Below are 54,273 nucleotides of genomic sequence, written 5' to 3' on the forward strand. Positions count from 1 at the left end.
GGAACTCGATATGGCCGCATGACCCAAACCTAAATGCCTCCAGGAAACCCGGGACGCTTCAGTCTTGCCGGCGGCGGCGGCCTTGAGCTCGGCGGCGACGCGCGGGGCGGCATAGCCCTTACCGGCGATGAGCGCGGCGCGATCGACGAGCCGGGCGCGGGTGTCCGGATCCTCGACCAAAGGTGCCAGGTCGATCCACTGGCTGAGGCTGATCTGGCGACGATCAGCGAACGCGTCCAAGATGGCGTCGGGTGCCTTGCGGAACGCGAGCCCACGGCTGAGCGTCCCCTTGTCGATACCGACCGACTGGGCAAGATCGGTGTCGGTCTTGAACGTGCGCTGGTCGGTCAGCGCGGCCCAGCCACCGGCGAGGTCCCAGAAGCAGGGCGTCACTGCCTCGCGGTCGTCGCGATAGGCGATGGCAATCGCCTCGGCGCGCGACAGCTCGGCATGCACGCGGATGCGGATCGGCAGACCGGCAACCACGCAGGCGGCGCAGCGGCGCGAGCCGGCGAGCAGTTCGATGATACCGTCCTGCGCGGCTTCGCCGTGGCCGTCGTTGATCTGACCGACCGCCTTGATCTCGGCGGCGAGGCGCGCGATCCCGTCGGCGTCGTGCGGGGTGTGGACGCGGGGGTTGAGCGGCGAGATGCGCACCGAGGTCGGGTCGACCTGGATCACGCGGGTGGTGCCCTTGCGGGGCTGGAGCGGCAATTGTTCGGTCATGCCGATGTTTCCTTTCGTTCGACACGACCTTCATGCTCGGTCCAAATGCGCGTCAGCCATGTCGGTCGTTCGCATCAGCGGACATGCGCGTGATCCGAGGTGACGGTGGCGAGGCCCGTCCAGAGCGGCACCAGGATGCGCCGGCGCAGTGCAGGCGCAACCGGCATCCCGAACAGCAGCGGCATCGCCTTCGCTACCGCCTGCACTTCGCGCGCGACGAGTCCGCCATGGACGACGTTGCCGAGCGCCAGCGGCTGCCACATCGGGGCAGTATCAGCGATCCAGTCGTGGATCGGCGTGTCGATGCCGGGGAAGAACCACAGCGCAGGGACGCTCGTTTGCGCAACCGGCGTCAGAACGCCCAGACGGCTTCGCCCCGATAACACCGCGACGAGTGGCCGGTCGTCGCTATAGCCGCCGGCAATCCAGCTGCGTGCGCGAGCGACCAGGTTCCGCAATGATTTGCCGGGGTCGCCGTGCGATTTGCGCATCTCCGAAGCGCGGCGACGAACGGCACTGCCGTTGCTGATCCTGTGACCGTTGTGTGCTTCATGACGATCGTCGAAACGGCGGAGTTCAAGGTCGTTGGGATAACGGTTCACTGTCGCGCCAGATCGCCAGTCGTCATCGATGCCGTCGGTCGGGGTGTCGAGCGACTTGAGCATGGAGCGCAGCAGCTCGCGACTGGCAGCGCTGAAATTCTCGCCCGAGAAAGGGTTGGTCTGAACATCGACAGCCTCGCGCCGATCGTCCGCGCGCCTGGTAAAGGCGTTGCATCCGGGACCGCGGAGCTCGCCGGGAAAGGCGTCGATCAGGAGGGCGGCCAGCAGATCAGCCGTTCCCAACCCCATGTAGACAGCGAGATCGCGGCGATAGCCGCTCGAAGCGTAGATCGGCTTGGCCAATTCGGTACGGGTGACATCGGCCATCGTCGCCGGATCGTGCATCGCTCGCTCGAACGACCAGTCGAGGCGACCCGCTTGCAGCGTTGGCAGCGGGTGGGCGGGATCGAACCTTTTACCGGCGAGAAATGCCTGTACCATGTGATGCGACAACGCGCTGGTCGCGAGCCAGAACCCGGCGCGGGTGCCAAGGCGCAGCGCGCGACGGACCTTGGCCGGGTCACGATATTCGCGCTTGCCGCGGTGGGTATCGAGCCGCGGGCCAGAAGCGCTGTCGAAGGTACGGTTGGTCAGCTCGAGCGCGACTTCTTTATGCCGGGCGATCTCGAACAGGCTGCCGACCGCACCCAGCGGACCGCCATAGGTCTGCCGGAATGCGCCGGACGGTGCCGCCATCCACGGCAGCGCCTCGAAGAGGCGGTCGAGCCGACGGGTGACGACGAGCTTGTAGACCAGATCGGTCCGCACCGGTGCCAGCACCGCGTGGCGTGCCTGCGGATCGGCATCGCACAACCGGCTGAGATCGCCGGTGGCCTCCTCGCACCAGCTTGCCGGGGTGACCGGCACATGCCCGGCGGCGATCACTGCTTCGAGTTGCGTGGCGGCGTCGTTCAGGGCGGCAGCGAACGGGCTGCCGAGCGGTGGGGGCATGCGACCCTTGGTCGGTAGCGCCTCGGTGATGCGGACGACACGCTCCCCGATCGGATCGCTGACCGCGGTGAACAGCCCGATGCTGTCGACGATATCGCGGGCATGATCGAGTGCCCGTCCGGCCTTGCGGTGGCGGTCGCAGGCCAGTGTCGGTCCGGTTGCGGCCTGTTCGATCGCTTTGACGCATGCGCGTAGCCGCTGCAGGATGGCGGCATGCGCCTCGTCGATCGCGTGCCGCTTTGCGCGAACCGCACGATCGCACAGCGCCTCGTCGATCGCGCGTTGAAAAGCGGCGAGCATGTCGACCACCGCGCGTGCGGCGAGCAGGATGCCGGTATCGACGAGCGGTGCGTCGAGCGTACGACGATCCTGATGGGCAATCCACGCGGCGCGCACCGCCGCCGCCGCCTGGCGCTCGGCAACGATCAGTTCGCCCATCGTGCCACCGGTGAACAGGCGGTCGAGCCAGTTTGCGACCCAACCGATCTCCCAGCCAGCGACCCGCCAGAAGGCGGCCGGCGCATAGCGAACGCCGGTGATGTCGTAGAGCCAGGCGAGGATGGCGTCACGGCTCTGGGGGCGAGTGATGTGGCGATGACGAGCGTCGTCGGACACGACGGTTCCAGACCCTGGGAGATAGGGCGTGATCTCAGGCTGGCGCGTGCCAACGATCGCTGCACCCGGCCCGGTTGTCGGGGGGCCTGCCAACTCGCGATGCGGCAGGAACGCCCTGGCGAGGTCGACCCCCGGCGGCACGATCGCCACCTGGTCGGGCGAGGCGGTGCCGTCGGGCAGGATAACGGCGGGCAGGATGATCCGGCCGCGATGCGCCAACGCCTCGATGTCCTCGCGGTGGTCGCGGTGGAGCGCACGATCGGGGGTCATGCGTCGTCCCCCTTGAACGCCTTGACCAGTTCCCACACGGCGAGGACGTTGTTGCGCCTGGTCTCGGCCTCGTCCCAGCGTTCGACGATCTCGCGAAGCCGCTCGGCGTTGTTGGCGAGTTCGACGATCTCGGCTTCGCGCGCGAGCAGCAGTTCGGGCCGCGCCGGGTTGAACGCCGCGTAGATGGTGGCGAGCCGCGCCCGCGTCGCGGTCAGCTGCGCACGGTAGGGCGTGACGTCGGTAACCGTGACGCCGGCGACGGTGATGGTGGTGCCGGCCATGGTCACGACTCCTCCTTCGCGAAGCGCAAATTGGCGTCGTGGTCGCCGAGCCAGGCGGCGGCGTGGCCGCGCGTGCGCGCTTCGGGCAGGTCGACCGCCTTTGCCTGCGCGGTGGTGACGGCGAGATGGCCCTGGCGCGACAGCGGCGGTTTCCAGCGCCAGCGTCGATCACAGTGGCGGCGCTGATGCGCATCGAAGCGCGCGCAATCGGCAAGGTAGCGCGCCTCCGCATCGCGGTGGAACGCCGCCTGGCCGATACGCGCGAGCCGTTCGCCACCTGCCTCGATGACCGGCACCAGCATGGCGCCGAACTGCTGGTCACGCTGGTTGACGGCAACGTCCTCGAGCCCGCGGCGCAGGACGGCGAGCGGCAGGGCATACAGTCCGCGATATCCATCGGCGTGGCGCGGCTCGAGACCGAACACCATCGCCGCCTGACCAAGTCCGAATTTCGGGCGCTTCAGCCAGAATGGATCGATGCGGCCGTGCTTGAGCAGATCGCGTTCGTCCGCGAGGCGTTCGCCGATGACTTCCAGCATCGGGTCCGTCTCGCAGACGACGCGTAGCGGCAGCATCAGGTCGGCGGCGTCGTCATCGACCGAAGCGTCGGCAAGCCGGGCGAGCATATCGCGCCAGTCGAGTGCGTGTACGCCGAGGACCGCGAGGAGATGGCCGGCGTTGAACCCGCGCTCATGGAGCATGCCCCCGACGATGTAGCCGGGGTAGTGGGGGTGATGTTCGAGTGCGGCCTGCCTGGCGTTGAGTGTCGTGATCTGATCTGCCGCGCGCTGGCGTGCGGTGTCGGCTTCGGCGAGCAGGTTGTCGATCGATGCGACGAGTGCTGCGTCGTCGACAGGCGGGTGGGGGTCGAACATCATGGCGTCTCCTTCGAGACAGCCTGACCACCATTGCATGCGCGTCAGCCATGTCGGTCGCGGCCGCAAACTGACGCGGACCGGCGCGTGTCGGGACTGCGGCGAAGGGGTGGTCGGGGCAGGGGGCATCGGCGGACTCCGGCAATCTGCCGGGCGGGTGCTCAGCCCCGAGCTTATGTGTTGGACATCGGCGCAAGCATAGGCGTTTTTCCACCGGGCCAATTTCCTGGCGACAGATGCGCCGGCAACGCCTGGATCCCGCCGGACCGCCATGGCTGGCACGCATCATGATCGGCGATGCTTCGATCCATGGTCCTGTCCCGCATCCGCCAATCCGATTGCCCGATCCGGACGAAGTATATTGGTGTGTCAGGTCATCAACACAGCTCAATCAGGTTTGGAGGTAGCAGGACGACGACAAACGGGAGGCATTTTGGTTTGGAAGGTGGGGGGCGCATTAAATGAATTGTCCTTCGGCCAATTCGGGCGGCTCCGCCGGCCCTGTCTCCCCCCCACCCCCCCTCGAGTTCTTTCTCGTCCTGCCCGATGGCAGTTGTATCCCTTCAACGCCCGGGAACTGCCGGATCGTCATGCGCCAGGCGCGTTCCGAAGCGCGCAAGCAGGCGAAGATCAAGCGTCAAGAGAAGGCGGTCGAGCTGCAGATGGCACTCGAGGATCGCGCCGCAGCACGCTCCGTGCAGCAGGAGCTGGCCGAGCTTCATCGCGGCTCGATCCGCTGGGCGGCGCGGTTCAAGGTGCAGGTCGAGCCGGACAGGCCGCAAACCCGCACATCGCCGGTTACAAAGCGCGTGATCAGCAGGTCGATCAGGGCTGTACCCCGGGGCATCGACACCGCCCTGCCGGCGTCGTCGTGGGTGACCGATGCAATGGGCATGAAGGGGGTCATCTGGCAGCAGAGCTATGTTGGTCGCAAGTCGCCGCGGTTCTACCGCGGTGTTGCCCGCGACAACTGGCAATATGACGTACGCGACGAAGCGGTCCTGCTAGGTGCAGACGGCGAACCGGTCATCATCAGCAACATGGGCGACGACTGGGTCGAGATCGGTGCTGCATGGCAGGCGGTCGAGGACGCAAGCACCCGCGCCAATGCCAAGATCCAAATCCGCTGCATTGCGCCCTTCGACAGCGACATGAGCGAGGCGGAGATGATCGCTGCGCTGACGCACTTCTGCACGACCGTGCTGGGTCCGCTCGACCTGCCCTATTCGGCTGTGATCCATAGGCCGCCAGCGCATGGCGACGCGCGCAACTTCCATCCGCATCTCGCCTTTTCGCTGCGGCCGACGCGCCGGGTCGAGCCCTATTGCTGGGACATCGCCGATGAGGTCTGCGGCGAGTTGGACGGTCGCGATGGCGTCCAGATGCTTCGGCATATGTGGGCACATTCGATGTCGACTGCGGCCGAGCAGGCCGGCAGCAACCGGCGCTATACCGGGCTTGGCTACGGCGCCCGCCGTCTCGATCTCGAAGCGGGCGAACATTTGGGGGAGGGGCGCTCGGCGATCGTGGCGCGCGGCGGGGATGTCCGGGCCGAGCGACGCAACCAGATCAAGAACGCCCGTAACGCCGCACGCCGGGCGATCCGCGATGCGGACCAGAAGATTGCGGCGCTCACCGCGGTGCGTGATGCGGCGTTGAAGCGGCTCGAGCCGGACGTTGAGCGTACGGTCCCGGAACGCGTGGTCCGTGCCGCCTTGCCGGTCGAGCCCGCCGCTGTTCGGTCAAGCGCCGGTTCCCGGCTTCCAACCGTTGCATTGACGGCGACGAAGCCGCACGCGCCGGCAGTCATCGTTGAGTCCATCCAGACCGACGTCACTACCCGGCAATCCGAGATGGTGCCGGCTGCGGCGGCCCATGCTGCCACAACGCTGACGTCATCCGAGGCGAACAGCGCTACGGCTTCGGTATCCACTCCGGCCAATTCGGTGTCCCCGGCATCGTGGAGCCACTCCGGGCGGAAGATCGTGCAGGCCTCGTTCTTGCGCGCGGGCAAACCGTCGGTATCGGCAGAAGTTCTCGAAACCGCCCATCGTCCTCGCGTTGCTGGTCCGCCCGCTGCGCTGGTCACACCGGTCGTTTCGGCGCAATTGCGTGCAGGCAGCCGCCGACCGCGTCCGTCCGTCGAGATCGTGCCCGCAAAGCGTACACCCGCGCCGCCGGGCGCGGACCAGACGGTTCGGCTGTTGGACACGCTCGCCGCGGTTCGGCGAGCGCGATTGCGGCGGCGCAGGCGTGACACGACCACCGCAGGTCGGGGCCTCGACACGATGCCCACGCTGGATACCATCCCCTTGCTCGTGGCCGTGCCTGCGCTTGCTCAGCTTGCTGCTGACGCGGGATCTCGCCCGCCGGCGGATGCCGCCGTGCTTGACGCCGAAGATCGCGCCCGCATCGCCCGGCTTGCAACCATCGACGCGTATGTTGCCGACTATCGCGGTCCGGAACGACAGGTCGAGATCGACTATCCGGCGCTGAAGGCAATCGGGGTCGGATGGGACTGGTTGAACGCGGCGGGAGTACAGCAGGCGCTGCGAGCCTTGCGTGCGGATCAGCAGCAGGTCGTCGCCGAGCTGGCGCGCGAGGCGGCGGCGCGGCCGCTCGCGTTCGCGAAACATGGCACCCGGTTCTGGCCGCGTGATCTGTCTGCCGACCTTGTCCGTCGGCTCGACCGCTGGGCCACCGATCCCGGGTTCCAGCGCGACGTGTTCGAGATGGGGCAGGCAATCGCCAAAGCGCATGACGCCGACGATGCAAGCCGTCGCGAGGCGCGTGTCACCCACCGTACCGTCGGGGCGAACCTCGCGGCTCCAGTCCCGGACGGTTTCGGTGGCTGGCGGCAGGAGTCCGCCCCGGTGTTCCGCGACGAGAGCGTCTATGCCCATGTCGCCGCATTCGATCCGGTCGGCGGCCAACCGTCCGATCCGCTGCTGCTGCTGTTGCTGCTCGCTGGCCGACATCCCCGCCAGATCGTGTTCGCCGACGATGGCCGGCTGATGGCATTGCCCGGTCCACCGGCGCTGCTCGCGCCGCTGCTGCACCCCTGGCGTCAGGACGAGCGCGTCGCCGCGCTGGTGGCCGAGACGGTGCGCGCAAGCCGCGAGGCCGGGGCACCGACATGGCCCCGGCCTGTCGCTAACGCCGTCCAGGCGTTTGCCGCCCGCACCGGCGACCCATCGGCGGCGAATGTCCGCCCACCCCCGGACCTGGCACGCGGTCCGACGAGGTGACCGGATCCGCGCGGAACTTGCGGCACCCCACGGACCGACCCGTCTGGGAGCGGGTCCGGAAAAGCCGCCGTGGGCGGCCAAGCGGCGCCGGCAGCGCCGGAACCTGCGTGGACGCGAATGAAAGTGATCGGGAAGGGAAGAGGGAAAAAAAAGCTGAAGTTCAGCTCGTCCTCGAACCTTCTCGGTCGCAACCCACGTGAAAGGTCAATCATGCGACACGAACCCATCCGCCGCCCCAGCGACGATCATGCCACCGAGAATGTGGTCGTTTTCGACATCGAAACCGTCGTCGATACCGAAATGGAAGACGGCAGCTTCCCGCCCTGGCCGCGCCACAAGCCGGTAGCCGCCGCGTTCCTGCGCGCCGACTGGAGCACGACCGGCTATCGTTTCGACTTCCAGACGCTGATCTGCCTGCCCGGCGAGGAAGCGAAGTTCTATGCCGAGGTCGACCGCCTGCTTTCCAAGGGGGTGACCAGCGTCTCGTACAATGGTCGCGGGTTCGATCTGCCGGTCCTCCAGATCCAGGCGATGGCCACGCAGCAATTCGAACTTCAGGGACTTGGCCACCACGCCCGTGCCCATCGCTACGGCGCGGACCATTGCGATCTGGCGGATCAGTTCAGCGGCTATGGCGGCACCCGCAAGGTCCCGCTCATCGAACTGTGCAACGCGCTCGCCATCCCGGTCAAAACCAGCGTTCATGGGTCCGACGTCGGCACACTGTGGCACGAAGGCGATATCGCATCGATCGCGGATTACGTGCGTGAGGATGTAGTCGCGACTTACATCCTGTGGCTCCACTGGTGTGCGGCGCGTACGAACGATGAACGCAAGATCGCCGAGCCGCTCGCCGACCTCGCCGGCTATCTCGAAACCACGTCCGAGCTGGCGCACCTCGCCACGTTTGCGACCTGTCCGCCCGCGTTGTGGGCGCGGCCGCGCGCGCTGGCTCACCGGGTTGAGGCAGCCCTCCGCGATGCCGAGCGGCGCGTGATCCAGCACGCCGACGAACGCGCCTTCGCCAGCGGTCGCATCGTCAACTGACCAAGGCGACCACGCCCGCCGGCTGACCGCCGGCACTTCCCCAGACAACTTCCCGTGCCTCGTCGCGCTGCCGGTCCACCGGCGGTGCGACGAGGCGCGTCCATGAAAGTCACGACCATGACCATCGTTTCCCGTTTCGTGTCGCTCGCCATTGCCGCCGTCGAAGTGCCAGTGTCGCGCACGCCGCCGCCGCTCACGTCGCATCTGGCGGCGATCGGCATGCTCATCGCCCAGCGCAATGCCAGTGGCGACTGGCGCTTCTCGCTGCGCTCGCACGCCATTGGCGCAGGTGAGAGCGAAGATGTCCTCATCGCCTGGGCAAGCGAAGCGATGCCGCCGGTCGGCATCGTGATCGGGTGGCAACTCGCCCAGCGGATCGTGCCGCCGTTGCTGGACGCAGGTGCCAGCGGCGATCCCGAGATCTGCCGCGCATTCCTCAACCGGTTGTCGCGACTGGTGACGATGCCGAGCGTCGACCTCGCCGTGCATCACGGCGGTGCCGGAGCAGGCCCGCTGATCGCCGTTGCCGAACGGCACGGCATCGCGGTTCCGGAACTCACCGTGCTCGACATCGAAAGCGCCTGGGCGTTCGGCAACCGGTCGCTGCTGACGTCGCATGTCGATGGGCTGGCGATCGCAAGCTGGCGGCTTTGGCTGGCCGAAGCCAACGGTGCCGCCGGTGCTGTCACCGCAGCGTTCGAGCAATGGATGAGCCGTTCGCAGGACGGGCAGGCGGATCGGTGATCGCCGGCTTGCTCCAGCACCGTCCCCGCGGCCCGCCCGTGTCTCCGACCAATCAGCAAAACTTCTGAACCTGCCGCACCATGCCGCCGGAACCACGGCCGCGGCCACATCAATGAAGGAACCAGCTATGACCAGCCTCTACACCGACCGTCCGTTCCACACCCGCTATGCCGTCCAGCAGCACGGTGCCCGCTACACGCCCGAACTGCTGCGGACCCACCGTACGGCCAAGGCGAGCTGGCTCTATATCCACCGCCAGCACGGGATCGATGATTTCGGCCCGACGCCCGACTGGTCGCGGCGCACCGATCTCGTCGCCACCGGACGCTGCGCGCCGCGCCGCGCCGATGATCCGTCGCTGGACGGGATCAAGCTGTGGATCGAGGCGGATCGCCATGCTGCGCGCTACCGGCCCGACGAGCCGGTGTGCGCGCACAGCGTTGCCTCGCTGCCGCTTCACGAAGGTGTCACAGGCTGGCGCAACCTGATCGAAGGATTCTGCGAAGATCACCTGACCGTCCAGGGAATGGTCGTCGACTGGTCGATCCACCATCAGCCGGACGGTACCGGGGATCGCGAGATTCTGCCGCATGTTCACATGCTCATTACGATGCGCGTGTTCGATGCCGCTCATGTCGATGTCGGCCGCATCCGCCAAACCTGGATTCGCACCGAGCGTGCCCGCAAGGCGCTCGCGGAGAAATGGTGGGCGCATAGCGGATTGTTTCCGCCAAGCTACGCGCTTGCGGCTTAAAAGGCGGATTGTCCGGGGCGTGCTCATGAGCACGCCCCGGACAAATGCAGCCGAGGAGACGATGGTCCGCGCCGGACATGGAGTTCACGTGGACGTGGTCGCGCTTGAGGGTATTCTTGGTTGGTCCGGGTTACGCGCTGGCCGCGGCGGGGGAGCAGAGCGTGTCGCACAAGTTGCAGCTCGTCGAAGCCGAGGTGCGGGTCGCGATGGCTCTAACCTCGTGTCGTTCCGTTCGAGATCGGGAGAAACACCTTGGCAGACTTCGATCGATAATGTCGTCGGGGTGGCGAACAAACAGGGTATACCCACGTTAAATCCTAGGCCGGATCGACATTCATCGTAGCCAGATCATAGCGGCGGCGAGATGGACGAAGCCGGTGAAGTGGACGACACGGCGGTCGTAGCGAGTGGCGAAACGGCGGAAATGCTTGAGGCGACTGAAGCACCGTTCGATCTGGTTGCGATGTTTGTAGATGCCGGCATCGTGCGGGATGGCGATCTTGCGGTTGCGCTTGGACGGGATCACCGCCTCGGCGTGCATCGCTGCGATCTGGCTGCGCAAGTCGTTGCCATCATACGCCTTGTCGGCGAGTACCGCTTTGCCACGCTGTCCTTCGAGCAGGCCGGGCGCCGAGGCGATGTCGCTGGCTTGTCCAGGCGTGATGCGGAACCGCAAGGGTCGGCCAAACGTGTCGGCGAGCATGTGAACCTTGGTCGTCAGTCCACCTCGGGAACGCCCCGGCGCCTGATCCTTGGCCCCCCTTTTCCGCTCGCCGACTGCTGGTGGGCGCGAACGATCGTGCTGTCGATCATCAGATACTGATTATCCCGGTCGGTCGTCAGTGCTTCGAACACCCGTTCCCAGACGCCGGCATGGCACCAACGGCTGAAACGCCGGTGCACCGTCTTCCACTTGCCGTAGCGTTCCGGCAGGTCACACCAGTGCGCGCCAGAGCGCAATACCCACAAACATCCGTTTACGAACAGGCGGTTATCCGTACCCGTTCGGCCAGGATCAGCCGCCTTGCCTGGAACCAACAACGCAATCCGCGACCACTGCGCCTCATTCAACTCGTACCGCTTGATCCCCATCACTCGCTCCGCGCCTCGACACGGATGCCTATCAATCAGCCTTCAACTCCTTTGGGAATCCTGAATGTCGATCCGGCCTAGCAGGTGCACAGATTGTGTGGGTTGAGATGCGATGTCCAGCCAACAGGCGCTCACAGGGGTTATCCGCGTGAAAGCACGAGGATTGCCAAGGCATTCCATCACGCCCCCTGATTTCCAGGGTGCTGATCTAACCGTGCAGCGTAATCGCGCCTGCATCAAGCTAGCTGGCGATAAGAGCTGCGCGTCAGCGGCGCGCGCCGGCTTTGGGCAAAGCAAAGGCGATTATTAGGTCACCTCGATCGGGAGATTGGCGTGCTCCCCCTGCCGTGACCACGACATACTGGCGCTTCGTGCGTGGCGAGACGAAGGTCATCGGCGTCGCCTGGCCACCGACCGGCATACGCTTCGCCAGCAGCTCCTTGCCTGTCCGCACATCCATGGCGCGCAGGTAGTAATCGGTCGTGCCCGTGTAGAATATGAGCCCCGATCTCGTCGTAAGCGCCCCGGAAAGCGTCGGCGTGCCGATCGGTACGCGCAAATGTGTCTTGAAGCCGAGCGGCCCGGTATCCTGCGTGGTGCCAAGCGGGCGCTGCCATACGATCTGACGGGTCTTGAGATCGATGGCGGTCATCGTCCCGAACGGAGGATTCTGGCAAGGCACCCCAAGCGGGGACATGAAGCCCGATAGAAGCGCGCCGTAGGGCGTGCCCCCCTGCGGGTTGATGCCATCATGTCCGGCGCCGCCGCTGCCTTTTGCGGAGGCGATGATGCGATCGGTCTCGCCGCGAGGCACCAATCGCAGGACCTGCGCCAACCGGATGTCGTTGACGATCAGATAGTCGTTGGTGCGGTTGACGCTGGCGGACCCCCAGTTCATTCCGCCGTAGAAGCCCGGCCATTCGAGCGTTCCCTGAATGGAGGGCGGCGTCATGTCCCCGTCGTAGCGCAGCTTCCTGAACGCCACGCGGCACCAGAGCTGATCGAACATGCTCATGCCCCACATCCGCCGTTCGGAGAGCGGATCGGCGCCTATTGCAGGCATGCCGACGGAAAAAGGCTGAGTGGCCGAATAGCGCTCGCCCGGAACGTCTCCCTTGGGCACTTTGCGCTCTTCGACACGAGCGATCGGTTTGCCGCTGCGCCGGTCGAGCATGAAGATCTGGCCGCGTTTCGTGACCTGTATCAGCGCGGGCAGTGTACCGCCCTTGCCGTCAGGAACGTCGTAGAGCGTAGGCTGGGCCGGCACGTCGTAATCCCACAGGTCATGATGGGTCGTCTGGAAAACCCAGCGTTCGCGCCCGGTCCGGTAGTCCAGGGCGACGACGGACGAGGAATGGCTGTCCTCTGCCGGCGTGCGCTCGGCTCCCCAGAAATCCGGGGTGCTGTTACCGGTCGGAAGGTAGATCAGACCGAGTTTCTCATCGACGGCCGGCGCTGCCCAGACGTTCGGCGTACCGCGCGTATAGGTCTGGCCTTCGGCTGGCTCGCCCGTCAGACTCGAGTTTCCGATGTCATAGGCCCAGGCCAGCTTGCCGGTGCGTGCGTCGAATGCGCGCACGACGCCCGATGGCTCACCGACGGAAATATTGTCGTACACGCGCCCGCCGACGACAATCAGGTCTCCGGCGATCGTCGGCGCGGACGTCTGGGAGTAGACACCGGGCTCGGCCGTCCCCATTCCGCGCTTCAGATCGACGGTGCCGCTCGCGCCGAAGTCGTTGCAGAGCTTGCCGGTCTCCGCGTCGATCGCGAAGAGACGCGCGTCGTTCGTCGCCATGTAGATCCGTTTGCTGCACATCTGGCCGCTGCTCACGCTCGCCGCGTGGTAAGCCAGCCCGCGGCATCGCTGCCAGACCGGAGATTCCGAGTGCGGGTTGAAGCGCCACGTCTCGGTTCCCTGGTCGGCGTCAAGGGCGATGACCTGGTTCCGGGGCGTGCAGACATAGAGTTTGTCGCCGATCTGCAGCGGCGTGTTCTGGTCTTCGGCGCCATCCTTGGCGACTTCGCCGGTGTGGAATGTCCATGCGACCTGCAGCTTGCCGACATTCGCAGGCGTGATCTGGTTTGCCGGAGCATATCGCGTGCCGTCCGGCGTGCGGCCGTAGGCGGCCCAGTCCTTGTCGTCCTGCTGCGCGGAGCGCAGCGGCGATCCGGACGTGCTTGGCGCCACCAGCGGCAACGGTACGAAGGCCAGGCAGATGCCTCCCACGAGACCCACCGCCAGCAACCCTGCCACCCAGCGCGCGGGCACCTTGGCCGGTGCGTTGGAAGGCCGGATGCGAGGTGTGACGAGCGCCAATCCGATCGCAAGCACCAATGGGATGCCGATGCGCGGAACCCACTGCCAGAAGTCGAAACCGGCTTCGACAAAGCTCCATGCGACCGCAAGCACGAACGCGACGGCGCCGATAATGACACCGTAATTGTGGCGGCGGAAAAGGAAGCTGGCGGACAACACGAGCAGCAGACCGTAAGCGGCATAGAACATCGACCCGCCGAGAGTAATTAGCCGCCCTCCGCCAACGAGCAGCGCGATGCCGATCAGCCCTTCGATCATGGCATATGCCATCACTACGGCCGGTGCTCGGCCGATGTCTTTTTCTGTCTTCATCGCGTTGAACCTGGTTGGAGGAAGGGTGCCGGCCGCTCGTCGGTGGGCAGTGTGCTTTTCATGGTCGCCACCAGCACGAGGCCCAGGATGGCGAGAACCGATATGATGCTGGTCATCGCAAGCACGCCGAAGTGCGGGAACAGGAGGGACACGAGCGAGCTTGCCAGCGCCCCCGACAGCATCTGCAGCGAGGTGAGGACGCCGCCGGCGACGCCAGCCTGGTCGGGCACCGGTTCCAAGGCTCCATGCGCCGCACTGGGCGCGACCATCCCGAAGGCACCGGTCACGATCACAAGCAGAGGTAGCACGCCGAGCACGCTGATCCGGTCGGTGACGGCCAGGACGGTGAGCGCAAGGCCTGCCAGCGTCGCGGCGATCACGCCTGCTTCAAGAAGGGCCTGCGACCTGACGCCGATAGTAGCGAGCCGTCCATTCAGGATCGCCCCGATGACGATGCCCGCGCCCGTGCACGCAAACGCACCCGCATAATAGCCGCCGCTCAGCCCCAGGACGTCCATGAACAGGAGCGACGAGCCGGAAACGTAGGCGAACATCCATCCGAAGCCCAAAGCATTCAGGACGATGTGGGAGACCACGCCGCGATGGGACAAGACGGTCCTGTAGTCCGCCATGAGTTTGCGGACGAGCGGGGGAAGCTTGCCTGTGGTGGGGCGCAGCGTCTCGGCCAGGCTCAGGGAGACCACCAGCAAAAGCAGGAGGCCGCAAAGCGCCGTCACGCCGTAGATCCCGCGCCATCCTATCGGTATCATGAGACCAGCGCCGATCGCCGGCGCCAGGATCGGTGCGACATTGGCAACGATGGTGATGACCGCAAGCCGGGTTTGCGCCGCGCGACCTTTGAAGAGATCGCGGACGATAGCCATGGCGATCGTCATGCCGGCCCCGGCTCCGGCGCCCTGGACAAGGCGTGCGGCCAGCAGCAATGGCATGGACGACGCGATGGTCGCGGCAAAACCGCCAATGACGAACAACACGAGCCCGACCATGAGCATGGGTCGCCGCCCCTTGCGGTCGGCCAGCGGTCCATAAACGATGGGGCTGAAGGCGAACCCCGCCATGAAGACGCTGAGCGTTAGGCCCGCACGCCCCTGAGCGGCGCCGAGATCACGCTCCATGGTGCCAAGCGCGGGAAGCACCATGTCGATCGCGATCGGAGGCAGTGCGGCCAGGGCGCCAAGAAAGATCGCGAACGACGCCCCTTGTGTCCTCATCGTCACCGGATCACTCCTGCAGTCTCCGTGCAAGCGCCGCCAGCGCCTCGATCTGTCCGGAGATGAATGCGCGGGTGCCATCATCCGTGAGCCTGGCGACTTCGATCTTCGACGCCGCCTGGCCGACCATGACCTCAGGCTTGTTGAGAACATAGGCATCGAGGAAAACGAGGACCTGGCGCAGATGATATTGCATGCGCGCACCGCCCAGAGCACCCGGCGACGCCGACTGGATTGCCACCGGCTTGCCGGCGAACGGCTGCGGCGACACGCGCGAAAGCCAGTCCAGTGCGTTCTTGAGCGCGCCGGGCACCGAGTAGTTGTATTCGGGGCTGACGATCACGACGCCGTCGGCCGCGGCGATCTGCTCCGCCATCGCCAGGACGGCGGGGGGAAAGCCTTCGGCCTGGAGATCGGCGTCGTAGTGCGGCAGGTCGCGGACCGATCCGAGCAGGGATATCGTGACGCCGTCCGGCGCAAGTTCGCCGAGACTGTTGGCGATCGCCGCGTTCAAGGAGCCCTGGCGGAGGCTGCCCAGCAGGCACACGAAGTGGAGTGGTTTCGTACCGGTCATGATGATCTCCGAATTTGCGGGAGCCAGGAGCGTCGGGTGCTCGTCCGGGGAAGCATCCCCTCGAGCACGCCGTCCTTGTCGGCGAAGTAATGTTTGAGGGCGATCAGGATATGGCCCCCAACCATGGCACCCATGCTCCATGCGAGCGTCACATGGACCAGCTTCGCCGTGCCATAGGACCCAAGGCTAGGCGTCGTCAGCGGCGGAAGATGCAGCAGCCAGAGGGTCATGACGGGTTTATCGGCGACAGAGCTCCAGACCCAGCCTGAAACAGGCAAGGCGATCAACGCGAGCGCGTAGAGCGCGATGTGGCCCGCATGTGCCGCAAGTCTCATCCTCCTGCTCATGGACGACGGGAGTTCGGGCGGGCGGTGCGTCAGGCGCCAGGCCACGCGAAGCACGACGAGGAAGAGGATCGTGCTGGCGATCGCCTTGTGCGCGATCGTGACGGCGTGATGAGGATTGAGTTCGTCGCGGCAGTAGACTGCTGTGATCCCGAGAACCCAGGCCGTGATCCAGATCGCCGCCATGAGCCAATGCAGCGACTTGGCAACGCCCGTATAGTGCCCCGCTTGGACGGGCAGGCCTGGATCAGTGTCATTGCGCATGGTAGCCACACGGTTGAGCTTGCGATCACGCATCCGCGTTGCCCCGCACGGAAGGGAAATGCGGCAGGACGAATTCGGCGAGTTCGTCGAGCACTTCGCTGGAGGGACGGCGCGAGGGGCGCAAATTGATGGCCAGGTGACACACGCCTTCGCGTTGCTGGCGGTGTAGCAGTTCGACAAAGGCATGGCGGCCGATGCGGATGCCGTGCGCATATTGCAGCGGCGTATCGGGATCTTCGGCCAGCTCGAAGAACGTGCTGTAGCCGTAAGGCTTGTAGGCAAGACCCTGCGCTTCGCCAACGGCATGCCATTGCCCGATGACGTCGGGCAGCTTGGCGAAATCGCTCAGGTGCCAGATCCAGGCGTCCATGTTCGCATAGAGCCATGCGAAATCCTGACCGCCGCGCCCGATCGCCACCGTGGGCAGGCGTGGCCCTACCGGCTTGGGAACAAGGTCGAGGCCCCCATCGAAGGTTCCATAATGGCGCGTGGTGAAGCTCGGGAAGCTGGTGGTCGTCAACCTGTCGATGATCTGGCGTGCCTCGCGGAAGCGATCGGCCCGGTCATCGAATTCCCGGCCCATGGCGGGGTATTCCGTCGGACGATCGCCGGAGGACAGCCCAAGGATGAAGCGGCCGCCCAGAAGCTGATCGACGCTGGCGGCCTGTTTGGCGACCAGCACGGGGTCGCGCAGCGGCAGGACGATCCCTGCGGTACCAATGGCGATCTCTCGCGTATGAGCCGCCAGCCAGCCCAGGTAGATCATCGGATCGAGGATCTGTCCCACGTCGCCGAACCGTGGATCGTAGAAGGGGACATCCCGCGCCCAGATCGCGGCGAACCCAAGTCGATCGGCCTGCCGGACAAGCGCGGCATGATCGTGAAGCGTCGGCCCCGGACGGCCCGGATAGCCTTCGATCGGCGCCATCAGGCCAAGCGTGAGCCGCCCGCGTTCGAACACGCGGGCGTAACCAGGCAGGCTGGCGATATCGGCAGGGAGCTCACGTGTCATAGAAACTCTCGACAGGCTCCGGCCCGCGCGAAGCGAGCCGGAAGCGTGATCAGTCCTTGAATTGCGCGGCCGTGGCGTCGAACGCCTTCTGAGCCATCACATCGAGGGGAAGCTTGCGGAACGTGTCCGACAGGATTTCCACACCCCAGGCCTTGTCGAAGCCGGTCGACCGGACCGCGGCGATGAACGACTTCATGTCCAGCTCGCCTTCGCCGGGGAGGCGGCGCTTGTAGATGGTATCGTCCCAGAGGGTTTCGGACTCCATCACCAGCGGCGCATCGTCGAGTTCGATCGAGCCGATAAACTCGCCTGGGATGTCGCGAATGAGATCGAAGTCCTGGTTGCCACGAGCGAGGTGCCAGATATCGAGAAGAATGCCACCGTTAGGCTGATTGGCGCCTTCGACGATCTTGCGGGCATTCGCGATCGTGTTGACGTTGCCGAACGGCATGATTTCCATGACGATCCCGGTCCCATGCTCGGCCGCGTCCTTGCAGACCTGAGCGAAGGCTTCGGTCATCTGATCGATCGGTGGGGTCAGCTCATCAGCGCTCGGATGGCCGATATCGCGGCCCAGACCCGGCGCGATCTTGACGTCACGGGCGCCGAGCGCCTCGGCCATCGCAAGGATTTCCCGGCGGAACTTGTCGGACGCTTCGCGGCGGTCATCCGTGCGGAACCAGTCCGGCAGGAACTCGAGTTCGACATGTTTCATGTCGTTCTGCTCGAGGATATTGCGCATCTCCTTCATGCCGATCTTGGCATCGGTAACCTGGATGTCTTCGTGGATCAGACCGAGACCCTTCCAACCCGCCCGCGCCGCCGCTTCGACGCGATCCTTGAAGGAGAACGGGCTCACTTCGGTCGGACCGAATGGATAAACGTCGCCAGCCAGCGTGAAGTAGGCTGCGTAAAGGTCAGGAATATTGGCCACGGGCTTCGTCCTTTTCGATCGTGCTGGACCAAATATATAGTAGCAAGGAGCTACGATTAGCCGGGGCAATGTCGCTTCTGCGTAGCCATAAGGTTTACAATGACGGGTTTGGAATCACTGAGCGGCGTCGTCGCGTTTGTGGAGGCGGCCCGGGCAGGCAGTTTCACGGCCGCCGGCAAGCGACTGGGGATCAGCAAATCCGCCGTGGGGAAGAGCGTGTCCCGGCTCGAGGAACGCCTCGGCACCAAGCTGTTCCATCGCAGCACCCGGAAGCTGACGCTGACATCCGATGGCCAGGCCTATCTCGCCAGCTGTGGCGCGGCGCTGGACGGCATCGCGGAGGCCGAGGCCGTGATCGGCGGGACGAGTGGAGGACCCAGCGGTCGCTTGCACATCGATCTTGCCGCTGCCTTTGGACGGCATAAGCTAGTCCCCCTGCTCACTCGTATCGTCAGGGAGCATATTGCCCTGCACCTGACGCTCAGCTTCAACGATCGGGTCATCGATCCCACGGAAGAGGGCGTCGATCTGGTCATCAGGTTTGGAGAAAGCCCGGATAGCTCGGGCCTGATCGCAAGGAAGCTGACCGAGCAGCGCCGGATGATCTGTGCTGCCCCCAGCTATATCGCCGAGCGCGGGGTTCCTGCGGACCCAGACGCTCTTGCCGATCATGCGTGTATCGTGGGCTACCGGCTTGGCTCCCCCCTTCAGTGGGTCGTCACTCGCAATGGCAAGGCGGTGCGCTTTGCGCCGCCAGCGAGCCACCAGATCGGCGACGGAGACGCCATCGTGTCCATGACGTTGGGAGGAGCCGGAATTTCGGAGATGCCGGAGTCACTGGTCCGCCATCATATCGAGACCGGGAATCTGGTGCGCGTCCTCGACGATTTCGAAGGGCCGCCGATACCGGTATACGCCGTCTGGCCGGGCAATCGTCATCTCAGCCCGAAGCTGCGGTTCATCGTCGATGTCCTGAAGGCCGAGGCGCAAGCCGGTACGTTCGACTGACAGGCTCGTCCTCCAACGAAGAGCCGCTCCGCCATCCACAGGGCGCCCATTGGAGGCTCGCATCGAGATCAGGTTTCGGAGGCGAGCGCCATCGCCGACATCCGACCTTTCACCTTCGGCGGCAGGGGCTTGGAGTATTTCCAGCCGTACAGTGCCACCATCGCGTAGCACAGCGTGACGAGCAGGTAGGAGGGCGCCACGCCCCAGCGCTCCGCGGTCATGCCCATGATGGGCGGCAGGATCGCGCCGCCCGAGACGGCCGCGACCATCGCGGCGCCTGCGCGCTTCGTCTGCGCGCCCAGCCCCTTCACGCCCAACGAGAAGATGGTCGGGAAGGTGGCGGAGGCGAAGAAGAACGTCGCGGTGAGCGCTACCGATGAGACCTTGGGGATGTCGGCTGTGACGATCAGCGTCAGGACGACGTTGGCGCAACCATAGAAAGTTAGGATCGAGCGCGGCGAGAACCTGCCCATCAGGCTGGTCGCGACGATCCGGCCGAGCAGGAACAACGCCATGCCGACGGAGAGCAGATAGGCCGCGTCGGCCGACGTGAACCCCTGCCAGTTCTCGACCACGAGGTTGATGAAGAACGCACCGATCGCGACCTGGCCCGCGATGTTCACCCACTGGGTGAAGACCCCGATGGTGAAATGGCGCTGGTGGAGCAGCGACGTCGCAGGCTCGTCGTCATGGACCAGCGTATCGGCCTCGTGGATCTCAGGAAGCCACATGCGGCTGACGATCACCGCGATCACGAGCACCAGGATGCCGATGCCGGCATAGACGATCTGGACGCCGCCCAGACCCGCTTGCGGACCTTCGGCGATGTTGAAGAACAGCATGGCGCCCAGCAGCGGCGCGATGAAGCTGCCGACGCCGTTGAACGTCTGGGCGAGGTTGAGGCGACGCTCCGACGTCTCGGGCGGCCCCAGTACCGTGACGTACGGATTTGCCGCCGTCTCGATGCAGGTCAGGCCGCTCGCCAGCACGAAAAGGCTGCCGACGAAGAACGGGAAGCTGCGCATCCAGGCGGCCGGGATGAACAGGAACGCGCCCAGTGCATACAGGCCCAGTCCGATGAGGATGCCGCGCTTGTAGCCAAGCTTCGTCATGATCTGGCCGGCCGGCCAGGATACGACGAAGTAGGCCCCGAAATAGGCGACCTGAAGCCACGCACTCTCCGCCTTGCCGACGTGCAGCGCCTCCTGGAAATGCTTGTTGAGCACATCGAGGAGGCCATAGGCGAGCCCCCACAGGAGAAAGAGGCTGGTGACGATGACGAACGGCATCCGCAGGCTCCGTCCTCCCGTGTCGATGTGGCTGAACTGCGGACTGCCGGACGCGAGCGCCATTCGTATATCCTCTCTCAGATGCGCCGCGATCGCGGGCGTGGGGTGCGGGGTGAACCCGTCGGTTTTCTTGGCCTGTTCGGCGTGCGCTCATGCGCTCAGCCGATCGTCAGTCGACCCCGACGAGGATCTTCATACTGGCACCTTCGGGATCGGTGAGCCGGTTGAAGCCACCTTCGACGATGTCCTTCATCGGGATGATGTCATCCATCAGCTTCTCGGCCGGGAGCAGACCGCTGCGCATCATCTCGAAGATGCGCGGCCACATGCTGAGTTCGTAGTTGAGCGACCCGCGCAGCGTGATGTCGCGCATCGTCAGGTCGAACGTGTTGATCGTGAACGGCTCGCCGGACAGGCCGACCTGCACCATGATGCCCTGGGGGCGGAGCTGGTCGAGGCAGTTCTGGAACGCGGCGCGGTTGCCCGAACATTCGATGGCGGCGTCGACCCCGACGCCTTCCTGCGTGAACGACCGTACGGTTTCGCCAAAATCGGGCGAGCGCGGATCGAGGACCGCCGTGGCGATGGCGAGCTGCTCGATGCGCCGACGCCGGTTCGGGTTGACTTCGCTGACGATGATCCGGGTCGCACCCGCCGCCTTCGCCGCCATCGTGGCGAGCGCACCGATCGAACCGGCCCCGGTAATGAGGACGCTGCTTCCCGGACGGACGCTGGCACGATCGATCGCGTGGACCGCGCACGCCGTCGGCTCGACCATCGCACCCTGCACGTCGGTCACGTCGTCCGGCATCGGGATGCAGCAATAATCCGGCACGATGGCGCGTTCGGCCATGCCGCCCCATTTCCACGTCAGGCCGACGACGGCGGATTGCTTGCCGAGGAAACAGAGGTCGCGCGAGCCGAAATAGTCGTTTTTCGCACCGAGCTGCGGCTGGATGGAAACCCGCTGGCCTTCCCTAAGTCCGACAACGCCCGGCCCGCACCGCACCACCTTGGCACTGAATTCGTGACCGATGATCTGCGGAAGTTGGGCACCGCCATAGGGATGGGGCGTGCGCGGAATGAAGATGGGGCCGGACTCGAACTCGTGGAGATCGGTCCCGCATATGCCGATGAGGGTAGGGGCAATCAGCACTTCGCCAGAACCCGGGTCAAGATCGCCATCGATCTCGTCCAACCGTACATCGTGCTGCCCGTAAAAGCGGATGGCCTTCACAATCACTCTCCTAAAACGCCGGTTGGATCCGGTTTGATCGTTTGGATGGCTCCGGTCGTACCAAGCGACCGTCACTACCTATCGACATGCAGGCTAGATTGAACGAGTGTGCGGGAAAAGCCGGGCTAGCGGGAAACACTGTCCCGCCGCGCGGCATGATCATGGTGCGCCGCAGCAATTTCGGTGAGTTTGGACAGGAGGACTCTTGGATCGTTGGGCTGAACTGCAATTGTTCGTGCATGCGGCCGACCTTAAAAGTCTGACCCAGGCGGCTGAGCGGATGGGCATGTCGACGTCTGCGGCGAGCCGTCATCTTGCGTCGCTGGAAGATCGACTGGATGCGCGACTGATCAACCGGACGACCCGCCGCTTGGCTTTGACCGAGGCGGGGCAACGCTTTCACGCCCGTGCACAGGAACTGCTCGCGGGCCTGTCGGAGGCCGAGGCCTCGATCCGCGAGATTGTGCTCAAGCCGACCGGCAACCTCAGGATCAGCGCATCTCTTTCATTCTGTCTGGAACATCTCGAGCCGATCTTGCCGAGGTTCACCGCGATGTACCCGGAACTGACCGTCGAGTTGGTGGCGTCGAACCGATACTACGACATCATCGAAAACGACGTCGACATCGCGATACGGACGCGTCGCGTCGAAGCGGATTCATCGGTTACCATTCGCCGACTTGCGGAGACGCGCCGCCTGCTGGCGGCGTCCCCGGCCTATCTCGAGAAACATGGCACACCGAGGGAGCCGCTCGATCTCCGAAACCACAAGATGCTGATCTACAATCTTGCCGACCGGCCCAACGAATTTCGGCTGCGGCGAAACGGGGAAGCGAGCACCGTCACGGTGAACGCTTTCCTGACGTCGAATGATGGTCAGATTATCAAGCGTGCCGCACTCCACGACATGGGGATATTGGCGCAGCCAACCTACATCATCGAGACTGAACTCGCCGAGGGGCGTCTCGTCCGGGTGCTCGACGATTGGGATCTTCCCAGATTGACGGTGAATATCGCCTATCCGGCACGTGCCCACCTTCCTGCGAAGGTACGACTTTTCATCGACTATCTCGCGGCGGATTTCCAGGATCGGAATTACGAAGCGCGCTGGACGCGCTGAGCCCGATCGCGGGAATTGATCGAACCTGAAAGATCCAATGCTGCGATTGCGTAACTCCTGTGCAGATGCAGCAAAATGGCGTGTCGCATGGCAATGCGGGAAAGTGTTTCCCGCTCAAGTGGCTTAATCCGTTCCGGACGACCGCTACGCTTCTGGCCAGAACCACGAGCAACAGGCGGATTCGGGAATGAGCGCTTTCGAGCATGACGGCGAAGAGTCCACGCTGGTGCAGCCAGCAGGGATGTCGGCGATCCGATCCAGGGAATCCGCGACGATCACGTCGCTTCGCGTCAAGCATATCGTCATGTGGAACGTGCGTTCGGACACGCCCGACGAGCGACGCCGGTCGATCGCCTTGGTCAAGAATGGCTTCGAGTCGCTGCAGGGGCGGATCCCCGGCCTGATCGTGGTCGAGGTCGGCGTGGACCACAGCCGGATCGACTATGCCTGCGACGTCGTGCTCTATACCGAGTTCGAGGATCAGGCATCGCTCGACGCCTATACGGTGCACCCCGCGCATCTGTCGCTGCGGGACCAGTTGGCCGGCGTTCGCACGGCGCGTCATCAAGTCGACTACCACCATAGTTGAATAAAGCGACCCGCGATCTCGATGCGCAATAGTGTCTCGCGCAGTATATCCGTCGCGAAACGACGGTTGATCATGCTGCACTGAGCGTCCTGCACGCCGCGAAATATTGAAGACACCCATTGGGAACGCCCGATAGAGGCGGAATCTGGAGAGAGACATGAGAAAGACCGTGTTGTGGTCGCTGCCGGCAATCGTCCTGATACAGGTTGCGTCCGCCTCCGCGCAGACGAACGCGCCGCAGGCATCGACGCCCGATCCCGCACCCTCGCAATCCAATCCCGTTCCCGCCTCTGTGGAGCCGGGGATGACGCAAGGGGTTCTGGGCGACTGGGGCGGTGTACGGCTCGATCTCTACCGGCAGGGCATCGATCTCCAAATCGGCTATGGCAACCAGACGGCAACCAACCTGGCAGGGGGAACGGGCCATAGCCTGACCACCATCGGCCAAGCCTATTTCGGCGCCGGTCTTGACCTCTATCGGCTGGCGGGGCTCTCCGGTGGCAAGTTCCAGCTGACGATCACCAAGCGGCACGGCGTCAATCTGACCGCGAAGGAGAACCTCGGTCTGTATCAGCAGGTCCAGGAAGCCACCGGTCGCGGCAATGTCTTTCGACTGACACAGGCATCGTACGAACAGACGCTCCTGAACGGAGCCTTGACCATGAAGGCCGGGCGATTGCCTGTCGGGAATGACTTCGGCGCGTTCGGCTGCGACTTCATGAACCTGAGCTTCTGCAACGCGCCGCAAGGCACGCTGCCCTATGGCTATACCTATTTCTACGATGGACCGGTGAGTACCTGGGCGGGGCTTGGCCGGGTGAACCTCAATGGCAAATCGTTGCGTGGCTACATCCAGGCGGGTGTCTATCAGACCAACCCGCGTACGACCGATCCCACGAACGGCTTCCGGCTCGGGTTCGCCGGCGGGACCGGCGTGCTCCTTCCCGTCGAAGCCGCGATCTTCCCCGATCTGGGCGGAGACCGCCCCGGCTCGTACAAGATCGGGGCATGGTACGAGACGTCGAGGACGACGGACGTCGCCTACGACGGCGAAGGTCAACCAATCCTCGCGACCGGGCAGGCCGGCCGTGCGGTTCGGGGCCGATATGGCTTTCATGTCCAGATCGAGCAACAGATCACGCCGTCGCCCGAAGGCCTCGGCCGGAATGGGCTTTCGGTGTTCTTCAATATCGTGCAGTTCGATCGTCGGACCAGCCTCGTCGACAGTCAGATCGCGACCGGCGCAACCTGGACAGGCCCGTTCGCGTCGAGGCCCAACGATCAGTTCGCGGTCGCCGTTGCGAGAACCCAGACCAATCCCAGGTACAGTGCCGTGGAACGTCGGGTCGCTGGCCCGGCGACCCTCGGGCTCGGCTCTGAGTACGTGATCGAACTCGACTACCGGATTGTGCCGGCTCCTGGTCTCAAATTCTCGCCGAACGTGCAGTGGGGTATTTCCCCAGGCGGCAGATCGGACCGCCACAACGTCGTGGCGATCGGAATGAAGACGTCCCTGTCGCTTTGAGCAGGGGCTGGTCCGGTCGATCACGAAGCCTTCGAGTCCGCGGTATATTGTCCCGATCAATCAAATGCGCTTTCCCGCCCATCGGGACAATACATCGCAATTGCCCTGTTGACCCTATGAAGCTGCAATGGTCAGATGCTTCGAAACAATGCCGCGCCCGACGCGGTGATGTGCGCCTGGATGCGTGCGGATGGAGCAGGACGATGCCGGCAATCACGAGCTTTACCTACACCGCAAACCCGAGCCGGGTAGTGTTCGGGTCGGGTACGCTCCGACAGGTGGCGTCGGAGGCGGAGCGCCTGTCGCTGAGCAGGCTCCTCGTTCTGTCCACTGCCCCGCAGAAAGATTCGGCGGAGAGAGTCGCGCAATTGCTCGCGGGGCGAACCGCCGGGATCTTCAGCGGCGCGGTCATGCACACGCCGGTCGACATCACCCAACAGGCGCTCGAGATCATGTCCACGAGCGGGGCGGACGGTATCGTAGCGATCGGCGGAGGGTCCACGATCGGACTGAGCAAGGCCATCGCGCTGCGCACCGATCTTCCGCAAATCGTGATCCCGACGACCTATGCCGGGTCGGAGATGACGCCGATCCTGGGGGAAACGAAGGATGGCGGCAAGGTCACGCAGTCCAGCCCGCGGATCCTGCCCGAGGTCGTGATCTACGACGTCGACCTGACCATGACCCTGCCACCGGCTCTGTCGGGGACGAGCGGCATCAACGCGATCGCGCACGCCGTCGAGGCGCTCTATGCCGAGGATCGCAATCCCATCGTCACGATGATGGCGCTCGAGGCGATCCGTGCGCTCTACGAAGCGCTGCCCGCCATCACGATCGACCCGTCGGATCGCGCGGCTCGGTCGGCCGCGCTGTATGGGGCATGGTTGTGCGGCACCTGTCTTGGCTCGGTGGGCATGTCGATCCATCACAAGCTGTGTCATACGCTGGGAGGGACGTTCGACCTGCCGCATGCCGAGACGCACACCGTAGTCCTGCCCCATGCGCTGGCGTACAACGCCTCGGTGGTGCCGGACGTCATCGCGCAGTTGCGATCGACGCTCCAGACCGAAGACCCCGCCGCCGCGCTCTACGACCTTGCTGGCAAGGTGGGGGCCAAGCGCTCGCTGTCAGACCTCGGTATGGCCGAAAGCGCCATCGACGAGGCGACGACCCGCGCTCTGGCCAACCCCTACTGGAATCCCCGTCCGCTCGAGCAGGCTGCAATCCGAGACCTGATCGCGCGTGCCTGGCGGGGCGATCGCCCGTCCGCAGACGACAACGGCGGTCGGTCGAACATCAAGGATGCATGAGATGACCGTGGAGCCCGCAACGCAGGACAAAGCGTCGACTTATTTCGAGGAGGCGCGATCCGCCGAGGTCGTCAACGCCCGCATGGGCGCCGATGTCGATCCGCGCATTAAGACGGTGATGGCATCGCTCGTCACGCATCTTCACGATTTCGTGAAGGACGTGTCGCTGACCTCCGAAGAGTGGTTCGAAGGGATCAGGTTCCTGACCGCCGTTGGGCATACCTGCACGGATTGGCGGCAGGAGTTCATCCTGCTGTCCGATACCCTGGGCGTCTCCATGCTGGTCGACGCGATCAATCATCATCGCCCGGAAGGGTCGACAGAGAATACGGTTCTTGGCCCTTTCCACGTCGCGGGTGCGCCGCGCTATATGAACGGTGCGAACATCTGTCTCGACGGCAAAGGTGAACCGCTCGTCGTCCGCGGCAAGGTCGTCGATCACCGCGGGAATCCGGTCGCGGGCGTGACACTCGACACATGGCAGGCGAACGATGAAGGTTTCTACGACGTCCAGCAGCGGGACAAGCAGCCGGCGTTCAATCTGCGTGGCGTCTTCGAAAGCGACGAAGACGGACGCTATTGGTTCCGGTCGATCAAGCCGCGCTACTATCCGATCCCGTATGACGGTCCCGTAGGCGAGATGCTGAAAACGCTGGGACGGCATCCCAACCGGGCGGCGCATTTGCACTTTATCGTGATGAAACCGGGCTACGACACCGTAGTCACGCACATCTTCACACCCGACTGCACCTATCTGCCCGACGATGCCGTCTTCGGCGTCAAGGACTCGCTGATCGCCGATTTTCGGCATGTCGACGATGCCGCGCAAGCGGAGCGCTTCGGTGTCGCCAATCCGTTCTGGCTAGTGGAATGGGACTTCGTTCTGGCTCCGAAAGCGGCTGGGAGCGACGCAGACTGGTCGATCGAGACAGCCGAGGAGGATCGGACATGAACACGGGACTGGCTGGAAAGATCGCGTTTGTCACTGGTGCGGCCAACGGGATTGGCCGGGCGACGGCAGTAGCGTTTGCGAAGGAGGGCGTGGCACTCGCGCTGCTCGATATCGACGAGGCCGGGCTTCGTGGACTGGCGGGCGAGCTTGGGGACGTGCCTATGCGCTATGCAGTCGCCGACCTCAGCGATGCGCAGAGCATGCAGGACGGCATCGGCCAACTTCTGTCGCATTACGGTGGCACCGCGGACATTCTAGTCAACAACGTTGGTTCGGGATCGATCCGCACCTTCGATCAGCTCACCGACGACGACTGGGACAGGACGTTCCAGCTCAACTTCATGAGCTACGTCCGGGCGACCCGCCAGCTGCTCCCGGCCTTGCGGGAAAGCGGTGGCGCGATCGTCAACAACGCCTCGGACCTTGCGCGGCAGCCCGAGCCGGTACCGTCCGACTATTCGGCGCTGAAGGCGGCGGTGCTGGCGCTCACCAAGTCGCTGGCCCGTGCAGAAGGGCCGCGCGTGCGGGTCAACGCGGTGTCGCCGGGACCGATCTGGACACCGTTCTGGACCAAGCCCGGCGGATTTGCCGAAACCCTCGGCCAGCATCACGGCATGGAACCGCAGGCCGCCGTCGAGCATGAGATGAAGCGGCGCGAACTGCCGCTGCAACGGCTGGGCACCGCGCAAGAGGTCGCCAACGTCATCGTCTTTCTGGCGTCCGGCCTTGCGAGTTTCGTCACCTCATCCGTGTGGGGCGTCGATGGCGGCAGCGTTCGGGGCATCTAGGGCCGGAACCGCACGCGCGATGCGCACACCATTCGCAAACCTCTGCATGCAGAGCAGGAGATTTTCATGATCGACAAGGGCATGGCCGACGTCGCGGCGGCCGTCGCTGGCATCGAGGACGGCGCGTCCGTGATGATCGGCGGCTTCGGCACCGCGGGGATGCCCGATCAGCTCGTCGATGCGCTGATCGCGCGCGGGGTGGGCGACCTCACCATCATCAACAACAATGCGGGCAACGGTGAACGCGGCGTCGCGGCGTTGATCCGTGAGGGGCGCGTGCGCCGGATCATCTGCTCGTTTCCGCGCCAGAACGACTCCCATCACTTCGACGCCGCTTATCGCGCCGGCAAAATCGAACTCGAACTCGTGCCGCAGGGCAATCTGGCGGCGCGCATCCAGGCGGCCGGGGCGGGACTCGGAGCCATCTTCACGCCCACCGGCTACGGCACGTCGCTGGCGGAGGGCAAGGAGGTCCGCGAGATCGACGGCCGGCACCACGTCCTGGAATATCCGATCCGCGCCGACTTCGCATTGGTGAAGGCGCTGCGCGGGGATCGCTGGGGCAATCTCGTCTACCGCAAGACCGCGCGCAATTTCGGTCCGATCATGGCCATGGCCGCCAGAACGACGATCGCGCAGGTCGCGGAGATCGTTCCCTTGGGCGAACTCGATCCCGAAGCGATCGTGACACCCGGCATTTTCGTCCAGCGCGTCGTCGCCGTCGCGCCCGACAGCGCCAGCGACACCCGGTCCGGAGACACCATATGAACCGTTTGACCCGCGACCAGATGGCGGCGCGCGTCGCCCGCGACATTCCCGAAGGCACGTACGTCAACCTCGGGATCGGCCTGCCGACCAAGGTCGCGAACTATCTTCCGGCCGATCGCGAGATCCTGTTGCAGAGCGAGAACGGCCTGCTCGGCATGGGGCCGGCTCCGGCGTTTGGAGAGGAGGACTGGGACCTCATCAACGCCGGCAAGCAGGCCGTGACGTTGCTTGCAGGGGGCAGCTACTTCCACCACGCCGACAGTTTCGCGATGATGCGCGGCGGCCACCTCGACATCTGCGTCCTGGGCGCGTTCCAGGTATCGGTGACCGGCGATCTGGCCAATTGGCACACCGGTGAGCCCGACGCGATCCCCGCCGTGGGTGGCGCGATGGATCTGGCGATCGGTGCGAAGCAGACGTTCGTCATGATGGAGCTGCTGACCCGCAACGGGGACAGCAAGCTGGTCGAAACCTGCACCTATCCGTTGACCGGGCTGGGCTGCGTATCGCGCGTCTACACCGATCTGGCCGTCTTCGACGTCGGTGCCGGGGGCACGCAGGTTGTCGAACTGGTCGAGGGCGTGACCATCGACGACCTGCGCAAGCTTACGGGCGTGACCCTGTCCGTCCGACCATCGAAGTAGAGGATCACGACATGACCGAAGCCTTCATCTGCGATGCGGTACGCACGCCCGTCGGCCGCTACGGCGGCATTCTCGCCGGCATCCGCGCCGACGATCTGGGCGCGGTGCCGATGCGTGCTCTGGCCACCCGCAATCCGGGCCTCGACCCGGCGGCCATCGACGAGGTCATCTACGGCTGTGCCAACCAGTCGGGCGAAGACAACCGCAACGTCGCGCGCATGAGTCTGCTGCTGGCGGGTCTGCCGCATACCGTTCCGGGCGTCACGCTCAACCGGCTGTGCGCATCGGGGCTGGAAGCGGTCGGCGCAGCCGCGCGCGCGATCCGGAGTGACGAGATGGCGCTTGCGATCGCCGGCGGGGTCGAGAGCATGACCCGCGCGCCCTTCGTAATGGGGAAGGCGGACGCCGCCTTCGGGCGAGGGCAAACGCTCGAGGACACCACGTTGGGCTGGCGCTTCGTCAACCCGGCGCTCGATGCGCTCTACGGCACCGAAACCATGCCGCGGACCGGCGAGAACGTCGCCGGGGATCATGGCATCAGCCGTGCCGATCAGGACGCATTCGCACTGCGCAGCCAGCAGCGCGCGACGACCGGTCAGCGCGACGGCTTCTTCGCCGAAGAGATCGTCGCGGTCACGGTGCCGGGCAGGAAGCGCGGCGAGACGCGGGAGGTCTCCGTCGACGAACATCCGCGGGCGGAAACGACGCTGGAGATCCTGAGCGGATTGAAGCCGCTGTTCGGCCCGCAGGGAACGGTCACCGCCGGTAACGCATCCGGCATCAACGATGGTGCCGCCGCGATGTTCGTGGCGAGCGAGGAAGCCGCCAAGGCACATGGTCTGACGCCCCGGGCAAGAATCCTGGGCCTCGCATCGGCGGGGGTCGAGCCTCGGGTCATGGGCATCGGTCCCGTCCCTGCGACCCGCAAGCTGCTGGCGCGTCTGGGGCTCACCATCGAGGATTTCGACGCGATCGAACTCAACGAAGCGTTCGCCAGCCAGAGCCTTGCGGTCCTTCGCACCCTGGGGCTGCCCGACGACGCCGCGCACGTGAACGCCAATGGCGGGGCGATCGCGCTGGGTCATCCGCTCGGCATGTCGGGTGCCCGGCTTGCCATGACGCTGGTCCATCAGCTCGAGAAGACCGGTGGCCGCCGCGGCCTGGCGACCTTGTGCATCGGCGTCGGTATGGGGCTCGCATTGGCTGTCGAGCGGGTTTGAGCGCGTTGCGCTCTACGTTCCGATCATCAGGTTCATGGAAAGGTTGATAGGATGGCCGGAAGGCTCGACGGAAAAGTAGCGATCGTCACCGGTGCCTCGCAAGGCATCGGCGCGGCCGTTGCACGACGCTTCGCCGCCGAGGGATGTCGCGTCCTCGCCGGCGACATTCAACCCGTCGCCTTCGACGGTGTCACGGGCGTCCGGCTCGACGTATCGGACGAGTCGGACTGGGCCGCTGTCGCGCAGCAGGCGTTGCAGACATGGGGCCGCATCGACATTCTGGTGAACAATGCCGGGATCATCGGCAGCTACGATGGCGTGGCCGATATCGATCTCGCCATCTGGCGCCGGGTGATCGACGTCAATCAGACCGGGCCGTTGCTGGGGATGCGCGCCGTGTTACCCGCCATGCGTGCGGCCGGGCGCGGCTCCATCGTCAACGTTAGCTCGATCTGGGGGAGCGTCGGAGCACCCGGCCTCGCGGCCTACACCGCCACCGAGGGGGCGATCCGGAACCTGACCAAGAGCGCCGCGCTGTTCCATGCGCGCGAAGGCATCCGGGTGAACTCGGTTCATCCCGGCCTGATCGCGACGCCGCTCACCGCGGCACAGTCGGAGGAGCAAAACGATGCAATCACCGCCGATACGCCGATGGGGCGGTTCGGAACGCCCGAGGAGATCGCCGCGGGTTGCCTCTTCCTCGCCAGCGACGATGCGTCCTTCGTCACCGGTTCGGAACTCGTCATCGATGGCGGCTATCTGGCTCGCTGATCTTTCCGGCCTCGCCATCGCCCCTACCAACGAAGGAGACTGACATGTCCGCTCTGACCCTGGCATCGCTGCCAGCCCCGCTGCGATCGATCGCGACGCAGCCGCTTTTCGCGATGCGGTTCGACGTACGCGGGCCGGAAAATGTCGGCGCGACGCCTGGCGCGGACCGTCGCATCGGCGTCATCACCGGCGGCCGTTTCGAAGGCGAGCGTCTACGCGGCGAGGTGCTGGATGGCGGCAGCGACTGGCAAAGTGTCCGCCGTGACGGAAGCTGGACACTTGACGTACGAGTGGTGCTTCGAACCGACGACGGCGCGCTGATCGGCATGACCTATGGCGGTGTGCGGCGGGGACCGCCAGAGATTCTTGCCGCTCTCGCCCGAGGCGAGGACGTCGATCCGGCCAGCTACTATTTTCGCAGCAACCCGGTGTTCGAGACCGCCTCCGAGAAATATGCCTGGCTGAACGGAATCCTCGCGATCGGCACCGGTCACCGCTTTCCGGACGGTCCGCTCTACAGCATCTTCGAGGTCTTGTGACGGCATGCCCGCCAAGTGCGGACACGGCGGTCATCGCAGGCGCATCGCCGCTTGCGATGACGGTGCCGAGACGTGCTCGTCAGTCTTTGAAACTGAAGAAGACGGCCGCCATGTCGTCCTTGTTTCGGCCGGACGCGGCGACTTCGCGGTAACCGGCATTGAGCGCCTGCATCAGCGCGGGGTCGGTCTTGCTTTCGGTCATGGCCTGCGCGACCAGCGCGGTGTCTTTGACGGCACCCTCGACGGTGAAGGCGGGATCGAACTGGCCCTTCATGATCGCCTCGCCCTTGATGTGGGCATACCCGCAGTCCTGCGAGCCGCCTTTGATTGCACCAAGAAAGCCGTTCGGATCGATACCCAGATTGGACGCCAGAGCGACCGCCTGTCCCGTCGCGCTGGTGACCGACATCGCCCAGGATTGAACGACCATCTTCAGGCGTTGCGCCTCGCCGGGCTGCGTACCGCAGTCGATCACGCGGTCGCCGATGGCGTCGAACACCGGCTGCAACCGTGCCTTGCCGGCGGCATTGCCCGCCGATACGACGATGAGCGTGCCGCCCTCCGCCGCGTCCTTGCTGCCGAGGACGGGAGTATCGACATAGGCGATCGAGCGGTCGACCTTCGCCGACAGCTCCCGAACGCCGGCAAGGCCGACGGTCGCGCTCTGCATCCAGACCGCGTCCGGCCGCATGGCGGGAAGGGCCCGTGCCATCACCTGCTCGACCGCTGCCGTATCGAACACCATCGTGATGACGATGTCGGCCTCGGCCACCGCTTCTTCCGGCGTCTGTGCGACGCTCGCTCCAGACGCGCGCAGCGCGTCGGCCTTCGCGGCCGTCCGGTTCCACACTGTGACGGGCAGGCCGGCCTTACGCAGGCTGCGCACCATGCCAGAGCCCATGATGCCGGTGCCCAGCAACGCGACCTTCGGGTGCGTCTCGCTGCGCTCGCGTGCCTCGGCGATACCGGCAGCGGCGGTCAGGCCGACCGCCGCGGCACCGGCGCCAATCAGGATTTCGCGTCGGGTCGTCATGATCGTATCTCCATTCGCTCGACAGTGGCCAAGTCACACGTCGAAGATGGATGTCGCGCCTCGCTTGGATTAGATCGTCCGTATTCAACTGTGCGTTCGCGTGCGTTCACCCTCACGGTGGTTTCTCGAAATCCACCCGCGATTGGGGCATCGCGATTTTCATCAACGACGGACGAGCCGGTATGACGGATCATTTCAACGGCATCGCCGTCTTCGTCGAAGTCGCCGGCGCTGGCAGCTTCACCCGCGCCGCCGAACGGCTAGGCCTCACTAAGTCCGCGGTCAGCAAGGCCATCACGCGGCTGGAGGAACGGCTTGGGGAAATCCTGTTCACCCGTTCCACGCGCAACCTGACGCTTACCGTCAGCGGCGAGGCGTATCTGGCGAGCTGCGTCTCCGCGATCGACATCCTGCGCGACACGGAAGACGCGCTGGGCGGCCGTGGCGATGCCCCGCGCGGCCGCCTCCGGATCGACATGCCCGCCGCCTTCGGCCGCCGCGTGCTGGTCCCGTTGCTGACGGAGATCTGCGAGGCGACCCCCGACTTGCAATTGTCGCTCAGCTTCACCGATCGGGTGATCGATCCGATCGAGGAAGGGGTGGATCTGGTCGTCCGCTTCGGGCGAAGTCGGGATGCGGCTGGGCTGATGGCCAAGACGTTGGTGGAACAGCCCCAGCATATCTGCGCGTCGCCGGCTTATCTCGCACGGTACGGGACGCCCGCCACTCTCGACGATCTGGCCCGGCATGTGTGCCTGGTCGGTTTCAGGCGTGGCGTGCCGGGGCGATGGTCGGTTCGCATCGACGGGGTAGGGCAGCAGATCGACCCCCCGCCTGTCCATCAGATCGGCGATGGCGACGCGATCATCGCCATGGCGATCGCCGGCATGGGACTATGCCAGATGCCCTCCGTGCTGGTCCGCGAAAAAATCGCGGACGGGCGGCTCGTACCGGTGCTGGAGGAATTGCGCGGGCCCGACGTGCCGGTGCAGCTGATCTGGCCCGGCACGCGCCAAGCCAGCCCGCGCGTCCGCTACATGATCGATCGTCTGGTCGATCTCGGGCACGCGGGTCGGCTCGGCTGACGGGTTATGGGCGCCAGCGGCGCAGGGGCGTGCCCTTTTCATACGGCATCGGCGACGGGATGGAGAGCATCTCGATTACCGACCCCCACGGGGTGCGGCCATAGCAGAAATAATTGCCGTCGCCTTCCTCGGGACCGAACATGAACGCCTGCGGCTCGCTGAACATCGTGCCGCCCGCCGCCTCGAACTGCGCGACGGCCGCCTTGATGTCGTCGGTATAGACCGCAAAGTGCTGTAGCCCGTAGTCGGACGGGCGCACGGGCTCGCGCTGCTCCGGGCTCTCCATCTGGAAGAGTTCCAGTCCGGGCCCGTTGCGCAGCTTGACCATCCGCACAGCAGCAACCTTCGTGCCGGGGAACAGGTTGAGCATTTGCTCGGTCTCCGCGCCCTCGTCGGGTGCGTCCGATAGGGTCTTCGAGTCGTAGATTACCTCGGCGTCGAACGCCGCTGTGAAGAAGCGGGTCGCCGCCTCGATATCTGGAACCGTGATGCCGACATGGTCCATGCCGTGGACGGGAGATGCGCGCATGATCTTGTCTCCTTGGGTCAGGGTGGGGGTCAGACTGCTGTCAGTTTGGAGGTCAAGGCGGGATAATCGGTGTAGCCGGTCGATCCGCCGCCATACCAAGTGTCGCGATCGGGCGTCGCCAGCGGAGCGTCGTCACGCAGGCGTGCGACGAGATCGGGATTGGCGATGAACGGCTGCCCGAACGCCGGCAGGTCGATCAACCCGTCGTTGACGAGGCGTCGCGCCCGTTCAATCGTCATCGATCCCGCCAGGATCAGCGTGCCGTCGAACGCGTCGCGGAACCGGCGAAGAAACGCATCGTCGATCACCGAGCGCCCGGCCGCCCAATTGTCGTTGAGATGGACATAGGCGATCTGCCGCTTCGCCAACTCGCGCGCAAGGAACAGGTACGTCTCGCCGCCGTCGTCATAGACAGGCATGTCGAACTGCTGGTTGAACGGCGCCAGCCGGATACCGACCCGCTCCGAGCCAATCGCCGCGATCATCGCGTCGATCGATTCGAGCACGATCCGCGTGCGGTTCTCGACCGACCCGCCGTACCGGTCGGTGCGGTCGTTCAGCACCGGGTTAAGGAATTGCTCGAACAGATAGCCATTGGCCGCATGCAATTCGATGCCGTCGAAGCCCGCCTCCCGGGCATTGCGCGCGCCGCGGACAAAATCCTCAACCACCCGCGCCACCTCGCCGGTTTCCAGCGGGCGCGGCACGCTGGGTTCGACCATCCCGGTCGAGCCGTCGTCGAGGAACACGAATGCCTGGCTCCTGGGATCACGCGCCGGCTTGGCTGTCGAACTGACCGGCTGTCCACCGTTCGGCTGGAGTGAGACATGCGACATGCGACCTACGTGCCAGAGCTGCGCGAATATTGCGCCGCCCTCCTCGTGAACCGCATCGGTTACCAGCCTCCAGCCCGCGACCTGATCACCTGACCAGATGCCGGGCACGTTGATATAGCCCTGGCCTTCCGGCGAAACGGGCGTCCCTTCCGAGACGATAAGTCCCGCGCTTGCGCGCTGGCGATAATAGAATGCCGTCTCTGCATCGGCGACATAGTCGGGCCGGCGGGCACGCGTCATCGGCGCCATGACGATCCGGTTACCGAGCCGATGCCCGGCGAATTCGTAGGGTTGAAATAGGTCGATCATCTGCTCTCTCGCTGTTCGAGAAGAAGATGGTGATGCTCGCCGGGCCGACAATGGCGCATTAGAGCGCTTCTGTGTTTCCAAGAGGGAAACCTTAAAGTAATGCAGCTCGGCCAAGGCTATTGAAAACTTTCCACCCAGCAGAATCACCGTGAGGTTCTATGTCATGAGACTTTGCAAAGACGACGGATGGTATAGCAATTAAACTACCCAGAGATTATAAATTATCCTGGAGCTGCACAGCGGCAGCGGCGCTAGCCTAATAGCGGAAGTCCATCCATTATCGCAGTCAACGCAAGCGCGGTCTGTAGCTCCATCGCGCTATGCCCGGCATTCGTGACCAGATAGGTCGCTGGAGGGGTGCCAGCTGCGGTCAATGCTTCCTTGAGTCGCGATGCTTGCGTAAGCGGGCTGGCTTGGTCGAAACGACCATGCACGATATGAGTCTGAATGTAGGCGATCCGGTCAATCCTGCTAAGAATATAATCATGTTCGAGAAACAGATCATTAGCGAAAAAATGTGCCTCGATCTGAGCAAATGATAACGCGAATGCTGCTTCGCCAAATTTTCCCGGATGCTGTTCAGGAATAAGGTTCGATATTGCGGCTTCCCAAACGGACCAGGCGAGTGCAGCGCGCAGTTGCAGCGCGCGCTCGGCGTCAGTTGTAGGATTCATATCGAAGATCGCCTTGTAGGCAGCCATCATGTCGCGACGCTGGTCAATGGGAATGATCTCTACAAATGCCTTCCACTCTTCGGGATAAGAGACATAGCTGCCGGGTCTCGTAAGTGCGAAGGGCGCATCGGCAAAGCTTTCGGCATTTCCCTGATACATATAGAGCAGGTCGTCGCGACATCCGAGGAAGATGCCTCGCAGGATTAGCGTAGCAACGTGCTGCGGGTATCGAATAGCGTAGACCAGGGCCAGCGTACTGCCCCAGCTCCCTCCGAACACATGCATCTTGCTAGTAATGCCGAGAGCACCCCGTAGCTTGTTGATGTCTTCAACCAAGCAGTCCGTGGTGTTACCGTTAAGGGCAACCGCCGGCCCCGCGTCGGCAACAGTCGGCTCGCTCTTGCCACATCCGCGTTGGTCGAAAATAATGACGCGGTAGCGCGTAGGATCGAAAAAGCGCACCATAATTGGAGCGCATGCTCCCCCTGGCCCTCCGTGCAAGAACATTACAGGTTCGCCTGTTCGGCTACCATATTCCTCCCAATAGAGCCTGTGATTTGGCTCTGAGGCGACCTGCAGCAGCCCGCTGCGACCGGCCCCCGCTTCGGGATACTTCCATTCGTCTGTGATTGTGCTTGTCGATTGCAATTCTGAAAAATCGATCATTGTTTTTCGTCACTTTGCCAAGAACAGGTAGATGTATGTGGCACAGCCGGTAAGCTCAATGTCACGATATCTGCAGGAGCAAGCTCATTGCACGCCGAATCGAACGGTTTCACATCAAATACATTACAGCAGCTTGTCCAATGTTATTGGCAGGTCACGTATACGGCGACCGGTCGCATTGAAGATAGCGTTTGCAACAGCCGCACCCACGCCCGTGATGCCGATCTCGCCGATGCCGCGTGCGCCCATCGGTGTGTGCGGATCAGGGATGTCGGTCCAGATGACGTCGATCTCGGGCACGTCCATGTGCACCGGCACGTAATATTCAGCGAGGCTCGGGTTCATGATGCGCCCCAGCCGTTCATCGAACTGCGTCTCCTCCATCAACGCTAGGCCAAGCCCCATGATGATACCGCCACGGAACTGGCTGGCCGCAGTCTTGGGATTGAGAATACGACCACAGTCGAACGAGCCAAGGAAGCGACGTACGCGAACCTCCCCGGTTACGGCGTTGACTCCCACTTCGCAGAACATGGCGCCGTGGCTGTGCATCGACCAATGCTGCGTTTCGAGTGGTGGCGGAGCGGTGCCAACAACCACCAGGTCGTCCCGCTGGGTACGTGCTAAGATCGAAGCGTAGCTTTCGTGCCGGCCTGGCTCGTCGAGCTTGGCAAGGCCGCCATCGATGCCGCCCACTTCGTCTACTGTCAGCCCAGCGATTGGTGAATCGTTGCCCGCAAGCTTGAGCAGTTCTCCCACCAGCTCGCGGTGCGCGGCAATCACCGAGGCTCCAATCGAGGCGGTCTGTTGCGCTCCGGCGCCGCGGACCACACCGGGCTGGAAGCTGTCGCCATATTCGAAGTGCACCTTGTCGAGCGGCAATCCAAGGCGATCGGCAATCACCTGGGTGTGCGCCGTCATGGTCCCCATGCCCATCTCGTGTGCAGCAATCTCGACTGTCACAGCGCCGTCGCGTGACAGCGTCATACGTGCCGCGCCACCTGGCTCGCGGTAATAGGGGTAGGTCGCCGTGGCGACGCCCATGCCGATCTGCCACTCGCCCTCGCGCCGAGCGCCCGGCCCGGCCCGCTCCGACCAGCCAAACCGCTCCGCGCCGTCGCGGTAGGCTTTCTCCGTATCACGTTGCGAGAACGGCGCGCCCGTCAGCGGATCCTTCTCAGGCTCGTTCTTCAGGCGCAGGTCGATGGGATCCATATCCATCTGCACGGCGAGCTCGTCGATCGCGCTTTCGAGCGCAAAGCTGCCGACTGCTTCGCCAGGAGCGCGCATGAAAGTGTTGGGCAGCGTGTCGACATAGGCGATCTGGAGATCGAACTTGAGACTGCCGCTGGAATAGACGCTCATGACCGGCAGGATGAACGGCTCCGGCATGGGGTTGTGCGGGCTGACCGCCGCCGTTCCGGTATGAACCAGCGCGTCGAACGTGCCGTCCGCCTGTGCCGCGATCGCGACACGCTGCTCGGTCTGACCCCGGCCGCCGATGACGCGGTAGACACCTTCACGCGAGAGCATCAGGCGCACCGGCCGCCCGGACAGCCTGGAGGCCGCGGCGGCGAGGACCTGATGCCACCACAGGCACTTGCCACCGAAGCCGCCGCCGACGAACGGAGATGTCACACGAACCTGATCTTCCTCAACCCCGAACACCTGGGCGAGGCTCCAGGCTGTGTGTGCGACAAGCTGCGAGGCATCATGAACGCGCAGCGTGTCCCCGTCCCATGCAACGGTGCAGGCGTGGAGCTCGATCGCGTTGTGGTTCTGCCGCGGGGTTGTGTAGGTGACGTCGACCGTGTACGGCGCGGTGGCCAACGCCTTGTCCGTATCCCCGCTCTCCATTTTGAGCGGCATACCCCTCATCACGCCGGTATCAGTGCCGTTGGCCTTGGCTTCGATAAAGGTAGTGACCGCGGCCTCGGTGTCATACTCGAAGCGGAGCAGCGACGTGGCGTGATCGGCCTGTTCCTGCGTTTGAGCGAGCACAATCGCGATTGGCTGTCCGTTCCAGTGCACGCGGTCGTCCTGCATGATCGGCAGGTCGATGTTGCCTGCCGCCTTTGGCTTGGAGTTGAGCAGCGGAGTGCTCGCCATCTTTGGCGCGTTGAGGTGCGTCATCACCAGAGTCACGCCGGGCGCGGCTTCCGCTGCCGCCACATCGATCCGACTGATGCGCCCCTTGACCACGTTGCTGAACGCGACCGATGCGTAGAGCATTCCATCGATCGGGAACTCGGCCGCGAACGTCGCCGCTCCGCGCACCTTGAGCGGACCATCGAGCCGAGAGAGCGGCTTGCCGATATTGCCGTGCTGTTCGCGGATCAGGGGATCAGACCTGCCACCCGGGATGAAGCTATCTGGGGCGAGCTGAACCGCCTTCATCATCGCCATCTGCGCAACGGCCTGCACCGTGTTCTTGGCTTCTTTGAAGACGTTGCTCATGCTTCTGCTCCCGCGAGTTCCGAGAGCACGGCAACAATCGTGCGCGCCGCCAGCTCGATCTTGAAACCATTGTCGTTGAGCGGCCTGGCATCGGCCAACTCTGCCTCTGCCGCCGCGCGGAAGGACGTCGCATTTGCCGGGCCGCCTTTCAGCAGCATCTCCGCCTTAACCGCGCGCCACGGCTTGTGGGCCACCCCGCCAAGCGCGAGCCGCACGTCCTTGATCATGCCATCTTCGATCTCGAGCGCCGCAGCCACGGACACCAAGGCGAAGGCGTAGCTCGCCCGGTCGCGCACCTTGCGGTAGTTGGAATGTGCTGCAATCGGCGACGCCGGCAGTTCGACAGCGGTGATCATGTCGCCAGCCTCGAGCACCGTCTCGATGTCCGGTCGGACGCCTGGCAGGCGATGGAAGTCGTTCAGGGCCACGCTGCGGTTGCCCCCAGTGCCGCTGATGTGGACCACCGCGTCAAGTGCGGTGAGCGCTACGCACATGTCGGATGGATGCGTTGCTACGCACGCGTCTGATGCGCCTAGAATGGCATGGATGCGGTTGAAGCCATCGATCGCGTCGCAACCCTGCCCTGGTGTACGCTTGTTACAGCGCGCACCTTCATTGTCGTAGAAATAGGTACACCGCGTGCGCTGAAGCAAGTTGCCGCCGACCGTCGCCATGTTGCGGATTTGCGCGCTGGCGCCTGCCGAGATCGCGCGAGACAGCACTGGATAGCGGGTACGCACCGCCGGGTGTGCGGCGAGAGCACTGTTCTTCACGCCCGCGCCGATCAGCAGGCCGCCGTCCTTGCGCTCCTCAATCATCTCGGCGAGCCCGGTTACGTCGACAAGCGCGGTTGGTTTCTCGACCGTTTCGCGCATCAGGTCGACAAGGTTGGTGCCGCCACCCAGGAACTTGGCACCCGGCGCGGACGCCAGTGCGAGCGCCTGGTCCGCATCTTCCGCACGCGAATAGCTGAACGGGATCATTGCGCTACCTCCTTGACGAGCGCGGCGTCGTCCTGTGCAGCGTGGGCGCTCCCGTAGACCTCGCTGATCGCATCGATGATGCCGTTGTGCGCGCCGCATCGGCACAGATTGCCGCTCATCCGCTCTTGGAACTCGGCACGGCTGATGGCGATAGTCTCGGCCGCGAGGTCTTCAGTTACATGGCTCGGGATGCCTCGGGCGATCTCGCCTGCCATGCCGATGGCAGAGCATATCTGGCCCGGTGTACAGTAGCCACACTGAAAGCCATCATGTTCAATGAAGGCAGCTTGGAGCGGGTGCAGGCTTCCGTCGTTGCCTTCGGCCAGACCTTCGACGGTCGTGATCGCGCGGCCATCATATTGCACGGCGAGCGCCAGACACGAGACGATCCGCTCGCCATCGACCAGGACCGTGCAGGCGCCGCAAGCGCCTTGGTTGCAGCCAATCTTGGTGCCAGTAAGGTGCGATTGCTCACGTAACAGATCGAGCAGCGAAGTGCGTGGGTCATCGGGAATGGAGACCATTGAGCCGTTCACTTGGATGGGCATATCTGGCCTCCTTCCGGGCTGTTGTCAGACACTCTGCAATGTGTTCGCCCACGACATGTGTTAGTAGCGCCCACAATGATTGCTGATCCAGGTCGCTATCGGCGTTTGATAGCGTCCGCAATTAAAATTGCGATCGGACGTTTGGAGTTAGCGATGAAGGTTTCGAAAGAGAAAGCCGCAGAAAACCGAACGGCGCTGCTAAGTGCGGCTAGCCGGCTGTTCCGGCTTCGTGGCGTCGATCGGGTCGGCGTGAAGGATATTGCAAAGGAGGCCGGGCTTACCCAAGGTGCGCTGTACGCTCACTTTGATTCCAAGGAAGCGCTGGTTGCCGAAGCCTTCTCACACGGCTTTGCGGGAGCAATGGTCGATAGAGTCGCTTGGGCCGGAGACCGGGAGCCCGCATTTGAAGAGTATCTTGCCGCGTTCCTTTCGATCCAGTCGCGAGAGGACATGGGCACAGGTTGCCCAATGGTTGCCTCTTTCAGCGAGGTGGCGCGCCAAGGGGATGCAGTCAGCGCGAGCTTTGCGTCGGCCTTCAAACATTGGGTAGGAGTGCTTGAAAAAACTCTCGACAGTTCGATCGACGCGCCAACCAAGCGTAGAATCGCAATAGCCGCGTTCGCCTCGCAGGTAGGAGCGGTTGCCGTTTCGCGGGCAATGACCAAAGCCGATCCTTTGCTCGCGGATGAGGTCCTAGATTCCGTGTCTGAAGCCTTCAGAACGGTGCATTCCGATGCCAAAGCGCGCTTGGCAGCAATATAGGTTTGAATTTATTTTGCATACAAATCAATACTTATCTATCATAAACAATATTCTTAGTTATCTATTTAGACTATTTGAGCATCCTGTCGAGCTCCCGCATCATGTGGGCGCAAAGTTCTCGCGAGGCTTTTTCAAGTCGGAAGTGGTCCGACTCCAGCCCATCCACGCATTCACTATTAAGTAGTCCGCGTGCTGCATCCTCGAAATCGACTCTTCCACCCATTCGCACTGTAAGGTTGTGCACAAGCTCCATTGCACATTGCGCAAGGCGTAAGGCAGCATCGGCCCTGACCTTGGTGTCCCAGGCATCATTCTCGTCCACAATCATTATATGTCGACGTTGATCAAGGGTGATATGGACATGCAGCGGTATCTCCAAAACGCGCTAAATTTACCCATTGAGCCCGTCACTCCAATGCACACTATTTCATTTCCTTTTTGATTGACGTCAGCGATCCAACACCAGCGTGCATAGAAACCTGTTGACACCGATCACAACGATTGTGGGAATGGGTAGTTCCCATTGATAGTGACCACCACGAAAACGCGATCAGACGTCGGGAGATAGCGGTGTCTGCGGGTCGACGGATCCGACCGGGATACTTCTGATTACCAACCAAGCTGGATGTCCGGTTTTGCAGCCGTCGGAACGCCTTTTCGCGACGCGCGATCGGTTCATCCATTGATGTCAATACCGCCCGCCTTTGGCTCAGCTATTTTCGCCATCGTGCTGCAAGGGTCGCCTGCAACAGATCAACATAGGTCCATCCTGCTGCACGGGCCGCAATGGAGGACAAGCTATCTTGGTCGTCCCGACTTGGTCGACCAGGACCGGTGAGGTTTGGCTTCATGTTCAAGTCGAATAGCTTGAACATACCATCTCGCGCACCACGGCAATCGATCCGTATTATAGTTCGCGCATCGACTAAAGCAGCTGCGGTTTCGCACGCCCGCACCATCGCTACTATGGCTGGATCCTCTTGCCGTGTCGCATCGATCGCGATTGAATTTGCGGTAACCGGCACGTCGCCGTTATACGGTGCCACGCCGGCAGCTTGGTCAAAGCGGTATACTGCCGGCAATGCCCAGTGCGTACCGGCTATCGTGCCGTCTGGACGCGGAGCGTGAGGCGGCAGGACGGTGACGGTCATCTCGTCACCGTCCAGATATTCCTCGACCATCAGCACGTTGCCGAAGGTCGCCGCCTCGATGAGCGCTTCCGCAGCGGTATGCAGCTCGTCCAAATCTGCGACCCTCGTCACGCCCTGACTGCCCCGCCCGCGAACCGGCTTAACAATCATAGGGAACGTCAGGCCGATATCTGAACAGACACGGCTGACGTTTTCTAGGGCATGAACACCATCGCGGGCTTCCCGGGAGACAAGGAATGAGGCGGCAACGGGCAAGCCCGCAGCAATCATGATCCGGTTCGTCTCGAACTTGTCGTCGTAGATGTGGATAGCAGCCGGCAATTGCCCGACGATGTCGAAGTCGTGCAGCACCGTCTCGAGCGGGTGACCGGCAAACAACACCGTATTTGCCCACAGGGTGGATGCACCTGCCTTCGCTGCCGCACATATGCCTTCGATCGTGTCGGGAAACACCCAATCCAGCGGCACGGCGGGGTCGGGTGACGGGGACGGCGTAACTACCGCCTGACCGGCCGTTCGCAGCGCGAACGCGATATCTGCACCGCCATCGGAGTAGCCGCCGGGCTTTGCATCCTTGCGCAAGCCATCGATTACCGGGGGTGGTAGCGCCTGATACAACACCGCCACAACCGTAGGCTTCGTCATGTTCATGCCTTCATTTCGGGACGGCGACCGATGCGGGCACCACTCAACCAGAGCAGCGTCACCACACCCGCGACGATCAGTGCTACAAGGGTGAGTAGCGCGATCGGAAAGCTGTCGGTCGCACCGCGCACGACACCGATCAGCCACGTAACGCCCCCGGTACCAAGGTGAGCGATGGTGTTGATAGCAGCGATACCCCCCGCTGCCTGGGCAGGGCTCATGCGTTCCGTCGCGAAGGCCCAGAATGGACCCTTCACCGCAAAGTTACCGATCAGCGTCAGGCTAAGCAGCCCTAGGGTGATCGGTAGCGAGCTGGTGAAGTTCGTCAGAATGAGGCAAGTCGCCGACATCAAGAGCGGAAGCGCGGTTGCCCAGACCCGTTCGTTCGCCCGATCGGCGCGGATCGCCCACACGATCATGAAAACGGACCCGAGGCCGAACGGGATCATATTGATAAGTCCGGTTTCGAAGTTCGAGAGACCAAATTCCTTCAGGATCTGAGGCTGCCACAGCGACAACGAGTTGCTGGTCGCAGAAATGCCTGCGTAAACCAACGCGAGTGCCAACACGCGGGGATGGAGCAGCCCGGCGAGCACCGATCCATGCTTCTCATCAGGCTGAGCGCCGCGCTCGTCGGCCAACGTCCGTTCGAGCCATGCGGTCTGCTCTGGGTGTAGCCATGTCGCATCAGACGGCCGGTTAGGCAGGTAGCGCAGCACCAAGACCGCCAGAACGATCGCTGGGAACGACTCGGCCAGGAAAACCCATTGCCAGCCGCTGAAGCCCATCGCTCCATCAAGCGACAGCAAAGCGGCCGACAATGGCGATCCAAGGAAGCTGGAGAACGGCACGGCGATCATGAACGAAGCCACGATTCTGGCGCGATAGGCCTTGGGAAACCACTGCGTGATGTAGAGGATTACACCGGGAAAGAAGCCTGCCTCAGCCGCGCCCAACAGGAAGCGTAGCACGTAATAGCCCATTGGCCCCGAGACGAAGGCCGTGGCCATGCCGACGACACCCCATGTGACCATAATCCGGGCAATCCATGCGCGTGCCCCGAAGCGGGTCATCGCAAGATTGCTTGGTATTTCGAACATAACATATGCCACGAAGAACAGGCCGGCGCCCAACCCGAACGCGGCGTCACTCAGGCCAATGTCGGCCTTCATTGTCAACGCGGCAAAGCCGACGTTCACGCGGTCCACGTAAGCGATAAAATAGCAGACCATCAGCAATGGTATCAGCCTTAAGCCGACGGTTTTCATCGTGCTGGCTTGCACGTCTTCACTCATTGGCTGATCCGGCATCGGCCTGCTCCTTGATGCTCACGGGTATGCGTCATCACGCATCCCAGTTGCTGTAGGCGACTTGCTACGGCTGGTTCTTTGTGTTGTAAAGGACCATATGCAGATGCAGGTTTGCGTTGGAGATGAAGCGCGCTGTGGCCTTTGGTGCATGCGGGCGTCTCTCGGCGGATTGTAGAAGGCTCACGGAAATGATGTCGACGATCGATGCGGTGTTCATGCGCGGCGGGACGAGCAAGGCGCTGATGATTCACCGTGATGCGATGCCCGCAGATGTCGCCGATTGGGGACCACCGCTCATGGCCGCGATGGGAAGCCCGGACCCTTATGGGCGTCAATTGAACGGCATGGGCGGAGGCGTCTCGTCCGTATCCAAAGCGTGCATCGTCCAGCCGTCAGAGCGCGATGACGCCGACGTCGATTACAGCTTCGTCCAGGTCGTAGTGAACGGTGCCCGTGTTGATATGTCCGGCAACTGCGGAAACATGCTGTCCGCCGTGGCGCCATTCGCGGTCGATGAGCAACTGATCACGCCACCCGATGGTGAGGCCGTCGTCCGGGTCTACAATACGAACACCAAGAAGATCATTCATGCGACTTTTGCAGTTGCCGATGGTCGGACGGTCTACGCCGGCGATCTCGCTATTCCAGGAGTCTCCGGGACCGGTGCGCCGATCCGCCTCGATTTTATCGAACCCGGCGGGGCCAGCACTGGCAGGTTGCTGCCGACCGGGGCTGTTCGTCAGACGCTGGATGTGCCGGGCCTCGGCGCATTCGACGTCTCGATGGTGGATGCCGCCAACGCGTGCGTGTTCATAGCGGCCGAAGCGATTGGGCTGAGCGGTACGGAACTGCCGACCGAGATTGAAAGTGTGCCCGGGCTCCTTGGTCGTTTGGCGCAGATCCGCATCGCAGCCTCGGTCGCGATGGGTATTGGCCGCGACGCGGAACACGCGGCCACTGTCATCCATGTGCCCTTCGTCTGCATCATCTCCGCGCCACAGAATGCCGTCGACATGTCCGGCCAAGCTCACCGCGCGGATGAGATGGACCTGACCGCGCGCGTCATTTCGAACGGGGTGCCGCATCAGGCTCTCCCGCTGACCGCAACGCTCTGCACTGCGGTTGCGGCAAAGTTGCCGGGCAGTCTGGTGGCTGAAACCGTGCGGACCGGAGGGGACGGGACGCTTCGTGTCGGCATGCCTTCAGGCATTCTCACCGCGGACGCATCGGTTGAATGCCATGACGGCACGTGGTTCGCGAAGCGCGGTTCCTTCTTTAGAACCGCGCGTCCTCTGATGAAGGGGACGGTATTCGTCCATGCCTGACATCGACGCTATCGATGATGCCATCCGGACCGCGTTCGCGCCGTCCGGAACGCTACGCGTGACAATCAACCATGGCAACGCAGTAATCGCCAAGTGCGATGCGGATGGCGTTCTGAGCGGTGTCTCCGTCGATCTGGCGCGCGCGCTGGCGGAGCGGCTTGGCTTACCAGTCACCTTGCTTCCGTTTCCGTCCGCAGGACAGGCTGTTGCCGCAGTCGAAAGCGGCGCAGCCGATGTCGGATTCTTCGCCCGCGATCCGCAGCGAGCACGCGATATCGCATTCACAATGCCGGAGGTGCTTATCGAAGGCAGCTATCTCGTCCGCCATGACGCACCGTTCCTCTGGAACGAGGACGTAGACCGGCCGGGCGTCCGCATTACGGTCGGGCTGGGCAGCGCGTATGATCTTCACCTCTCGCGCACTATCCGCCACGCGACGATCGAACGTGCGCCCACGTCGCCGGCAGTCGTCGGCGTGTTCCTGGAGAGCGGGTCAGATGTAGCAGCCGGCGTGCGCCAGCAACTTGAGGCTGATGCACTGACACGAAGCGACCTGCGCCTGTTGCCTTGGTGCTTCATGACAATCGAGCAAGCGATGGGCATTCACCGTTCGCGTGGCCCGGCAGCAGCGCGCGTTCTGGCTCGCTTCATCGAGGATGCCAAAGCCGACGGCAGCGTCGATTCGGCGCTCGCACGACATGGGATCACCGACGTCCGGGTTGCCCCGCTGATAGCGGCAGATGGTCGCTGATCTGAATATCTGAATCTCGGCCGCACCAGTCGCGAAAGACGACAGGGCCGGCCTGCTGAATGTTGGAGAGGGCAATGAAAAAGTCGTATTCGATGGCCATGGCAGCGCTGACGATGGCAGTCGTGCCGTTTTCAGCAAATGCGCAGGAGCGGCAGAGCGTGCCGTTCGAAAAGTTTAAGACGCTCGTCGATCTTCTCGTCAGCCAAGGATCGATCTCTCAGCAGCAGGCGGATGCACTTATCGCGGACAGCACCACGCCCGTTTCACCAACTATTGAGATCACACAAGCTCCTGCTTCCGCAACCAATGCAACGGCTGTGGCCCAAGGGATCGGGCGACGCCCAACGGACGATCCGCCACTCGCCTTGGCTGCAACCGCAACGCCGCAACGCCAGGGCCGCCGGCCCAGCTACTCTGCGCCGCCCGCTGCCACCCCAGAGGCCATTCAGCAAGCAAAGGACAGCGGCACGGTTTCGGTTGATTGGTCCGAAGGCGCACCGCGGTTCACGTCGCCGGGCGGCTTCACCTTCCGACCGCGCGGACGCGCATTGATGGATGTGCAAAGCACAGGAGGCTCGCGCTTCGCCGGTCGCAACATCACGACGACCGGTGCGCGTGGCATCCGGATCGGCTTCGAGGGGACGTTCGGGCCGCACCTGTTCTATCAGGCGGAGGCCGACTTCAGTGACGGAACGTCCGAAATCCAAAGCGCATATGTTGGCTGGCGAACAAAGCTGCGTGACGACATCACGACGGAATTCAACTTCGGTTCTCGTCTTCTGGAGCGGGCGGTGGAAGGCTCAACCAGCTCGGACCAGATCCCATTCATGGAACGCAACGCAGTGGCCTTGGCAATGTCACCGGTTGCCGGCTCGTTCGGGGTCGGATTGACGTCCAAAACCTTCGGACCGGGCTGGCACGTCACCGCCCAGGTGGTTGGTGAGCCGGTCAATGGCGATGCCGCCTCGGACGATACGTTGACCCTGCTCGCCCGCGCTCACGTTAATCCGCTCCGCACGGACCGCCTGACTTTCCATGTTGGCGGCTGGATCTATCACGAGCGCTTCTCGGACTCACTGGACGCCCTGCAGATCAACCTTCGCGTGGCCAACCGTTTCAACGACAATCTGCGCATTGCCAGCGGACCGCTGGGCAACCCGCGATCGTCGCTGGCTTATGGCGGAGAGCTTGGCCTCATTTCTGAGGGACGCTGGCTATTTGGCGAGTATGGGCGCCGCAACATCCGTAGCGACGCATTGGCGTCTCCGATCGCCCTGAGCGCCTGGAGCGTGTCCGGTGGCTGGATGCTGACGGGCGAAGACGCGCCTTATTCACGCCGTGGCGGCGTATTTGCGACGCCCAATGTCCGCCATCCTGTCAACGACGGTGGTTGGGGCGCGATCGGGGCCTTGGCGCGCTACGAGGGCACGGACTTTGCCGACGCACCGCGTGGCGGAACGAGCAATGCGCTGACGCTTGGCGTTAATTGGTATCTGAACAACATTGCTCAGGTGATGGTGAACTACATCCATTCCACGACAAACAATCGTACCGGCGATTATCAAGGCCGTGATACCGCCGACACGATATCCACTCGTTTTCAAGTGTCGTTCTGAACGAGATCAAAGTCGAAGGCGGTCGGTAACGCGTTCTTTCGGAGACTCGCATCGTCCGTTTTGGCGCTGCGAACATCGGAGAGGTGGCGACTCATGTAGAATGAAGCCGCCTCCCGATCTCCTGCAAGCAGGAGATCGGCTAGCTGGACATGTTCGCGGCACAACTCGAGAGCGCGGTTACGGTCGACCGCGCGGCGGTATTCGATCAGCCGTCGCAAGCGATTGATGCGCCGCAAACTGTCGATGAAAAAGCTGTTGCGGCTACACTCGATGACCGCCTCGTGAAACGCGCTATTGATGTTGAATAGCTCGCGCGAAGAGATTGACCAGATGTCGCCATTTATCAGCGTCATCTGCTTGTCTCGGCAGTTTTGGATCAGTGCCCGATCCAGGACAAAACTTTCTTCAAGGATCGCGGCCGGCTCGATCACCATGCGGAAGCGAAAGCTGTCTTTGTAGGCAGCCATCGAATTAAGAATTGGCAGGAAAGTCCAGCCATGACCTGGCAACCGTTCGATCCAGCCTTCGCCAGCAGCGCGGTGCAGGACGTGCGACAGTTCGCTGCGGCCGACGTCGTATCGCCGCATCAGCTCATTCTCAGTGACGCGATCGTCCAGTTTGCCTGACATGCGATCTTCGGCAAGTAGGCTGTAAAGGTGTTCGTCGTTACGGTGCACCGCGTGAAGATTGGCGGGTGCCTCGGGTCGATCGGCTCGCACGACATACCCGCCCCTTGCCTCTTTGCCGACAACACCCTCTGCCTCCAGCAGGCGAAGGGCCGCGCGTACCGGTGACCGGGATACCCGGAATTGCTCGGCAATGCGCCGTTCCGCCAGCCGCTCCCCAACCTCGATACCCTCGGACGCAATCCACTGTGTCAGCTGGACAGCGATGGTTGCCGCGAGGGAGGAAGGACTGTTCTCTTGAAGCATGTGAAGTCGGGGGGCCCGCAGCCTTATTCAGTTATAATCAGTTTGGTGCCCGCTGGTGGAGATGACAAGCGGTTTAGGCAGGTTGAGAGCCGGCCTCTCATCGGCAGTGACGGCCAAGCGTCCGGAAGCCCGATTAATATCGTCTTCGTGCCTAAGGCTGACCGCGCTCGTCAGCACGACAACCATTCGCGCAGAAGCGAGGCAGTCTCAAGCGGACTTTCCATGGCCGGCAGATGCCCGCAGCCCTTGAACACGTGCAGCCGCGAGCCTTGTACGGCCTGATGCATCTCGTTCGCGCATGCGGGCGGCGTTGTAACGTCGCCATCGCCTACTGCGACCAGGGTGGGGACGGCGATGCGGCTCAACGTCGAACGTGCATCGCGACGGGTCATGATGGCCTCTTGCTGGCGAATGAAGGCCGTCTTGCCGATCCGGACCGCCATGGTGCGAAGATCAGCAGCGACGTGTCCGTCAAAATGCTGCGGATGAACGAGTTGTTTAAGCAGGCCGTGAGTGACCCCGACGAAGCGCCCTCGACGCAAGGACGCAATCCCGCGAAGGCGTTCATCTCGGCGCTCGGCCGTTTCAGGACGTGCGCTCGTACTCAGGAGCGCAAGCCTTGTCACCCGTTCGGGTGCCAGTCGCATGATCTCGAGTGCGACGTACCCACCCATGGACAGGCCTGCGAGCGAGAAGCGAGACGGCGCGCTTGCGAGCACTCGGCGTGCCATTCCCTCAACCGTATCGTCGAGCGTCAGATCGGCCACGACAGGCGCGGCGATGTCGGCAAGCGCCTCGACCTGCGAACGCCAAAGGTGCTGGTCGCAGAGCAGCCCCGGCAACAGAATCAGCGGTTGATGCGTGACAAACTGAGTACGCGCCGAAGGGTGCGCGAGACTGGTCGCGTTAGCACCGTTTGGGTGACTGGTCTGAGAATATGCAACGGCAAGGTTCGTCATGACGCCTCCTGCAGCAAGTGATAAGCGAGCCAACAGCTATCTGTACAATACATAGAAAAGCCATTTTCGATCGCTTTTGGAAATATCATGGAACTCCGTCACATCCGCTATTTTCTAGCGGTCGCCGAGGCGCGCAACTTTACCCGGGCGGCGTTCTCGCTCGGGATTGGTCAGCCGCCACTCAGCCAACAGATCAAAAATCTTGAAGCTGAGGTAGATGCCGTTCTGTTTCGACGTACCGGAAGCGGGGCCGAACTCACCGCCGCAGGCCACGCCTTCCTCAGGGAGGTTCGAGACATGCCCAACCAAGCCCATCTTGCCGCAGAGTCTGCCCGACGGGCGGCCCGCGGCGAAACGGGTTCAATACGCTTGGGCTATACCGGCTCGGCAGCCTTCAATCCGCATGTCCCGACCAGCATCCGAGCGTTCCGGAGGCGGTTTCCCGAGGTCGAACTCTCTCTACAGGAGTCCAATTCTAACGGTCTGGTCGAAGGCTTGGTCGACGGCACTCTCGATGCAGCGTTCCTGCGATCCGAAGCGGCCGGGGGCGAGGAGTTGACGATCTACGAATTCGAACGCGAGCCGATGATCGCTGCTCTTCCTACCACGAGGATGGAACACGGCCTGCCGATTTCGCTGGCCGACCTGCGCGATGATCCGTTCATCATGACCCCGCGTCCGTTGGGCCCGACCCTTTACGACGCCACGATGACGGCGTGTCACGCAGCTGGTTTCGATCCTGTCCTTGGTCAGACGGCGCCGCAGATCGCATCGGTTATCGCCCTCGTCGCGGCAGAGATGGGAGTCGCGCTGGTGCCCGCATCGATGCGGGATGTCGCCATGCGTGGCATCAGCTATCATGACCTCGTCGATCACGTGCCGTTTGCATCGCTCGGCATTGCGCACCGTCGCGGCGATCACTCACCGACGGTGGCGGCGTTCATCACAGAGGTTCGTTTCGCTTCCTCGGATTCCAAATAGCACCGGCGTCACGGCAAGACTTCATTAACGCTGGCTCGAGTCATCTGGAACTGAAGTAAGCGTCATTATAGGATGGGCGTGGGCGGCGGAAGGTTCCTCTGGTTCTTGAACCGGAGGAACGTGAGTATCTGGAGCGGCAGTTCCGCCGGCGGCGGGTGGTGCGCTCGATGTCCAAGCGGTGCCGGATCATCCTGCGATATAGGGAGGGCATCCAGAGCAAGGTCGTTGCCGCCGAGTTGGGCGTCCATGAGCATACCGTCGGCAAGTGGCGGCGGCGCTTCCTGAAGGATCGTGTCGAGGGGCTGCTGGACGCTGGACGAGGCCCGACCCGGTCGGCTGCGGACGATCGATGACGATCAGGTTGCCGCGGTGATCGAGCAGACGCTGCGTTCGACGCCTGCCGATGCGACCCATTGGTCGATCCGCTCGATGGCGGGCGTCACCGCCTTCTCCCATACCACGATCCGGCGCATCTGGACGGCATTCGGGTTGCAGCTGCATCGCGCCGAGACGTCCGAGCTGTCGAGCGACCCGTTGTTCGTCGACAAGGTGCACGACATCGTCGGGCTCTAGGTTGCGTCGATCATGACCGTCTGTGGCTCCGCGCCAGTTGCAGCCAAACCTTCCATCATCCGCGTGAACACGCCAGCCTCGCCCCAACGCTTCCACCGATTGTACAGCGTCTTGTGCGGGCCGTACTCGCGGGGTGCATCTCGCCAGCGCAGCCCATTGCGGTTGACGAATACGATGCCACTCGGCACCCGCCGGTCGTCTACCCTCGGCCTGCCGTGGCTCTTGGGAAAGAACGGCCGCAGCCGCTCGATCTGCTCATCCGTCAGCTAAAACGGGTCACTCATCCCGGTCTACTTGCGGAGCCTGAATCAGATCGCGACGCTCATATCAATGGGTCCCGACCCAGGCTTACCGGCAACAGGCTTGACGCCGGTCCATCCAAAGCGAAGTAGAGCCACTGGACATCGATCCTGACCCGATATCGCGAGGATTTGAATGCAACCGGCTGAAAGTGGCGGTAAACTGTACCGCAGAATCGTACAAGCGCTCATCACCGACATCACCAACGGTGTGTTCATGGTCGGCGAACGCCTTCCGGCCGAGAGAGATCTCACTGAACGATTTCAAGTCAGTCGGCCAACCATTCGCGAGGCGATGATCGCCCTTGAAATGAAAGGTATCGTCGAGGCTCGTAAGGGTTCGGGCGTTTTTGTGCTCGCTTCCTCCTCTATCGAAGCGGATCAGGAACTTGACATCGGTGCGTTCGAGATTACCGAAGCGCGTCGCATGCTGGAAGGCGAGGTCGCGGCCGTTGCCGCAACCGAGATCACCGAACCCCAATTGATGGAACTTCGCGGCCTGCTGGCCGAAATGGAGCAGGACGACAACGATGCAGCCGAAGATGCCGATCGCCGCTTCCACATCGCAATCGCCGAAGCGACCGGCAATGCCGTAATTATTTCAGCGGTAAAGGATTTTTGGGATCTGCGGTTTCGCTCGCCGCTCGCGCGTGAAGTTTTGGCGAAAGCCGGTAGTCTGGGCACCGAGAGCCGCATGGCAGAACACGGCCGCATTCTGACTGCACTTGAATCGCATTCGCCAACTGATGCCCGCCTAGCCATGCGCGACCACCTTTCCCGCGTAATTGACCATCTCTTGCACGTCACCGAAACCGAAGCGGTCGAGCGCGCTCGCGCCGTAACCAACGAGCGGCGCCGCGCGTTAGCCCGTCGTTTCGCCTGACCGACCTGCCGGTTGGAGGGGCTCGGTACCTACAATGCGGGCCGTCATGCCCGGTCGGACCAACTTTAAGCAGAACAGCGCACAAGGCGCCGTATCGCCTAACGACATGATTGCCATCCGCTCCGGTCTTGAACTGCCGGGTGCGGTTTACAACGATAGCAGTCCGCAACTCCGTAAAAATTCTCCGGCGCGATCGATATTTTCGTCCGATTCCTCACCGAGTGCCATCTTTTACCCAAGGACTGCATAAGGCGCATCGTTTGAAGGCAGGGGGATCCCGCCGCGCTTGGTTATGACATAGCCTGCCAAAGTGTGTCCCGCAGTCGCGCTGTCCTTGATCGAACGCCCGCTTACCCGGGCATGCAAATAGCCTGCGTTAAAGGCGTCGCCCGCACCAGTCGTGTCGATCGGCGCGACTGGTGCGGGTACCGGATGGATTGCACCGTTCGCGAAACAACCTCCGCTACCCAACTTCACGACGACCTCGCTGACGCCTCGTTCACGCCAAGACCGATCGATGGCCACAGGATCGTCGAGGCCGGTGAGCGACAGTTCGTCCTCCCGGGTAGGCAGTCCAATATCCACAAGGGTGATAGCCCGTGCATGGACTGCGCGGGCGGCCTTTTCGCTGTCCCACAAGGCCGATCGATAATTGCTGTCGAACGCGACGCGTCCACCGCCATCGCGCACCCGCACGCACAGATCGAACACTATCTCGCGTCCTTCAGGCGGCAGGATCGCCAAGCTAATCATCGAAAAATAGAGGACGTCTACCTTATCACCGGCTGCGAGAACGTCGGCATTGTCGGCTAACGCAAACATTTGCCGCGCGGCGCTGTCTTTGCGCCAATAGGTGAAGGTTCGTTCGCCATCAGAATCCGTGGTGATCGCATATAGCGCCGGTCCCCGCGTAGGATCGACCCGGGCGAGCGACAGGTCCAGCCCGGAGAGGTGGCTCGGCAAATCTGGACAGGCTGCTAAGTGGAGTTTCTGCCTGAAGGCGGCCAGC

49 protein-coding genes and 2 pseudogenes are annotated in these 54,273 nt (G+C 63.4%); 25 read left to right on the forward strand and 26 right to left on the reverse strand.

Translation table 11 applies throughout. The features are described 5' to 3' along the window. From ASE78_RS10410 to ASE78_RS10425, 4 genes are all read right to left on the reverse strand, one after another. On the reverse strand, positions 1 to 726 hold a 726-nt coding region (locus tag ASE78_RS10410; protein ID WP_162236491.1), incomplete at its 3' end, for a ParB/RepB/Spo0J family partition protein. A gap of 74 nt (positions 727 to 800) precedes the next feature. Further along, on the reverse strand, positions 801 to 3,164 hold the full coding sequence (locus ASE78_RS10415) for a hypothetical protein (protein WP_056496682.1): 2,364 nt from the start codon (positions 3,162 to 3,164) through the stop codon (positions 801 to 803). Then, complete coding sequence (locus tag ASE78_RS10420; protein WP_056496685.1) at positions 3,161 to 3,445, reverse strand: hypothetical protein; 285 nt, start codon at positions 3,443 to 3,445, stop codon at positions 3,161 to 3,163. The genes ASE78_RS10415 and ASE78_RS10420 overlap by 4 nt, the downstream gene beginning before the upstream one ends. Before the next feature lie 2 nt (positions 3,446 to 3,447). Then, a complete protein-coding gene (locus ASE78_RS10425) occupies positions 3,448 to 4,323 on the reverse strand; it encodes a hypothetical protein (protein ID WP_056496688.1) in 876 nt (291 codons plus the stop codon). Between the two features lie 587 nt (positions 4,324 to 4,910). Here ASE78_RS10425 and ASE78_RS10430 point away from each other — a divergent pair. From ASE78_RS10430 to ASE78_RS18705, 5 genes are all read left to right on the forward strand, one after another. Then, the gene (locus tag ASE78_RS10430) at positions 4,911 to 7,568 is read left to right on the forward strand and encodes a hypothetical protein (RefSeq protein WP_056496690.1); all 2,658 of its coding nucleotides are present in this window, start codon (positions 4,911 to 4,913) and stop codon (positions 7,566 to 7,568) included. Between the two features lie 117 nt (positions 7,569 to 7,685). Then, positions 7,686 to 8,615: a hypothetical protein gene (locus tag ASE78_RS10435; protein WP_082467142.1), complete on the forward strand. Its 930-nt coding sequence runs from the start codon at positions 7,686 to 7,688 to the stop codon at positions 8,613 to 8,615. A 102-nt stretch (positions 8,616 to 8,717) separates the two neighbouring features. Further along, a complete protein-coding gene (locus ASE78_RS10440; RefSeq protein WP_156351452.1) occupies positions 8,718 to 9,359 on the forward strand; it encodes a hypothetical protein in 642 nt (213 codons plus the stop codon). 127 nt (positions 9,360 to 9,486) lie between these two features. Then, positions 9,487 to 10,113 (forward strand): MobA/MobL family protein, encoded by a 627-nt coding sequence (locus tag ASE78_RS10445; RefSeq protein ID WP_056496699.1) that lies wholly within the window; start codon positions 9,487 to 9,489, stop codon positions 10,111 to 10,113. 77 nt (positions 10,114 to 10,190) lie between these two features. Beyond that, positions 10,191 to 10,427, forward strand: coding sequence for an alpha-hydroxy-acid oxidizing protein (locus ASE78_RS18705; RefSeq protein WP_235515009.1), 237 nt, complete (start codon positions 10,191 to 10,193; stop codon positions 10,425 to 10,427). A 20-nt stretch (positions 10,428 to 10,447) separates the two neighbouring features. On the opposite strand, the gene ASE78_RS18315 is transcribed toward ASE78_RS18705, so the two are convergent. The 7 genes from ASE78_RS18315 to ASE78_RS10485 all read right to left on the reverse strand — a co-directional run bounded on the left by ASE78_RS18315 (position 10,448) and on the right by ASE78_RS10485 (position 18,197). Further along, positions 10,448 to 11,199, reverse strand: a protein-coding gene (locus ASE78_RS18315; RefSeq protein ID WP_156351455.1) for an IS5 family transposase whose coding sequence is annotated in 2 segments (ribosomal slippage) — positions 10,448 to 10,863 and positions 10,863 to 11,199 — 753 coding nt in all. Because the reading frame shifts where the segments join, the coding sequence is not laid out codon by codon here. A 271-nt stretch (positions 11,200 to 11,470) separates the two neighbouring features. After that, the gene (locus tag ASE78_RS10460; protein WP_056496710.1) at positions 11,471 to 13,837 is read right to left on the reverse strand and encodes a membrane-bound PQQ-dependent dehydrogenase, glucose/quinate/shikimate family; all 2,367 of its coding nucleotides are present in this window, start codon (positions 13,835 to 13,837) and stop codon (positions 11,471 to 11,473) included. Beyond that, positions 13,834 to 15,069, reverse strand: coding sequence for a multidrug effflux MFS transporter (locus ASE78_RS10465; RefSeq protein ID WP_056496713.1), 1,236 nt, complete (start codon positions 15,067 to 15,069; stop codon positions 13,834 to 13,836). The genes ASE78_RS10460 and ASE78_RS10465 overlap by 4 nt, the downstream gene beginning before the upstream one ends. Before the next feature lie 10 nt (positions 15,070 to 15,079). Beyond that, positions 15,080 to 15,643 (reverse strand): NADPH-dependent FMN reductase, encoded by a 564-nt coding sequence (locus ASE78_RS10470; protein WP_056496715.1) that lies wholly within the window; start codon positions 15,641 to 15,643, stop codon positions 15,080 to 15,082. Then, entirely contained in the window at positions 15,640 to 16,284 is a 645-nt protein-coding gene (locus ASE78_RS10475; protein WP_200911032.1) for a cytochrome b, read from the reverse strand. Before ASE78_RS10475 ends, ASE78_RS10470 begins: the two co-directional genes overlap by 4 nt. Continuing rightward, complete coding sequence (locus tag ASE78_RS10480) at positions 16,277 to 17,263, reverse strand: LLM class oxidoreductase (RefSeq protein WP_056496719.1); 987 nt, start codon at positions 17,261 to 17,263, stop codon at positions 16,277 to 16,279. The genes ASE78_RS10475 and ASE78_RS10480 overlap by 8 nt, the downstream gene beginning before the upstream one ends. Before the next feature lie 49 nt (positions 17,264 to 17,312). Further along, complete coding sequence (locus tag ASE78_RS10485) at positions 17,313 to 18,197, reverse strand: sugar phosphate isomerase/epimerase family protein (protein ID WP_156351454.1); 885 nt, start codon at positions 18,195 to 18,197, stop codon at positions 17,313 to 17,315. 99 nt (positions 18,198 to 18,296) lie between these two features. Between ASE78_RS10485 and ASE78_RS10490 the strand changes: the two genes are divergently transcribed. Beyond that, a complete protein-coding gene (locus tag ASE78_RS10490; RefSeq protein ID WP_056496722.1) occupies positions 18,297 to 19,205 on the forward strand; it encodes a LysR family transcriptional regulator in 909 nt (302 codons plus the stop codon). A 68-nt stretch (positions 19,206 to 19,273) separates the two neighbouring features. On the opposite strand, the gene ASE78_RS10495 is transcribed toward ASE78_RS10490, so the two are convergent. Both ASE78_RS10495 and ASE78_RS10500 read right to left on the reverse strand, forming a co-directional pair. Further along, positions 19,274 to 20,557, reverse strand: coding sequence for a sugar MFS transporter (locus ASE78_RS10495; RefSeq protein ID WP_082467144.1), 1,284 nt, complete (start codon positions 20,555 to 20,557; stop codon positions 19,274 to 19,276). A 106-nt stretch (positions 20,558 to 20,663) separates the two neighbouring features. Continuing rightward, positions 20,664 to 21,806, reverse strand: a complete 1,143-nt coding sequence (locus ASE78_RS10500) for a zinc-binding dehydrogenase (RefSeq protein WP_200911033.1) — start codon at positions 21,804 to 21,806, stop codon at positions 20,664 to 20,666. Between the two features lie 130 nt (positions 21,807 to 21,936). Between ASE78_RS10500 and ASE78_RS10505 the strand changes: the two genes are divergently transcribed. From ASE78_RS10505 to ASE78_RS10555, 11 genes are all read left to right on the forward strand, one after another. Further along, a complete protein-coding gene (locus ASE78_RS10505) occupies positions 21,937 to 22,851 on the forward strand; it encodes a LysR family transcriptional regulator (RefSeq protein ID WP_056496725.1) in 915 nt (304 codons plus the stop codon). A gap of 187 nt (positions 22,852 to 23,038) precedes the next feature. After that, positions 23,039 to 23,440 carry a Dabb family protein gene (locus ASE78_RS10510; protein WP_200911034.1) on the forward strand — a complete coding sequence of 134 codons (402 nt, stop codon included), beginning with the start codon at positions 23,039 to 23,041 and terminating at the stop codon, positions 23,438 to 23,440. 157 nt (positions 23,441 to 23,597) lie between these two features. Continuing rightward, positions 23,598 to 24,965 (forward strand): carbohydrate porin, encoded by a 1,368-nt coding sequence (locus tag ASE78_RS10515; RefSeq protein ID WP_082467145.1) that lies wholly within the window; start codon positions 23,598 to 23,600, stop codon positions 24,963 to 24,965. A 203-nt stretch (positions 24,966 to 25,168) separates the two neighbouring features. Further along, entirely contained in the window at positions 25,169 to 26,275 is a 1,107-nt protein-coding gene (locus ASE78_RS10520; protein WP_056496731.1) for a maleylacetate reductase, read from the forward strand. 1 nt (position 26,276) lies between these two features. After that, positions 26,277 to 27,227: an intradiol ring-cleavage dioxygenase gene (locus ASE78_RS10525; protein WP_056496734.1), complete on the forward strand. Its 951-nt coding sequence runs from the start codon at positions 26,277 to 26,279 to the stop codon at positions 27,225 to 27,227. Beyond that, entirely contained in the window at positions 27,224 to 28,015 is a 792-nt protein-coding gene (locus ASE78_RS10530; protein ID WP_056496737.1) for an SDR family NAD(P)-dependent oxidoreductase, read from the forward strand. The genes ASE78_RS10525 and ASE78_RS10530 overlap by 4 nt, the downstream gene beginning before the upstream one ends. A 66-nt stretch (positions 28,016 to 28,081) precedes the next feature. Then, positions 28,082 to 28,783, forward strand: coding sequence for a 3-oxoacid CoA-transferase subunit A (locus ASE78_RS10535; protein WP_056496740.1), 702 nt, complete (start codon positions 28,082 to 28,084; stop codon positions 28,781 to 28,783). Next, positions 28,780 to 29,427 carry a 3-oxoacid CoA-transferase subunit B gene (locus ASE78_RS10540; protein ID WP_056496743.1) on the forward strand — a complete coding sequence of 216 codons (648 nt, stop codon included), beginning with the start codon at positions 28,780 to 28,782 and terminating at the stop codon, positions 29,425 to 29,427. The genes ASE78_RS10535 and ASE78_RS10540 overlap by 4 nt, the downstream gene beginning before the upstream one ends. Positions 29,428 to 29,438: 11 nt before the next feature. Beyond that, positions 29,439 to 30,647, forward strand: a complete 1,209-nt coding sequence (gene pcaF / locus ASE78_RS10545; protein ID WP_056496748.1) for a 3-oxoadipyl-CoA thiolase — start codon at positions 29,439 to 29,441, stop codon at positions 30,645 to 30,647. Positions 30,648 to 30,698: 51 nt separating this feature from the next. Further along, on the forward strand, positions 30,699 to 31,418 hold the full coding sequence (locus ASE78_RS10550) for an SDR family NAD(P)-dependent oxidoreductase (protein ID WP_056496751.1): 720 nt from the start codon (positions 30,699 to 30,701) through the stop codon (positions 31,416 to 31,418). A 44-nt stretch (positions 31,419 to 31,462) separates the two neighbouring features. Continuing rightward, positions 31,463 to 31,957, forward strand: coding sequence for a DUF3237 domain-containing protein (locus ASE78_RS10555; protein ID WP_056496753.1), 495 nt, complete (start codon positions 31,463 to 31,465; stop codon positions 31,955 to 31,957). Positions 31,958 to 32,036: 79 nt separating this feature from the next. Here ASE78_RS10555 and ASE78_RS10560 read toward each other — a convergent pair whose 3' ends face one another. Beyond that, positions 32,037 to 32,990 (reverse strand): NAD(P)-dependent oxidoreductase, encoded by a 954-nt coding sequence (locus tag ASE78_RS10560; RefSeq protein WP_082467146.1) that lies wholly within the window; start codon positions 32,988 to 32,990, stop codon positions 32,037 to 32,039. 50 nt (positions 32,991 to 33,040) lie between these two features. On the opposite strand from ASE78_RS10560, the gene ASE78_RS10565 reads away from it, so the two are divergent. Further along, positions 33,041 to 34,075 carry a LysR family transcriptional regulator gene (locus tag ASE78_RS10565; protein WP_200911035.1) on the forward strand — a complete coding sequence of 345 codons (1,035 nt, stop codon included), beginning with the start codon at positions 33,041 to 33,043 and terminating at the stop codon, positions 34,073 to 34,075. Between the two features lie 4 nt (positions 34,076 to 34,079). Here the strand turns inward: ASE78_RS10565 and ASE78_RS10570 are convergent, their stop codons facing one another. From ASE78_RS10570 to ASE78_RS10595, 6 genes are all read right to left on the reverse strand, one after another. Beyond that, positions 34,080 to 34,604 carry a VOC family protein gene (locus tag ASE78_RS10570; RefSeq protein WP_056496758.1) on the reverse strand — a complete coding sequence of 175 codons (525 nt, stop codon included), beginning with the start codon at positions 34,602 to 34,604 and terminating at the stop codon, positions 34,080 to 34,082. Positions 34,605 to 34,633: 29 nt separating this feature from the next. Then, positions 34,634 to 35,863, reverse strand: a complete 1,230-nt coding sequence (locus ASE78_RS10575; protein ID WP_235515010.1) for an alkene reductase — start codon at positions 35,861 to 35,863, stop codon at positions 34,634 to 34,636. Between the two features lie 137 nt (positions 35,864 to 36,000). After that, complete coding sequence (gene pip / locus ASE78_RS10580; protein WP_200911036.1) at positions 36,001 to 37,089, reverse strand: prolyl aminopeptidase; 1,089 nt, start codon at positions 37,087 to 37,089, stop codon at positions 36,001 to 36,003. A 123-nt stretch (positions 37,090 to 37,212) separates the two neighbouring features. Further along, positions 37,213 to 39,546 carry a xanthine dehydrogenase family protein molybdopterin-binding subunit gene (locus ASE78_RS10585; RefSeq protein ID WP_056496764.1) on the reverse strand — a complete coding sequence of 778 codons (2,334 nt, stop codon included), beginning with the start codon at positions 39,544 to 39,546 and terminating at the stop codon, positions 37,213 to 37,215. Beyond that, positions 39,543 to 40,529: an FAD binding domain-containing protein gene (locus ASE78_RS10590; RefSeq protein WP_056496767.1), complete on the reverse strand. Its 987-nt coding sequence runs from the start codon at positions 40,527 to 40,529 to the stop codon at positions 39,543 to 39,545. Before ASE78_RS10590 ends, ASE78_RS10585 begins: the two co-directional genes overlap by 4 nt. Beyond that, positions 40,526 to 41,077: a 2Fe-2S iron-sulfur cluster-binding protein gene (locus ASE78_RS10595; RefSeq protein WP_082467147.1), complete on the reverse strand. Its 552-nt coding sequence runs from the start codon at positions 41,075 to 41,077 to the stop codon at positions 40,526 to 40,528. The genes ASE78_RS10590 and ASE78_RS10595 overlap by 4 nt, the downstream gene beginning before the upstream one ends. Before the next feature lie 153 nt (positions 41,078 to 41,230). Between ASE78_RS10595 and ASE78_RS10600 the strand changes: the two genes are divergently transcribed. Then, a complete protein-coding gene (locus ASE78_RS10600) occupies positions 41,231 to 41,839 on the forward strand; it encodes a TetR/AcrR family transcriptional regulator (protein WP_056496773.1) in 609 nt (202 codons plus the stop codon). 713 nt (positions 41,840 to 42,552) lie between these two features. Here ASE78_RS10600 and ASE78_RS10605 read toward each other — a convergent pair. Continuing rightward, entirely contained in the window at positions 42,553 to 43,635 is a 1,083-nt protein-coding gene (locus ASE78_RS10605) for an ATP-grasp domain-containing protein (protein WP_056496776.1), read from the reverse strand. A 2-nt stretch (positions 43,636 to 43,637) separates the two neighbouring features. After that, a complete protein-coding gene (locus ASE78_RS10610; protein WP_056496777.1) occupies positions 43,638 to 44,945 on the reverse strand; it encodes an MFS transporter in 1,308 nt (435 codons plus the stop codon). 188 nt (positions 44,946 to 45,133) lie between these two features. Between ASE78_RS10610 and ASE78_RS10615 the strand changes: the two genes are divergently transcribed. The 3 genes from ASE78_RS10615 to ASE78_RS10625 all read left to right on the forward strand — a co-directional run bounded on the left by ASE78_RS10615 (position 45,134) and on the right by ASE78_RS10625 (position 48,637). Beyond that, positions 45,134 to 46,270, forward strand: coding sequence for a 2-methylaconitate cis-trans isomerase PrpF family protein (locus ASE78_RS10615; protein WP_056496780.1), 1,137 nt, complete (start codon positions 45,134 to 45,136; stop codon positions 46,268 to 46,270). Further along, positions 46,263 to 47,021: a transporter substrate-binding domain-containing protein gene (locus tag ASE78_RS10620; protein ID WP_056496783.1), complete on the forward strand. Its 759-nt coding sequence runs from the start codon at positions 46,263 to 46,265 to the stop codon at positions 47,019 to 47,021. The genes ASE78_RS10615 and ASE78_RS10620 overlap by 8 nt, the downstream gene beginning before the upstream one ends. A gap of 74 nt (positions 47,022 to 47,095) precedes the next feature. Next, on the forward strand, positions 47,096 to 48,637 hold the full coding sequence (locus ASE78_RS10625; RefSeq protein ID WP_162236493.1) for an OprO/OprP family phosphate-selective porin: 1,542 nt from the start codon (positions 47,096 to 47,098) through the stop codon (positions 48,635 to 48,637). Here ASE78_RS10625 and ASE78_RS10630 read toward each other — a convergent pair. Next, positions 48,622 to 49,569 (reverse strand): GntR family transcriptional regulator, encoded by a 948-nt coding sequence (locus ASE78_RS10630; RefSeq protein WP_082467149.1) that lies wholly within the window; start codon positions 49,567 to 49,569, stop codon positions 48,622 to 48,624. The genes ASE78_RS10625 and ASE78_RS10630 overlap by 16 nt on opposite strands. 170 nt (positions 49,570 to 49,739) lie before the next feature. Further along, the gene (locus ASE78_RS10635) at positions 49,740 to 50,528 is read right to left on the reverse strand and encodes an alpha/beta fold hydrolase (protein WP_082467150.1); all 789 of its coding nucleotides are present in this window, start codon (positions 50,526 to 50,528) and stop codon (positions 49,740 to 49,742) included. Positions 50,529 to 50,615: 87 nt separating this feature from the next. Between ASE78_RS10635 and ASE78_RS10640 the strand changes: the two genes are divergently transcribed. Together ASE78_RS10640 and ASE78_RS10645 are read left to right on the forward strand one after the other, a co-directional pair. Next, entirely contained in the window at positions 50,616 to 51,509 is an 894-nt protein-coding gene (locus tag ASE78_RS10640) for a LysR family transcriptional regulator (RefSeq protein ID WP_056496787.1), read from the forward strand. A gap of 98 nt (positions 51,510 to 51,607) precedes the next feature. Then, a pseudogene (locus tag ASE78_RS10645) lies at positions 51,608 to 52,079 on the forward strand (helix-turn-helix domain-containing protein); the annotation flags it as partial. A gap of 2 nt (positions 52,080 to 52,081) precedes the next feature. Here ASE78_RS10645 and ASE78_RS18320 read toward each other — a convergent pair. Beyond that, a pseudogene (locus ASE78_RS18320) lies at positions 52,082 to 52,348 on the reverse strand (transposase); the annotation flags it as partial. A 169-nt stretch (positions 52,349 to 52,517) separates the two neighbouring features. Between ASE78_RS18320 and ASE78_RS10650 the strand changes: the two are divergent. Further along, the gene (locus tag ASE78_RS10650) at positions 52,518 to 53,264 is read left to right on the forward strand and encodes a FadR/GntR family transcriptional regulator (RefSeq protein WP_056496789.1); all 747 of its coding nucleotides are present in this window, start codon (positions 52,518 to 52,520) and stop codon (positions 53,262 to 53,264) included. 231 nt (positions 53,265 to 53,495) lie between these two features. Here the strand turns inward: ASE78_RS10650 and ASE78_RS10655 are convergent. Further along, positions 53,496 to 54,273, reverse strand: a 778-nt coding sequence (locus ASE78_RS10655) for a sugar kinase (RefSeq protein WP_235515011.1), incomplete at its 5' end; no start/stop codon positions are given.

Source organism: Sphingomonas sp. Leaf25 (genome assembly GCF_001421635.1).
Taxonomy (GTDB): Bacteria; Pseudomonadota; Alphaproteobacteria; order Sphingomonadales; family Sphingomonadaceae; genus Sphingomonas.

Bases quoted from the DNA above. Each gene is read 5' to 3' on its own strand.
- ASE78_RS10570 (WP_056496758.1), bottom strand. From the start codon at position 34,604: ATGCGCGCATCTCCCGTCCACGGCATGGACCATGTCGGCATCACGGTT.
- ASE78_RS10420 (WP_056496685.1), bottom strand. From the start codon at position 3,445: ATGGCCGGCACCACCATCACCGTCGCCGGCGTCACGGTTACCGACGTC.
- ASE78_RS10625 (WP_162236493.1), top strand. From the start codon at position 47,096: ATGAAAAAGTCGTATTCGATGGCCATGGCAGCGCTGACGATGGCAGTC.
- ASE78_RS10630 (WP_082467149.1), bottom strand. From the start codon at position 49,569: ATGCTTCAAGAGAACAGTCCTTCCTCCCTCGCGGCAACCATCGCTGTC.
- ASE78_RS10605 (WP_056496776.1), bottom strand. From the start codon at position 43,635: ATGACGAAGCCTACGGTTGTGGCGGTGTTGTATCAGGCGCTACCACCC.
- ASE78_RS10610 (WP_056496777.1), bottom strand. From the start codon at position 44,945: ATGCCGGATCAGCCAATGAGTGAAGACGTGCAAGCCAGCACGATGAAA.
- ASE78_RS10595 (WP_082467147.1), bottom strand. From the start codon at position 41,077: ATGCCCATCCAAGTGAACGGCTCAATGGTCTCCATTCCCGATGACCCA.
- ASE78_RS10490 (WP_056496722.1), top strand. From the start codon at position 18,297: ATGACGGGTTTGGAATCACTGAGCGGCGTCGTCGCGTTTGTGGAGGCG.
- ASE78_RS10550 (WP_056496751.1), top strand. From the start codon at position 30,699: ATGGCCGGAAGGCTCGACGGAAAAGTAGCGATCGTCACCGGTGCCTCG.
- ASE78_RS10445 (WP_056496699.1), top strand. From the start codon at position 9,487: ATGACCAGCCTCTACACCGACCGTCCGTTCCACACCCGCTATGCCGTC.
- ASE78_RS10515 (WP_082467145.1), top strand. From the start codon at position 23,598: ATGAGAAAGACCGTGTTGTGGTCGCTGCCGGCAATCGTCCTGATACAG.
- ASE78_RS10430 (WP_056496690.1), top strand. From the start codon at position 4,911: ATGCGCCAGGCGCGTTCCGAAGCGCGCAAGCAGGCGAAGATCAAGCGT.
- ASE78_RS10530 (WP_056496737.1), top strand. From the start codon at position 27,224: ATGAACACGGGACTGGCTGGAAAGATCGCGTTTGTCACTGGTGCGGCC.
- ASE78_RS10440 (WP_156351452.1), top strand. From the start codon at position 8,718: ATGAAAGTCACGACCATGACCATCGTTTCCCGTTTCGTGTCGCTCGCC.
- ASE78_RS10590 (WP_056496767.1), bottom strand. From the start codon at position 40,529: ATGATCCCGTTCAGCTATTCGCGTGCGGAAGATGCGGACCAGGCGCTC.
- ASE78_RS10540 (WP_056496743.1), top strand. From the start codon at position 28,780: ATGAACCGTTTGACCCGCGACCAGATGGCGGCGCGCGTCGCCCGCGAC.
- ASE78_RS10650 (WP_056496789.1), top strand. From the start codon at position 52,518: ATGCAACCGGCTGAAAGTGGCGGTAAACTGTACCGCAGAATCGTACAA.
- ASE78_RS10560 (WP_082467146.1), bottom strand. From the start codon at position 32,990: ATGACGACCCGACGCGAAATCCTGATTGGCGCCGGTGCCGCGGCGGTC.
- ASE78_RS10520 (WP_056496731.1), top strand. From the start codon at position 25,169: ATGCCGGCAATCACGAGCTTTACCTACACCGCAAACCCGAGCCGGGTA.
- ASE78_RS10480 (WP_056496719.1), bottom strand. From the start codon at position 17,263: ATGACACGTGAGCTCCCTGCCGATATCGCCAGCCTGCCTGGTTACGCC.
- ASE78_RS10565 (WP_200911035.1), top strand. From the start codon at position 33,041: ATGTCGCGCCTCGCTTGGATTAGATCGTCCGTATTCAACTGTGCGTTC.
- ASE78_RS18705 (WP_235515009.1), top strand. From the start codon at position 10,191: ATGGAGTTCACGTGGACGTGGTCGCGCTTGAGGGTATTCTTGGTTGGT.
- ASE78_RS10415 (WP_056496682.1), bottom strand. From the start codon at position 3,164: ATGACCCCCGATCGTGCGCTCCACCGCGACCACCGCGAGGACATCGAG.
- ASE78_RS10585 (WP_056496764.1), bottom strand. From the start codon at position 39,546: ATGAGCAACGTCTTCAAAGAAGCCAAGAACACGGTGCAGGCCGTTGCG.
- ASE78_RS10470 (WP_056496715.1), bottom strand. From the start codon at position 15,643: ATGACCGGTACGAAACCACTCCACTTCGTGTGCCTGCTGGGCAGCCTC.
- ASE78_RS10495 (WP_082467144.1), bottom strand. From the start codon at position 20,557: ATGGCGCTCGCGTCCGGCAGTCCGCAGTTCAGCCACATCGACACGGGA.
- ASE78_RS10460 (WP_056496710.1), bottom strand. From the start codon at position 13,837: ATGAAGACAGAAAAAGACATCGGCCGAGCACCGGCCGTAGTGATGGCA.
- pip (WP_200911036.1), bottom strand. From the start codon at position 37,089: ATGATCGATTTTTCAGAATTGCAATCGACAAGCACAATCACAGACGAA.
- ASE78_RS10425 (WP_056496688.1), bottom strand. From the start codon at position 4,323: ATGATGTTCGACCCCCACCCGCCTGTCGACGACGCAGCACTCGTCGCA.
- ASE78_RS10600 (WP_056496773.1), top strand. From the start codon at position 41,231: ATGAAGGTTTCGAAAGAGAAAGCCGCAGAAAACCGAACGGCGCTGCTA.
- ASE78_RS10435 (WP_082467142.1), top strand. From the start codon at position 7,686: ATGAAAGTGATCGGGAAGGGAAGAGGGAAAAAAAAGCTGAAGTTCAGC.
- ASE78_RS10525 (WP_056496734.1), top strand. From the start codon at position 26,277: ATGACCGTGGAGCCCGCAACGCAGGACAAAGCGTCGACTTATTTCGAG.
- ASE78_RS10475 (WP_200911032.1), bottom strand. From the start codon at position 16,284: ATGCGTGATCGCAAGCTCAACCGTGTGGCTACCATGCGCAATGACACT.
- ASE78_RS10635 (WP_082467150.1), bottom strand. From the start codon at position 50,528: ATGACGAACCTTGCCGTTGCATATTCTCAGACCAGTCACCCAAACGGT.
- pcaF (WP_056496748.1), top strand. From the start codon at position 29,439: ATGACCGAAGCCTTCATCTGCGATGCGGTACGCACGCCCGTCGGCCGC.
- ASE78_RS10535 (WP_056496740.1), top strand. From the start codon at position 28,082: ATGATCGACAAGGGCATGGCCGACGTCGCGGCGGCCGTCGCTGGCATC.
- ASE78_RS10640 (WP_056496787.1), top strand. From the start codon at position 50,616: ATGGAACTCCGTCACATCCGCTATTTTCTAGCGGTCGCCGAGGCGCGC.
- ASE78_RS10620 (WP_056496783.1), top strand. From the start codon at position 46,263: ATGCCTGACATCGACGCTATCGATGATGCCATCCGGACCGCGTTCGCG.
- ASE78_RS10510 (WP_200911034.1), top strand. From the start codon at position 23,039: ATGAGCGCTTTCGAGCATGACGGCGAAGAGTCCACGCTGGTGCAGCCA.
- ASE78_RS10465 (WP_056496713.1), bottom strand. From the start codon at position 15,069: ATGAGGACACAAGGGGCGTCGTTCGCGATCTTTCTTGGCGCCCTGGCC.
- ASE78_RS10615 (WP_056496780.1), top strand. From the start codon at position 45,134: ATGATGTCGACGATCGATGCGGTGTTCATGCGCGGCGGGACGAGCAAG.
- ASE78_RS10555 (WP_056496753.1), top strand. From the start codon at position 31,463: ATGTCCGCTCTGACCCTGGCATCGCTGCCAGCCCCGCTGCGATCGATC.